The sequence below is a fragment of the Candidatus Eremiobacteraceae bacterium genome, assembly GCA_035314825.1.
Lineage (GTDB): Bacteria > Vulcanimicrobiota > Vulcanimicrobiia > Eremiobacterales > Eremiobacteraceae > JAFAHD01.
Genome location: DATFYX010000072.1, coordinates 115,344 through 170,677, shown reverse-complemented (window position 1 = coordinate 170,677; position 55,334 = coordinate 115,344). Strand labels below are relative to the sequence as shown.

The window sequence follows — 55,334 nt, the reverse complement described above, 5'->3', positions numbered from 1 at the left end:
GCCGCCTTTTTCGCCGCCCTCGGGTCCGAGATCGATGACGTGATCGGCCGTCTTGATGACGTCGAGGTTGTGCTCGATCACCAGCACGGTGTTACCCGCGTCAACAAGCCGGTCGAGCACGCGCAGCAGATGCGCGATATCCGCGAAGTGCAGTCCCGTCGTCGGCTCGTCCAGGATATAGAAGGTACGTCCTGTTCCACGCCGCGCCAGCTCGGTGGCCAGCTTGACGCGCTGCGCCTCGCCGCCGGACAGCGTGGTCGCAGGCTGGCCCATCTGGATGTAGCCCAGGCCCACGTCGCCGATCGTCTTGAGCTTCGTGTAGACGCGCGGCACGTTGGCGAAGAACTCGGCCGCTTCGTCGACGCGCATCTCGAGCACGTCGGCGATCGTCTTTCCTTTATAGGTGACGTCCAGCGTCTGCTGGTTGTAGCGCTTGCCTTTGCAGACCTCGCACGGGACGTAGACGTCGGGCAGGAAGTGCATCTCGATCTTGATGATGCCGTCGCCGGAGCACGCCTCGCAGCGGCCGCCTTTGACGTTGAACGAGAATCGGCCGGGCGCGTACCCGCGAGCGCGCGCTTCAGGGGTGAGCGAGAACAGCTCGCGGATGGGATCGAATGCGCCGGTGTAGGTCGCCGGATTGCTGCGCGGCGTGCGTCCGATCGGCGATTGATCGATGACGATCGCTTTGTCGAGCTGCTCGAGACCCGTCACGCGCCCGAACGTCTCGTCAGGCGGCTGACCGTGCAGATGATGCCCGAGAGCCCTGTACAGCACGAGGTCGACCAGGCTCGACTTGCCCGAACCCGAAACGCCGGTCACCGCGGTCAGCACGCCCAGCGGAAAATCGACGTCGATGCCGTGCAGATTGTTGGCGCGCGCGTTCTTGATGGACAGCGTCGCCGTGCGCGTGCGCCGCGAGCGAGGGATCGGGATGAACGCGTCGCCCTTGAGATATTTGCCGGTCAGCGACCCGGGCGCGGCTTCGATGTCTGCGATGCTGCCCGCCGCGATGACGTTGCCGCCTTCCTTGCCGGCGCGCGGACCGATGTCGACGATGTAGTCGGCCTCGCGCATCGTCTCCTCGTCGTGCTCGACGACGATCAGCGTGTTGCCCAAGTCGCGCAGCGTCTTCAACGTGGCCAGCAGCCGGGCGTTGTCGCGTTGGTGCAGACCGATCGAGGGCTCGTCCAACACGTAGAGCACGCCGACCAGCGACGAGCCGATCTGCGTGGCGAGCCGGATGCGCTGGCCCTCGCCGCCGGAGAGCGTCATCGCGGCGCGATCGAGCGTCAGGTATTCGAGCCCGACGTTGACCAAGAAGCCGAGCCGGGCGCGCAGTTCTTTGACGATCTGGCGCGCTATCTGCGTATCGCGCGCGCTCAAGGTGAGTTTTTCCATGAACGCGAGCGCGCGGTCCACCGGCAGCGCGGTCAGCTGCGCGATGTTGAGATCGCCGATGGTCACCGCCAACGCCTCGGGTTTGAGGCGCGCGCCTTTGCACGTCGGGCACTTGACCGACGTCATGAGCTTGTCGATCTCTTCCTTGACGTAGTCCGACGAGGTCTCTTCGTAGCGGCGCTGAAGCTGCGGGATGATGCCGCGGTAGCGGCCCTCGTACTGCCATTTCTTGCCCGACTTGGTCCGGAACGTGAACTTGCGCTTGTCGTCATCCTCGTCGTCGCCGTACAAGATGAGGTCGAGCAGGTCGCGCGGGATCTTCTTCACCGGCGTGTCCAGATCGTAGCCCTCGCTGCGCAGCAGCGACTCGACCTGTTGGACGTAGAACGCGTTCATGCCGGCGGCCAAGTTCTTGGTCCACGGCACCACCGCGCCTTCGCGGAACGTCTTGTTGCGGTCGGGGATGACCAGGCGCGGGTCGATCTCGATCTTGACGCCAAGGCCGGTGCAGTCCGGACACGCGCCGTACGGCGAGTTGAACGAGAACAGTCGCGGCGCCAGCTCTTCGAATGACAGCCCGCAGTGGATGCACGACAGCTTTTCGGAGAACGGCAACGCTTCTTCTTTGCCGTTGGGGCGCTGCACGAGCGCGGTGACGAGGCCCTGGGTGAGGCGCAGCGCCGTCTCGACCGAATCGGTCAGCCGCTTGCGCAGGCCATCCTTCATCACGAGGCGGTCGATGACGATCTCGACCGTGTGCTTGCGCTTTTTGTCGAGGTTGATCTTCTCTCGCAGCTCGCGGATCTGCCCATCCACGCGCACGCGAGCGTAGCCGTCCTTGACGGCCTGCTCGAACAGCTTCTGATATTCGCCTTTGCGCCCGCGCACCATGGGCGCGAGCAGCTGGATGCGCGTGCCCTCGGGCAGCTTGAGGATCTGGTCGACGATCTGCTCGGCGGTCTGGGGCGTGATCGGCCGGCCGCAGTTCGGGCAATGCGGCTTGCCGATGCGCGCGTACAGCAGGCGCAGGTAGTCGTAGATCTCGGTCACGGTGCCGACGGTCGAGCGCGGGTTGTGGCTGGCGGCCTTTTGGTCGATCGAGATCGACGGCGACAGGCCCTCGATGTAGTCGACGTCGGGCTTTTCCATCTGGCCGAGGAACTGACGGGCGTAGGAGGACAGCGATTCGACGTAGCGGCGCTGGCCTTCGGCGTAGATCGTGTCGAACGCGAGCGAGCTCTTGCCCGATCCCGACAATCCGGTGATCACGATGAGCTGGTTGCGCGGCAGCGTGAGGTCGATGTTCTTGAGATTGTGCTCGCGCGCGCCCTTGATGACGATCGATTCCAGTCCGTGGCGGGCTGGAATCGCTTTGACCGGGGCAGCGAGGGGGTCGGACGAAGCGCCGTTCGGCTTGTGGCTCATTGGGACAACGCTATTTCGTCACCGAGACTTTGGAATCCCGTGAAAACGGAGAGCCCGCGTGTCGGCGGGCTCGTGCGTCGGGCTCGCCTAGACTTATTGACAGGCGGCTGCGTTCGTGGTCCCTTGGGCGATGCGCGTGGCGACGATATCGCCTTCGGCCTTGCGGCCGTTGTAGCCCCACGACCCGGAGAAATCGCGGCCTGCGGGCGTGAAGTTGAGCGTCGCCCAACCCGCGCCGCGCTGATCTTTCCATTTCGCATCCGCAACCGTTCCGTTGAGCGTCGCGCTGAGCTGTCCGCCATGCCCGTATGAGCCTACGATGGTGCCGTTCGTCTGCGTCAAGTGGATAAGGCCCTTGGTGAACTGGTTGCCGGTGGCTTGCACGCAGTACACGCCGGTGGCGTTGAAGCTCGCGCGCGCCGCGGTGCTCGACAGCGAGATCGATGCGAGCGCGACAAGCGTCGCGAACACCCCGAATGTGACGAATTTGCGCATTGCTAAATCTCTCCCAAGAATCATTGCGAAGGACGCCGCTGCGGCGAGGCCGCCGCACACGCCGACACCGCGTTAGACCAGCGCCGCAGGGGTTCCCCCGTGCAACCGACCGGCCGCCGGCGGCTAGAGCCGTTCGAGCGCTGCGGGCAGTTCGCCGATATTGACGATCGTCGCATCCGCAGGACGCGCCCCGGCAGGCGCGGTCTCGTCGCGCACGTTGACCCATACCGCGCGCATGCCCGCGGCGTGCGCGCCCACGACATCGCGATTGAAACGATCGCCCACCATGATGCTCTCGTGCGGCTCGACGCCGGCGAGCCGCATCGCATGCTGGAAGATCTTCGGGTCGGGCTTGACCAGCTGCATCTCGCCCGCCAGGATCACGTGGTCGAAGAAACGGCCAAGCTCGAGACGCTCGATCTTGACGTCGTGCGTTTCGGCGAAGCCGTTCGTGATGATCGACATCTTGTACGTGCCGTGCAGCCGGTGCAGCACCGGCACCGCCTCCGGGAAAAGCTCGACGCGCTCGATGCGCAGCTGATCGTAGCGCTTGGCGATGCGCGACGCCAGCGCCGCATCGTCCACGCCGAAACGCCGCAGCGCGGCGCGCCACATCGACGGCCTGATGTCGCCGGCCTTGGGCGGCCGCGCGCCCGGCTCCAGGCCCTCCCAGAAATCGATCGCCGCATCGACGTACGCCACGGCCAGCGCGCGCGGATCGAGTTTGAGATCGGGCGAGACCTCGCGCACGGCGGCCTCGGCGCAGCGCTCGAGCGAGAGCGTATCTTCGACCAGCGTGTCGTCGAGGTCGAAGAAGATCGCGCGGATCAGAACAGCGCGGCCTCGCGCAGCGCCTCGCCGAACACGCGCGGCGCTTTGCGCGAGAGCGCCGGATCGCCGCCGTCGGGCAGCTGCTTGCGCAGCTCCCACAGCTCGTCGCGCAGCGCTGCGGCCTTCTCGAACTCGAGCCGCGCGGCAGCGGCGCGCATCTCCTTCTCGAGCTTGCCGATCGTGGCGATCAGCACGTCGCGCGGGACGTCTTGCAGCGTCTTGCCGGCGGCGCGCTTACGCGTCTCCTCGCTCGCGCCGACGGATGACAAGATATCGCGCACCGATTTGAGGATCGACTTGGGATCGATGTGGTGCTCTTCGTTATACGCCAGCTGGCGCACGCGCCGGCGCTCGGTCTCGTTGATCGCGCGCTCCATCGACTGCGTGATGTTGTCGGCGTACATCAGCACGGTGCCGCTCACGTGGCGCGCGGCGCGTCCGATGGTCTGGATGAGCGACGTCTCGGAACGCAGGTAGCCTTCTTTGTCCGCATCGAGGATGGCGACGAGCGACACCTCCGGCAGGTCGAGCCCCTCGCGCAGCAGATTGATGCCGACGAGGCAGTCGAACTCCCCTAAGCGCAGGTCGCGCAGGATCGAGATGCGTTCGAGCGTGTCGATCTCCGAATGCAGGTAACGCGCGCGCACGCCCATCTCGATGAGATAATCGGTGAGGTCCTCGGCCATCTTCTTCGTCAGCGTGGTGACCAGCACGCGCTCGCCCGCCTGCGCGCGCTTGCGCACTTCGTCCATCAGGTCGTCCACTTGGCCCTTGGTCGGGCGCACCTCGACCTGCGGATCGACCAGGCCGGTCGGGCGGATGATCTGCTCGACGACTTGGGTCGAATGCTTGCGCTCGTACTCGCTCGGCGTCGCAGAGACGTAGACGACCTGGTTGAGGTGGCGGTCGAACTCCTCAAAGGTCAGCGGCCGGTTGTCGATCGCCGACGGCAGGCGGAAGCCATACTCGACGAGCGCTTCTTTGCGCGAGCGGTCGCCTTGGTACATGCCGTGCACTTGCGGCAGCGTCACGTGCGACTCGTCGATGAACAGCAGCCAGTCGTCGGGGAAGAAATCCAGCAAGCAGAACGGCGTCTGGCCGGGCGCGCGGCCGGTGAGATGGCGCGAATAGTTCTCGATGCCGTTGCAGTAGCCCAGCTCGCGCAGCATCTCGAGGTCGTTGCGCGTGCGCAGCTCCAGGCGTTGCGCCTCGAGCAGCTTGCCCTCGCGTTTGAAGTAGGCCAGGCGTTCTTCCAGCTCGGCTTCGATGCTGCCGACCGCGCGCAGCAGCTTCTCCTCGGGCGTGATGAAGTGCTTGGCGGGGAAGATGGTCAGCTCGTCCAGGTCGTCGAGCATCTCGCCGGTCACCTGGTTGACGCGCGTGATGTGGTCGATCTGATCGCCGAAGAAGTCGAGCCGCGTGATGATCTCGTCGTCCACCGCCACGAACTCGAGCACGTCGCCGCGCACGCGGAAAGTGCCGCGCACCATCGCCAGATCGTTGCGCGTGTACTGCATGTCGACCAGCTTGCGCAGCAGCTTATCGCGGTCGTACTCCTGGCCGCGGCGCAGGTTCAAGGACATCTCGATATAGTCGGACGGCGAGCCCAAGCCGAAGATGCACGAGACCGAGGCGACGATGATCGTGTCACGGCGCGTCAGCAGCGACTGCGTCGCCGAGTGGCGCAGGCGCTCGATCTCCTCGTTGATGGAAGAGTCCTTCTCGATGTAGGTATCCGACGACGGGATGTACGCCTCGGGCTGATAGTAGTCGAAATATGACACGAAATACTCGACCGCGTTGTTCGGGAAGAACTCTTTGAACTCGCCGCACAGCTGCGCGGCAAGCGTCTTGTTGTGGCTGAGCACGAGCGTGGGCTTGCGCACCTGCTCGATGGCCCAGGCCATGGTCGCGGTCTTGCCGCTCCCGGTCACGCCGAGCAGCGTCTGCGACCGATCGCCGCGCTCGATGCCCTCGACGAGGGCGCGTATGGCTTCGGGCTGGTCGCCTGAGGGCTGGAAAGGCGCTTCCACTTTGAATTCGGGCATCGTTTCCTCGCGGGTTTTGGGCGCGCGTGCGGCGCCGCGTGGGGGGTCGAACCGTCATATTCGGAGAACAACACCATGGGCCTTCGGGCCCATATATAACTCTATCGCACGACGGGAGACCGCTGTTATGGCTACGGCAAAACCGGTCCTCTTCTCCGGCAATTCCAATCGCGCGCTCGCCGTCGAGATCGCGCACATGATGGGCACCCACGTGGGCAAGGCATTGGTCACGACCTTTGCCAACGAGGAATGCCGCATCGAGATCCACGAGAACGTCCGCGGCGCGGACGCATTCGTGATCCAGTCGATCTGCAAGCCGCCTGAGCCGGGCCGCTCCGTGAACGATTCGCTCGTGGAGATGCTGCTCATGATCGACGCGCTGCGGCGCGCGTCGGCATACCGCATCACCGCGGTCATCCCGTATTACGGGTACGCGAAACAAGACAAAAAGACCAAAGGGCGCGAGCCGATCTCGGCCAAGCTGGTCGCCGACCTGCTGACCACGGCCGGCGTGCAGCGCGTGCTCACCGTCGATCTGCACGCGGCGCAGATCCAGGGTTTCTTCGTCCAACCGGTCGACAACCTCACCGCCAGCTTCATCTTGGCCAACTATCTGATCAACACGAAGAAGCTGCGCGGGCCCGGCGTCGTCGTCGTGTCGCCCGACGCGGGCGGCGTGGCGCGCGCGGAGGCGTTCGCCAAGAAGCTGCAGTCGTCCGTGGCCATCGTCTTCAAGCGCCGGCCGCGGCCCGACGTCAACGAGGTCAGCGAAGTCGTCGGCGATCTCAAAGGCAAGACCGCGGTCATCATCGACGACATGATCTCGACCGGCGGCACGCTGGTCAAGGCGGCGGAAGCGCTGCTCGAGCGCGGCGCGACGTCGGTGATCACCTGTGCGACGCACGGCATCTTCGCCGCCGGCGCCGCGCAAAAGCTCAACGACTCGCCGATCAGCGAAGTCATCGTCACCAACACGATCCCGGTGCCCGACGACATCCGCGGCGAGAAGATCAAAGTGTTGTCCGTCGGCCGGCTGCTCGCCGAGAGCATCAGGCGCATCTCGGCCAACCGCTCCGTCTCGGAGCTCTACAACGAGCAGGAGCGCACGCTCGGCCAAGACGGGATCGATGACCAGCCGCTTTTCAATCTGAACGCTCCGGAGAACACCGCCGTCCTCCAAGCCAGCGGAGCGGGCTTGGAAAAACGACCCAACTAGAAAGGCATCATGGAGACTATCACCATCGCCGCGAAGCCGCGGTCGCAGACCGGCAGCCATGCGGTGCAACGATTGCGCCGCGAGGGCAAGGTCCCCGGCGTCGTCTACGGGCACCAGTTCAACGATCCGCTGCCGATCGTCATCGAAGGCCGGGATCTGCGCAGCGCGCTGACCGGTCACAACATCAACTCGGTCTTCAACCTCGAGATCGAAGGCCGCGGCGCCACGCCGGTCATGGTCCACGAGCGCCAGCACGATATCATCAGCCATCATCTGATCCATATCGATCTATATGCGGTCGACCTCGCCGAAGCGGTCGAAGCGAACGTCCCCGTCGTCGCGCGCGGCAACTCGCCCGGCGTCAAAGAGGGCGGCGTGCTCGACATCGTGCTGCGCGAGATCGCGGTGGAAGCGTTGCCGGGATCGATCCCCGAGCAGATCGAGGTCGACATCAGCAGCCTGAACATCGGCGACAACGTCCACGTGCGCGATCTACAAGTGCCCGAGAGCGTCAAGATCGTCGAGGACGGCGATGAGATCGTGCTGTCCGTGCTCGCGCCGCAGAAGGCCGAAGAGGAAGTCCCGGCCGTCGCGGCTACGGAGCTGGCACAGCCGGAGCTCGTCGGGGAGAAGAAACCAGCCGAGGAAGAGCCCGAGGAGTCCTAAAGCGCAACCCGCAGCGGATGCACGAACGCCCCGGACCGCCCGGCTCATCGCCGGACTCGGCAATCCGGGGCGTTCGTATGCGCGCACGCGTCACAACATCGGCTTTCGCGTGGTCGAGGCGCTCGCCCAGGCGCACGCGGCGCCGCCGTGGCGCACGCGTTTCGATGCCCGCACGACGCAGCTCGCGGATCTCAACGCGATCCTCGCTCTGCCGCAGACGTTCATGAACCTCTCAGGCGAGAGCGTCGCGCCGCTTGCCGGGTACTTCAAGGTCCCTCACCGCGGCGTGCTGATCGTGTGCGACGACGTCAATCTGCCCTTCGGCAGGCTGCGCATGCGTCGCGGCGGCAGCGACGGCGGTCACAACGGTTTGAAGTCGATCATCGCGCAGCTCGGCTCGACCGCGTTCCCACGGCTGCGCGTCGGCATCGGACGCCGTGACGGCGATCTGATCGACCACGTCATCACCGCGTTCACCAAAGAAGAGGAGGCGGCGCTGCCCGCCGTCATCGCGCGCTGCGTCGCCGGTCTCGAGACGTTCTTGGACGAGGGCGTCGAGGAGGCGATCGCGCTCGTCAATGCGGCAGGCGGAGACCCGCCGCCAACCTAACATAGGACCGACTTGGACGTCACGCCTCAGATCGGCAGACTCCTCATCGGCGCGGGCCTCGCGCTCATCGCCGTCGGTGCGCTCGTCCTCTACGCGCGCCAGCTCCATCTCGGCTCCCTGCCCGGCGACGTCACCGTCGGCGGCAAGGGATGGCAAGTCACCTTGCTGCTGGGAACCTCGTTGCTCCTGTCCATCGTTATCACTTTGTTGCTCAATCTGCTCTTGAGACGCCGGTGAACGGCGCGATGGACCCCTTTCCGACTCCCGATCCCGCCGCGCTGCCGGCCTGGCGAAGCCATGGAGCGGCCGAATTCATTCGACCGTTCGTCGGCCGTTCGTTCGTCGTACGCGTGGACGAGTCGGCCGGCGCGTCCTCTACGTTCGCGGCGGACGTCGTGTTCATGCGCAGCGTCGGTATCCGGCCTGTGCTCGTGCACGATGCGGCGGCGCGGACCGCCGCGCAGCGGCTGATCGGCCACATCAATCGGATCGGCGGAGACGCGGTCGGCCTTGACGGCGCGTCGGCCGGGATGCTCACCCTCGCGCTCGGCGAGGACGGCGCGGCGGAACTGCGCGGCGTGAACACCGCGTTGTTGAACCTGCTGATCGAGGGCGGCTATATCCCGGTGCTGGCCTCTGAGGGCGCGGGCGTGTCGGGCACGCGGATGCCGGTCGACGCGGACGAAGCCGCGCGCGCGTTGGCGGCCGCGATCGGCGCGATCCGGCTGCTCTTCGGATCGCAGCCGGGCGGCGTGCCATCGGATGGTTCGGGGATCATCCCGGAGCTGACGTCGTCCGAAGCGCTATCGCTGGCGCGCAGCGGCGCGCTCTCGATCGATCTCGCGCATCGCTTGACCGCGGCCGCGCTCGGCGTCCGCGCAGGCGTCCAAGCTGCGCAGATCCTCGACTTGTCATCGGCTCATGCTGCGGTCGTCGAACTGCTCACAGCGCAACATCTCGGCACGCAAGTGGTGTCGAGCATCCTCTTATCTTAGGTTCAGACCTCGACGATCAGCGAGTACGGATTCCAGCTCGGGTTCTCGCCCGGATATCCGCGCGGGTTGCTCGCGACGCGCGTCGCGCCGATCGCGTAGTCGACGGCGTCGTGCATGTGGCCGTGCACCCAGAGCTTGGGACCCAGCCGTTCGACCAGCGGGTCCAAGTCGCTGGCGAAGAACCCGTTGAGCGCCGAGCCCTCGAAGCGAGGGTGCTGGCTGCGAAACGAGGGCGCGGTGTGCGTGACGACGACGACCCGGTCGCTATCGCGCGGGTACGCTTCCTCGAGCCACGCTGTGCTCTCGCGATGCACTTCCATCAGATCGTCGACGTTCACGCCGCGCATGTCGAAATGTTTGAGCACGCGGGCGATGGCCGGCGCGTCGGCGCCGCCGCGCATGTCCGTCCAGAGGTTCGCGCCAAGAAAGCTCACGCCGCCGATATCCAGACGCTCGCGCTCGAGAAGATGGACGTTGCGCAGCTCTGCCAGGGCGTCGCGGTAAGCCGGCAGGACCGCCGCGAAGTCTTTGTGATCGAATTCGTGATTGCCGAGAACCGCGATCACCGGTACGTCTGAAGGAATGCCGCTCAGCCAGCGGCCCAAAGCAGCCGGATCGTCATGCATGTCGCCGGCGACGATCAGGACGTCGCCGGTCGGCGCGAACGGCTCCAGCGGACTTCCCTCGAGATGGAGATCCGACACGATCTGGAGATTCACGACGAGCGGCGGCTGCCTGGATCGGTCAGCGGCACGCGATCGCGGCACAGCGGACAGACGTCGGGCGCGAAGTCGCGCAGCGGCAGCTCGAGCAGTGCCGTCACAGGCAGCGGCAACACCGGCTTGCCGCGTTTGACCACCGCGCCGATCGCCGCGAGCTTGCCGCCCGCACGCGCGACGACGTCGAGCACCTCGGCGACGGATTTGCCGGTGGTCATGACATCCTCGATGACGGCGACGCGCTCGCCGGGTTCGATAGAGAAACCGCGGCGCAACACCGGCACGCCGCCTTCTTTCTCGATGAAGATGTCGCGCACGCCGAGTCCCTTGGCCACGATGTAGCCCGGGATGATCCCGCCCACCGCGGCGCTGACGACGACGCGCGGATCGGCCGGGCGCAGGCGATCAGCGAGCGCGCCGCAGATCGCCTCGGCCGTCGGCGGGTCTTCGAAGATGCGGAACTTCTGGATGAACCGGTCGCTGTGCAGTCCTGATGAGAGCAAGAAATGGCCGGACAGCATCGCGCCGCGTCGCTCGAGCAGCGCCAAGACTTCGTGCGGGGTCATGCTCAGATAGCGCCGAGCGGCTTGACGGCTTGCAATTGCGCGCGGATCGTTTCTGCGGCTGCGGCTGGATCCGGCGCCGCCGTGATCGGCCTGCCGACGACGATGTAGTCGGCGCCCGCGAGGGCCGCTTCGAGCGGCGTCGCCACGCGGCGCTGGTCGTCCGGCGAGGAGCCCGCCGGCCGGATGCCCGGACACACCGAGATCAGCGAGCCGTCTGTGCGCGCGTGCACGACGGGCAGGTCGTCGACCGCGCAGACCACGCCGTCGATGCGGCTGTTTGCGGCCAGTTCGGCGCGCACGGCGACCAGCTCGTGCGGATCGAGGTCTTCGCCCGCGCTCAACAGCTCATCCCTGGAGAGGCTGGTCAGGACCGTCACCGCGAGCAAGCGCAGCGATGCGCCGGCCGCATTGACCTCATCGCGTGCCTGCGCCGCGGCGGCGAGCATGTCGGGACCGCCGCCTGAGTGGACCGTCAGCAGCTGCGGCCGGTAGCGCGCGAGCGATCGGATACCAGCCGCCACCGTGTTCGGGATGTCGAAGAGCTTGAGATCCAAGAACAGCGAGAGGCCGCGTTGGTGGAGAAACTCGATGATCCGGTCGCCGTATCCGTAGAAGGCCTGATAGCCGACTTTGTACCAGCGCGCCACGGCACTGGTCTTCTCGACCACGGCCTTCGCGCCGTCAAACGTCGCTTCGTCAAGCGCCACGATCAGTTCGGTCATCGTCTCACCTGCACGTGCTCCGGCCGCCGGTCGGCCGGCCAGCGGGTGCGCGCAAAGCCAGGGTTCGCCAAGCCCGTCAGCGCGCGCACGCTCGCAAACCCGCGCTTGGCAGCCTCCTCCGAAATGGCGTCGCGCACGCGGACCGGCACCTCGGGGTCGCGGAAATTGGCTGTGCCGATCGCGACCGCGGAGGCGCCGGCCAACATCATCTCGAGCGCATCGCGGCCGTTCTCGATGCCGCCCATGCCGATGATCGGGATGCGCACCGTCTGCGCGACCTCCCATACCTGATACACGGCGACCGGCCGGATCGCCGGGCCGGTGAGGCCGCCGGTGAAATTGGCGAGCGCGGGGCGCGTCCGTTCGACGTCGATCGCCATCCCGCGCAGCGAGTTGATGAGCGAGATCGCGTCGGCGCCCGCCTCCTCGGCGGCGCGCGCGATCGGGCGGATGTCGGCGACGTTGGGCGTGAGCTTGGCGATCACGGGCAGCTTGACGCGCCGCTTCACCGCCGCGACCACGGCGTCGGTCGCGCGCGGATCGACCGCGAAGCACTCACCCTCGCTGTCGACGTTCGGGCACGAGACGTCGAGCTCGATCGCAGCGATGCCCGGCAATCCGTCCATGGCGGCGGCGACATCGACGAACTCGCCGACCGAGAAGCCGGCGGCGCTGGCGATGACGACCGTGGGCACGCCGGGAAGATTGGGCGCTTCGTGCTTGACGAAGTGCTCGATGCCGGGGCCTTCCAATCCGATGGCGTTGAGCATGCCGGCCGGCGTCAGGGCGATCCGCGGCATCGCGTTCCCGAGGCGCGGCTCGCGCGTCACGCTCTTGAGCGTTATCGCGCCATAGGCGCTGATGTCGACGATGCGCGAGAATTCGGCGCCGCGATTGTAGCAGCCGCTGGCGGCGATCGTCGGATTGGCAAGGCGCAGCCGGCCGATGTCGACGCTCAGATCGGGGGATGAGCGCGCGCCATTGCCCAGGCTCATGCCGAGGACTCCAGCCACAGCACGTCTGCAGCAGGGAACACGGTGCCGTCGGTGCAGACGCGCGCGAAGTCGTAGGCGCGCGAGTCGCGCGGGGCCGGGGGATACCCGGAGCCTTGCGGGCTGCCGCGGCGCACGGGCACGACGCAGCCCCAGCAGGTGCCCATCGAGCAGCCGAAGGTCTCTTCCATAGATATCTCGCAGGCGACGCGCGCGCCGGCTGCGTGCTCGCTCAGTGCGCGCAGCATGCCGGGCGGGCCGCAGCCGTAGATGATGTCCACCGGCGACGCGCGCTTGACCAGATCGACCGCGGTCGCACGCTCGCCTTCGCTGCCGTCATCGGTGCACGTTGTGACGTCGAGCCCGAGCTCGCGCAGTTGCGCGACGCCCGCCAGATGCGCTTTGGTGCGCGCGCCGACGATCGCCCGCACCTCGACGCCCGCCGTCTGCAGATCTCTGGCCAGGAGCCAGAACGGCACGATGCCGATGCCGCCGGACGCGATCAGCGCTTTCGACCCCTTGACAGGGATGCTAAACTGATTTCCCAGCGGACCGATGCAGGACAGGGCCGTTCCGACGGCCAGGTGCGCCAAGCGGCGCGTGCGATCGCCCCACTCGCGGAACAGCACGCCGAACTCGTCGCCCCGCACGGTCCAGATGCCCAGCGGCAGCCGGACGCAGAAAGCCCCAGGGACGTCGATCGCGATGTAACTGGCGGCGCGGGCCTGGGAGGCGATCCGCGGGCCGCGCAGGGCCAGGAACCAAAAACCGGGAGCGACTTGCTCCCGGCTGATCAAGGTGGCTGTTTCCAGCAGCGGCGCTTCGGATGCCATTGACCGGCGTTGTTCGCGCCCCTAGACGCATGCCCCTCGAAACGTGACCTGCATCATAGTCCGGCCTGGTCCTTCGTCGGGGACGTCTGGTGTGAACGAATCGCGGGCATACGACGTAATAAGTAGAGGGGAACGTACTGGAGCAAGGCCCATGCAAGGAATACTCGTCTTCAACACACTCGCCGAAGCAGTCGCCAGCGGCTTTGAGGTCTTCGACCGGACGCCCGAGGGCTATCTCGTCCGCAAGCGCACCGAGCGCGGCTGGGCGATCGCCCTCGCCAAGCAGCATAAGGCCGCCTGACGGCGGCGCCCAACGCGGGAAAAATGATTCGAGGCGGACCGTGGTCCGCCTCGATTTCATTTGGACGCTGCGCCGCGCGGGGTGCGCTGCGCGGCTCAGCGTCTTCCTTTATAACGCTTCTGGCTAGGCGAAAGTTTCTCGCGCCGGCTACATATGCATCGGGGTGGCGATCGAATAGGTCACCTGGACCGAGGCGCTCATGACGCCGGTGCCCGGCGCGATCGGCGGCGGCGCGGCCGCCGGCGTCATCGCGAGCGTGCGAACCATCGGCATATACGATTGCATCGGTATGCCGCTGCCGACCGTGATCGTCATGACCGAACCCAATTTCACGCCCGCCGCGGCCGCAGCGACCTCGGCTAAGTCGTGCGCTTGCTTGACCGCGCGCTGCACGGCCTGCTTGTAGAGCGCGTCGCGCTGCGTCGTGTCGTACGTCAGCCCGTAGGTCTGGTTCGCACCGGCCTTGATACCTGCGTCGATAGCGGCGCCGGCTTTGTCGATCGGCGTCTTGACGCCGATCGTCTCGGACGCGACGAACGCCGCTTTGACAGTGTCGGTCGCCTGACGGTAGTACAGATTGTATCCGCTCGTCGTGATGTCAGCATCTGCGATGCCCAAACCTTTGAGCGCCGCGATGACAGAGTTCGCGCGGCCGGCAATATCTGACGCGGTGGCGGCTGCATTGGGTGCTTCGCCGTTGACGCCCAGGGTGACGTGCGCTTGGTCGGGCGTGTAGTCGACCAGGCCCGTGCCCTGCACCGAAATGCTGGTCATGTGGTGCGCCATCATCATCATCATCATCGAGTTCATGTCATGCGATGGCGGCGTGGTATCAGCCGCCGCCGGTGCAGCGGCCAGGACGCCGGCGATCAGCAGAGCGACCGGCGATAGCAAAAGGCGCATGTGCGGTCTCCTCATGGGACTCATGGGGCGGTCGAATCTATCCGACTGGAGCGGTCGAATTTATTCGACCGAAAGGCGGGCGACGGACCGTCGCTCATAGCGTGTGGTCGGACCCTCCTGGATGCTTTCGAAGAGCGCGAGCTCGCGCACTGCAAGAACGCAGCGCGGCGGCTGTTCGATGCGCTGCAGGGGTCGCAGCGGCTGTTTCGCCCTGGCCAGCGTGATGTGCGGGAGAGCCGGCTGATCGAAGTGCGCGCCGAGCTTCTCGAACTCCGCGCGGACGGTCGCGGCGCAGGCGTCGAATCCCGGTTGAGTCTGCGAACAGGCGAGCGCCAGGATGCGAGCCCGGCGCTCGTCCGGAAACGGGCCGACGCGGTCGAACACGATCTCGAACGGCGAGCAATGCGCCGCCGCGGCGCTCAGAGCGCCGACGAACCCCTCGATGCGCGGCGCCTCAATGGCGCCGAGGTAGGCGAGCGTCACGTGCAGCTTCTCGGGGCGCTCGAAACGCACGGGAACACCGGCAGCGGCGAGCCCTTCGATCGCGCGGAGGGCCGCCTGGCGCACCGAGTCATCCAGCTCGATCGCCGCGAATGTGGCCATGGCAGGCCCATTCCGGCCGGCCCTGGACGGCTCCCGGCAGAGCAGGCAGGCAGGCTCTCACGGCCGCTTAATGTGGCATGCGCGGCTGCCGCAGTATGCTCGTACTATAGCTGGCGACGCATGTGAGAGTCGCAGTGCTAACCACCAGTCGCTGGACACGACAGGAGCACCGCACCGATGTCGCATTCATCCTTACCTTCGCACGCGGCCGACCAGGCCAAGCGCAAGATCCTCGTCGTCGAGGACGACGTCCAAATCGCCAAAGTCCTGCGTCTCGAGCTCGAGCATGAAGGCTTTGAGGTCGAGGTCTGCGGCGATGGCGCAAGCGCGATCGAGCGCGCGCTCAAAGGTCCCGATCTGATCATCCTCGATCTGCTGCTGCCGCGCATCGACGGCCTTGAGGTCTGCCGGCGCGTCCGGCGCCATTCTTCCGTGCCGATCATCATGCTCACCGCCAAAGATGCGGTGCCCGATCGCGTCACCGGGCTGGACACGGGCGCCAACGACTATCTCGCCAAGCCGTTCTCGATCGAGGAGCTGCTCGCGCGCATCCGCGTGCAGCTGCGCGAGCGCGAACCCGGCGAGCGCGTGCTCGAGATCAAGGATCTTGTGCTCAACCGCGACACGCACGAGGTGTCGCGCAACGGACGCGCCGTCAGCCTGACCGCCAAGGAGTTCTCGCTGCTGGAATTCCTCATGATGTATCCGAACAAGGTGCACACGCGCGACGAGATCTTCAACAGCGTGTGGGGTTCGGATTTCCTGGGCGAATCGAACCTGATCGACGTCTACATCCGCTACTTGCGCAACAAAGTCGACGACGCGAGCGATGAAAAGCTCATCCAGACCATCCGGGGTGTCGGCTACGCCCTCCGCGCCTGAGGGCGCGAGCAGGCCGCCGTTCTTCGAAAGCCTGCGCTGGCGCCTGACCGTCTGGTACGTCGCGGCCGTCGCCGTGCTGCTTCTGGTGTTCGCCGTCGTCGTGATGCTCGGCGCGTATCGCGTGTTGTATCTCTCGGCAGCGCAACGCGTCGAGGGAGCGTCGATGGCGCTGCAATCGTATGCGCGCGCCGGCAACCCGCTCTTCGGCTCCGCATCGGTCGTCGAACTGCTTTCGCAAGAGAGCGAGCTGAACGCGTTTGCCGGTCCAGGCCTGTACGTCGAAGCCTTCAACCCGAGCGGCGCGCGCATCGGCGGCAGCAGTAATCTCGCCGACGCCGATCTGCCGACAACCGGTTATCGGCGCTGGCATATGGAGGGCATCGCGGCCGGCGATTGGGGCACGGCCAAGACCGCGCTCGGGCCGGTGCTCGCGCACTGGCACGTGGTGAGCGATAACGGCCGCCCGGTCGCGACGGTGTATGTCGCGCAGTCGCTGCTCAGCGTCAATCAGACGCTCGGCTCGTTCGCTACCTTTCTGATCCTGAGCTTCTTCGGCGCGGTCGCGCTCATCATCGCGTCCGGCGTGTGGCTTTCGCGCGCGGCGATCGGGCCGATCAATGAGATCTCGCAGTCCGTCCAGGAGATCGGCGGCACGGATCTGGCCAAGCGCTTGAACTGGCAAGGCCGGCGCGACGAGTTGGGCCGGCTTGCGCAGCAGTTCGACGACATGCTCGCGCGCCTCGAAGCCGCGTTCGCACGCGAGCGGCGTTTCATCTCGGACGCCTCGCACGAGCTCAAGACGCCGCTGACCGTCATCAACGCCAACGCGCAGATGCTCGAGCGTTGGGGCGATCGCGACGAGCAGGTGCGCCGAGATGCGCTCGCCGCCATCCGCAGCGAGAGCACGCAGATGGCGCGCGTCATCAATGCGATGCTGACGCTGGCCAAGACCGATACCGGTACGACGCTGGCCGTCGAACCCCTGAACTTGCGCGCGATCGTCAACGACGTGGCCGCGTCCCTGCGTCAGCGCGCGGCGGAAAAAGGCTTGACGCTCGACACTAAGTACGACGGCGACGCCTACGTGCTGGGCGAGCCGGGGCTGCTGCGCCAGCTGGTGTTGAATCTCACCGAGAACGCGATCAAGTTCACCAGCGCCGGCGGCGTGACGATTTCGACGGGCGCCGAGAACTCGCACGCGCGCATCGACGTCGCGGACACGGGCCCTGGCATCCCCGCCGATTCTCTGCCGCACATCTTCGAGCGCTTCTATCGCGCCGACCCGGCCCATTCGCGATCGGTCGAGGGCACCGGACTCGGGCTTGCGGTGGTGCGCAGCATCGTGCGCGCCCACGGCGGCGATATCGCGGTCGCGAGCACCATCGGCTCGGGTACGACGATCTCGGTCACGCTGCCGGCGCTGACGCTCGCCGGGGACGGCGATGCGTGATGGGCCTGCGCCAGCCTCTCACGGTGCCCTCACGGCCGGTTCACGCCGGTCTCATGCGCTGCGGCCCGCCTGACGGTAAGGTCAAGGGTGGAGGCACCCGCTTTTTCAGCTCGACCATCATGAGACGCATCAATTTCGCCGCCATCGCGCTGGGCGCGTTGGCCGCACCGCTGTTCATCGTCTTGTCGGCCAAGGCCGACCTGGCGCAGCTCAACGACGGCGCGCCGGTCACGGTGATCAAGTCGACCGGCGGCAAGATCACGATCCACTCTGGCGAGCCCGACGGGCTGGTCCGCGTGCCCGGCAACACGCCCGGCGTGCAGATGAACCGTTTCAACGTCAACCCGCAAACGATGGGAACGTTTTGCGTGCCGCGTCCGCAGGCGTTCAATCCGCGCCATGGCTCGCGCACGTTCGAGCAACAGTCCGGCGGCTGCACGCCGCGCGCGCTGCCCTTGCGCGAGGGTCCGCACGGCGTCTCGATCACCAACCCAGGCAGCGATCTCGAGGTCGGCGTGCCCAATCGGATGGAGCTCATGTACGTGCAGGCCGGCGCGAGCCCGGTGCTGATGGAGCGTACGCGCGGACCGTACATCATCATCGGTGAGAACGACGTGACGTTGCGCTCGGTGGCGGGCATGGGCTGGGTGCAGACACAGGGCAACGTCGAGGTGCGCAATCCGCAGGGCAACATCGGCGTCGTCACCGGCGCCGGGCGCATAGCGATCTGGTCCGGGCCCCAGCTGGAGCGCGCCCAGTTCTTCTCGCAAAGCGGCGATATCGAATGGACGGTCAGCGGCGTCAGCACTGGCCCGTATCGCGTGAATCTGGGCTCGGGCTCGGCGCGCATCCACGTGTGCGGCGGCTTCGGCGCAAGCATCGTCGCGACGAGTTTGGGAGGCACGGTCGTGAACATGCTCGATCCTTCGGTAGCAAACGTCAGCTTTTCAGGCCCGCATGGCCTCTCGGAGACGGTCGGCGGCGGCGGCGCGCAGGTCATCGTCAATAGCCGCGAAGGTAACATCACGATCGCACCGTGCCCCTAGGAGCGCTGGGATTGGCCGGTTGAGCGGCGAACCGGAGCGTCGTGCTCCGCATCATCGGCGCGGCCCTGGCCATCGCGATCATCGGCATCGTCGCCCTCACGTCGCTCGGCCCGCTTCCCGCCGCCGGCGATGGGGCGGCGCCGTCCTTCGTGCCGCAGCTAGCGCCGACGCCTTCGAGTCCGACGCCTGTTCAGACCGCATTGCCCAATCCGATCTCGCGTCCGGATGACGCGCACGGCATCACCCAAACTACTGCGCCCTTCGCAAGCCCAACAGGCTTCTCGCCGGCGCCTGTGCCGCCGGCGCTCTGGCTCTCGGGTTCCAGCTCGTTCACCGTGCCCTGCGATCTGCACGGAGACCGCATCTTCGTCAGCGTGGTGGTCGACGGGAAGCCCGAGACGTTCTTGCTCGACTCATCCGCGCCGTTCTCGACGATCGATCCGGCCGCGGCGCCGTCCAAAGACGTGCCGATCAACCTGAGCACGCTGCAGATCGGCGAGTTGCGTTTCAATAGGCTCAGAGCCGGCGTAACGCGCGTCTCCGCGGGCTCTCTTATGTATCTCGGCAAAGCGGCGGACGGGGTGCTCGGGCAGGAGCTATTTTCGCGCTACGCGGTGCGCATCGACTATCGGCCCTGTTCCATCACCGTCTTGCGCGACGCCCAGGCCGCTGCTGGCGCGAGCCCGCCGTCAAACGCCCGCACCTTTCCGCTGCGGATGGTCAAAGGGCAACCCCAGATGGACGTGCGCTTCAACGGCGGCGCAAGCGCCGCACTGGTCGCCGACACCGGCTCAGACGCCGAAGCGGACGTTTCGTCGGACTTCGTCGAGTCGAACAAGCTCGTATTCGTGGCTTCGGTCCCGGAGTTGCGACGTTGGCTGCCGAGCGGCCAGCTGTCCGGCGTGACGGGGCGCGCGGCATCGCTCTCGCTCGGTATGATCGTGCTCGACCGCCCGCTGGTGGGCGTCTTCGCCGCAGACAACCGCACGGCGGCGACCGGGTATCTGGGCAACGGGTTTCTGGACGATTTCAGCCTGTTGTTCGACGAGCCGGTCGGGCAACTCACGCTGACCCCCGTGCCGGATGCGCGCCGCTTCACATACGATCGCAGCGGCGCGTGGCTCATCTTGCGCGGCGGCGCGGTGACGGTCAAGAGCGTTCTGCCAGAATCTCCGGCAGGCCAGATCGCGTTGCAGCCCGGCGATCGGATCGTGGCGGTGAACGGCCAGGCTGCTGCTGATCTCGATGTCGTGCGCGCGTTGCTCGCGGGTCCGGCGGGGACGACGGTTGTGCTGACCTACGAGCGAGGCGGCAAGCAGCACAGCGGCTCGATCGAACTGAAGACGCTGCTGTGACGATACGCATCCGCGATCTCTCGCACATCGCGATCGATCCTGTGGAGTTCCCCAGCGCCGGCGGCACCGTGCGCGGTCTGTTCTATCACAGCGGCCGGCCGGCGACGTGCGTCGTGCTCTGCCACGGCTACTCGGCGGGCAAGCACAACGTCGATCTGCTCGCGTATCACCTCGCGGCGCAGGGCTACATCGCGCTCGCATTCGACTTCCTCGGCCATAAGCTCGGCGCGAGCTCGCGGCCGCTTGCGCACGCAGACGACTTGGTCGCCAACGCGCTCGACGCGATCGCGTTCGCGCGCGCGCACCCGCTCGTTCGCCGCATCGTCATCGGCGGCCACAGCATGGGAGCGGCGACCGCGATCGGCGCCGCGCTCCAGGACCGTGCGGTCGAGGGAGTCATCGCGATCAGCACCGCCCGGCACCGCGAACGCAAGCTCGAGGGCGACGGATTGGTGAGCGGACTGCTCAACCGGCGCGCGTACGTCGATGGCGTCGGGCCCGTGGAGATCAGCGCGGCGATGGACGCGTTCACTGCACAGATCGGCGAGCTCTCGCCGCGTCCGATCCTGTTCGTTGCCGGTTCAAAGGACGCGCTCGTCGCGCCGTCAGCAGTCAGGCAGCTCTACGACGAAGCGCGCGACCCAAAGACCTACGAGTTGATCGAGGCCAACCACACCGATTGCGCCGAGCGCGCGCGTTTCGTCGTGACAAGATGGCTCCAGGCGACCGGCTTCGAATACGCCATTACTTCAGCATCTTCGGGGGATGAAGCATGAACAAGTTCGCGCCGTTCTTTTTCGCAGCGCTGTGCGCCGCGGTGCTGGCGCTTGCCGCCGGCGGCACGTCGTCGCGCGCGGCAAACCCGCCCGCTCCGACGCCGGTCGTTTCGGTGACGACGCTGCCGGCGCTGCCGTCGCCCGGTGTCGCGACGGCGCACCCAGTCACGCCGTCGGCGGCCGTGCCTCCCACGCCGGCTCCGGTCATGGGGTCGCCGGCCTCTCATCCGACGACGGCGCAGACTCCCGCGCTGCCGCCGCCGGGCACGTTCATCCTCATCGATGGCGCGGTCGCGAAACCGGCATATATCACGCTCGATCAGCTCCAGCATATGCGGTCCACGTCGCTCACGCTGCGCATGTCAGGCCACGGCGTCTTGACCGTGACCGGCGCGCCGCTCGCCGCCGTCATCGATCTCGCGCAGCCGAACGTGACCGGTGGCCCCGGCTCCTCGCCGAGCGCCTATGCGCTTATCTCAGGAGTGTCCGGGCAGTTCGCGATCGTCGCATTCCCCGAATTCGAAAAGGACTTCGAAGGCAAGACCGTGTTGCTCGCATATCTGGTCAACGGAAAGCCCGTAAAAGCGGGTGCCGCGACGCTCGTGGTGCAAGGCGACGCGAAGAGCGGACGATTGATCGAGGGCGTGACCCACATCGCGATAGTCCAGCCCAGTCCAAGCCCCTAGCGCCCCGCCTTCAGGTGTGGTGAGGACCGACTATGCCTTTGGCGATGAGGAACATCTTCGTGTTGATGACCAGAAATCGCCACGCCTGGAAGGGCCAGAACTGCCGCCAGAAACGTCCCATCTCCGGACCTCCTATTCGGGAATGAGCTGCCAGCCCGGCTTGGCCTGCAGCTTCCACAAGAACGCGGAGTGCAGGGCCCGTTTGGTCCACGCGCCGGCGAGGCCGACGTCGAGGTCGCACAACGATAGGTCGCGGCCGCGGTCGGGATAGCGCTGATAGTCCCGCGCGACCGGCGTCATTATGATCGATGCCGCAGAACCGTTCCAGATCGAACTGCCCATCGATGCGATGCATGCGCCCGGTATCTCCGACATGCGGGCGTGATGGGTGGCCGGCTTGCCGGCGACCTGGTCGGCGATGTTCTCTGCCACCGTGCGCCCCATGATGCCGGACACCATCCCGGTGCGTGGCGGCGTAGCGGTGATGGCCAGCCCGCTGGACGCTTTCTTTCCTTTCGACATCGGGTGGGGCGGTGCGAACGCGATGCCGGCGGCGTACACGTTGTCGTAGTGCGGTGACACGTATGTCGCCGGCCAGTCCTCGGCGCGATAGTCGGCATATTGGCGAGGCGTGTAGTCGGCGTCCACGCGCATGAAGCCGTTGGGCAGGGTCATCTTCTCGCTGATATCGCTGCCGTCTCCCGCGACGTACTTGACCGGGATGCCTCGGAACTGCGGAATCAACATCGCCAGATCGTACTCGATCGTGCCCGGATCTTCGCCGATCTGCTCGTAGTGCAACACGCCGGGGTCGACCTTGGTGACGCCCGCCGCCACCTTTGCGGTGATGCGCGATTCATCGAGCAGCATGCGCACGAGGCTGGCGCCGGTCACCAGGATTCCGCGCTTGACCGCTTCGATGCCGTCGACGCCGAAGTCCCCAGGTTCCGGCTCGTTGGTGATCCAGACGAGTTCGGCATTGTCGCGCAGTCCGCGCGCGCGCAGGTCCGCGTCGACGTTCATGAGGTACTCGAACGCCGCGCCCTCGCAGGTCGCCGCAGGATGGCCGACGCCGACCACGATGCGCCGGCGCTTGCCGGCTTTGAGATCGCGCACGATCGCGAGGTACTTGTCGCGCGCCTCGATCGCGTGCTCGACCGAGCACACGCTCGTCGTATTGCCGGTCGCCGGGCCGAGGCCGGGCGTGCCTTCGAAGTTCAGATACGGTCCGGTGGCGTTGAGCAGGAAATCGTAGCCCAGCGTGCGCTCTTCTCCGGACGCAGTCGTGACAAGGACTTGCCGGTCGTCCGGCTTGATCGTGGTCGCGCGACCATCGACATAAGCGCTGCCGATCTTCTCATACACCGGCGCGAGCTCGAAGTGGACCTCGTCCGGCGACATGGTGCCGGTGGCGACCCAGATCAGACTGGGAAACCATGTGAACCGGTTGCGCGGCGAGACGACGGTGACATCCGCGGTGTTGCGCACCAGCGTTGAGAGATGCAAGGCGGCCGTGTGTCCGGCGAAGCCGGCTCCGAGGATCAAGATGCGGGGTTTCATTATGACACCTTTGTCGGCTGACGAGGCAGCCATGACAACCGTACATCGCACCAAGGAGCAATCGTGAGAAGAAATCGTGAAGACATGGGACCAGCACCGGGATTGCCCGGCCCTTCCAGCGTATGCTATACTACCGCTTCGGACCCCGTGGGGATGTAGCTCAGCTGGTAGAGCACTTGCTTCGCATGTAAGGGGTCAGGGGTTCGAGTCCCCTCATCTCCACCACCCCTATCCTTCTAGTTGTCGGGGTCGTTGAACTTGATCCACCAATGCGTCCCGTCGCAGAACGGCTTGTTCTTCGAATGGCCGCACCGGCACAGCGCGTAGTGCTCGCGATTGGCGCCTTCGTTCAGCAGCTCGCCGTCGAGCTCGATGCCGCCGCGGACGTAATAGCTGGCGTTGTTCGCGACGTAGATCTCAGGCTCGCGCTCTTCGCCCTGGTAGAGCCTCCCATCGCGGACGAAGCCCAAGGCGCCTGACGGACACTGCCGCACGATGCGCTCGATCGTGTCGGCGTCCGCTCCTCCGGCGGTCACGAACGGATCGCCTGAGTGGTGAAACACCTCGGGCAAACGGTCAGTGCAATTCCCGAAGTGGCAACACGTGCCGCGGTTGTCGCGCACCGTGATGCCGTTGCCCTCGTAGCTGTCCAGGCGGTCCTGCGCCCGGTCAGCTGATTTCGCGCTCGCGAAACTGTTACGCGCATGCGTGCCGTCGCAATACGGCTTGAGATTCGAGCCGCCGCAGCGGCACAGCGCCACGATCGGCCGGGTCGCCAAAGTTTCCCCTGTAGAATTAGTGAGCTTGCGCAGGTTGCGGACGATCAGTGGACCGTTCAGCTCGGGGCGAATGGTGGTGCGGGCGTTGCGCTCGGCGGCATTGTCGCGGATCGTCTGGGCGAACTTCTCCGGGATGAAGGGCGTCAGATGCTCGGCCACCGATTCGAGCGCGGCCGCCGCTTCTTGGACCTCGGGAGGCATCGCCGCGTCGTCCGACAGCTGCGTCAAGCGCGATGCGAGATCGTAGAGGCGTTCGAGGAAGTAGACCCATGCCGATTGGCGATGCGCGAGCAGATGGACGCTGCGGTTGAACCCGAATCCCGGACCCGCCGTCTTGCCGGGATACTGAGGACCCGCAGGCGTCTTCGCGAGCGCCTCGCCAAGCGGTCGCAGCACCGACGCCATGATGCGCAGCGTGCCGCGCGCGAGCAGCCGGAATTGCTCTTCCGTCTCGCCTTCGTGCGCGAAGAACCGCAAGAGCATCATGAGCATCAGGTCATACGTCCCGTTGAACAGCTCTGCGAGCTCTTGAGCGTTCGCATCGGTGATGCGGTTCGAGCCTGGAGCGTCGGCGTAGCCGCGGGTCGCCGGATTGCTGATCAGCGGGCGAACCGGATCGAAGACCCTGCCGTCGGCTTGCGCACGCGCGCACAGCTCCTCGTACTCCTTGCGGATCGAGTCGAAGACCACGAAGTGCGCGTCCGGATGTTCGCTGGTGGGCGACTCTCCCTGCTCGATGATCATATCGATCGCGCGGACGGCCGAGGCGGCATCCGTCACCTCGACCAGCTCACCGGGCAGGTCGAGATACTTGGGATTGGCTTGGGCTTCCGGAGGTCCGATGAACAGCCGATCCTCCGGAATGCAGCGGAACGCGCTCTCTATCTTATGATAGAACTCGCCGACCGTCCGGAAGTCGATGTCGAAGGGCTCGAGCGCGTTCTGCACCCGGATGGCTTCGACCCGGTCGTGATCGATCGCCACGCGGGCGCGGATCTGATCGTAGAAGGCGGCGCGATCATCCGGTAGCACGCCCTTCTCCGGCAGCTCGTAGCACACGAGCCTCTCGATCAAGGCTTTGGAGAACGGCTCAAGCGTCAGCGCGATGCCGAACGGATAGGTCGTGGCCGGCATCGGGAAGTTCGAGCGCGCGAAGTGCGGCGCGCCACCGACCGCAGTCATGATGTTCGAGACCTGTGCGAGGTGGAGCATCTCCTCGACGGCGACGCCGGCGAGTTTCCGCTTCCACGTGCGCACGATCTCGAGCTCGTCCGGCCTGAGGCCGCCTTCGTCGATGTGGTTCTTCAATGAGTAGCCGGCGTAGAGATACACGCAGGCGAGGTCGTGCTCGAGTTCGGACGCCCTGGTGAGCAGGTAGAGCAGCTCTTCGCGCGTCTCGACCGGTGAGACTTGCGCGGCCGTATCGGTCGACATTGAAGTAGAGGCGATTATAGACCAAGGAGTCCTTGGAGTCAACCCGGGCGAAAGCGCAGGCATGAAGGACAAGCGCCGACGCTGCCGCTGGGCGAAGCCCGATGGCGCGATGCAGTGCGCTCGGTCCCGTCGTTAGGCAGTTACTGAGTTTGGAGTATTTGAAGGATCTTGTCGGCGACGTGATCGGCTGCGAGGAACTGCTGAGCCTTTAACAGCCCGTCAAGCTGCTGCATGAGGGGCGCAACTTTCGTGGGGCCGTTCGCCTGGACCCAGCTGGGTAGCTCTTGCTGGATCTCACGGATTTTTTGTTGGAGAGCCAGCGGCGAGAAGCTGTTCTTCGATGGCGGCAATTCCACGAGTTGCTCACCGCCGAGGAATTTGCGGTAGGCCGAGATCGCTTCTGCGTTTTCGGTCGCCACGCGGAAGAAATTGTTCGCATTGGCCTTGCCGCCGATTCCCCATGAGAAGATATTGACCAGGACGGCGCCGTGGTTGTACATCTTCCCCAAGTACGTCTCCATCGTCGGCTCGCCCGGCATACCGGTCGGTACGACGTTTGTGCCTTCCGCCGAGATCCAGGCTGGATTCCCATGCGCGGCGACCTCGCTGTAAATCAGTTCAAACGTGCCGGGCTCAGGATACGTGCTAAAGCCGGGGAGATAATGCTCGCCAAACGCGACGGAAGGCGGCGCGAAGTGCGTCATCTTGTCATACGAGATGCTTCCGCTCTCGCCAGGCGCAGGAGTCTCGGCCGTCACGGCGATCTGCGAATAGATCTTGTCGGCCGGTATGCCGGCGCGAGCCAGCTGCTGGGCCCAAAGCTCGATGTAGCCCTGAACGACCTTGCTGATCTCGGCATCTGGATCGGCAGGCTGATGGCCGGAACTGAACCCCCCGTTGGTCAACGCGCAGTACCCGAGATACCTCCCAGTATCGAAGTCTTGCCCGATCTGCGTTTCCCAGCCCGCGATGACGCCGGCAAAAAGTCGCTCTCTGTGGTCCCGGCGTAGACTGTCGAGCTGGGTCTTGATCTGCGCACCGATGAACTGCGCTCGCGCTCTAGCCGCGGCTTCGACCGCGGGGCTATTGAGACATAGCTGCGGGGCGATCTTTGTCGGCGCGGGTCCCCAGTCCAGCCGCCTTCCCGTGTTCGGCGTGCCGTTCCAATCAAGCCACTCAAGATTGGCGGATCGGTCGAGCGCTGAGCCTCTCGGCCAGAACATCGAATCATCGATGTGGAAAGCGACCGCTACGTTGTCGGCTCTTGCTACACTGAACGACGTCTCGATGAGCTGGCGTATCGCGCCGTCCGATTGGTCCAAAGTGAGCGGTCCGACCGCGAAACCGAGCTTGTCGACATCGCCGCCAGTTGTGCCGATCGCGCTGATGATGTCGTGGACGGTTTCCGAGATCACCGGAGCGGGCGGCAGGGGAGCCTGGCTTGGGCCGCCGTACGTGAAAAGCTGAAACACGAGATAGCGCGTCGGTGCCGAGTGCGACACAGCGGCGTGCACGCTGCCGGGCAGACCGAAACACGTGATGAGCGCGCAGCCGAGCGCGGCGGCCCCTTTCGGGATCGAGTGCAAAGCAAGCCTCACAATCCCCCAAGCCGACAGGAAGACACCGCAGAGGCGCTGTTCGTTCACGCCTTAGTGGATCCGGCGTGCTACGCGCCGCACGTGGGCCTGGTCCGCGGAGCGTAGGATTCCGAATTTGCTTCCAACAACACGTGAGACGGTAGAAAGAGGTTTGCGATGGGCAACTTACTCTGGACGATCATCGTTGTTCTCTTCGTCTTGTGGCTGTTGGGTTTTCTTCTGCATTTCGGCGGAGGCTTGATCCACCTCTTGCTGGTGATCGCGGTTATCGTTCTGATCATCAATCTGGTCTCGGGCCGAAAAACAGTGTGACATGGCGCCGCGACGTCAGTTCTGCGGTGGTCGCGGCCGCTTAAGTATCGCGCTCTGGTCGCTGGCGCTGCTGCTTGCGCCGTCCGCGGGCCTCGGGCGGACTTTGCCGCCGGCGTGGATCGCGTTCACCAACGCATGGGCTAGCGTCAAAGGATATAGCGCGACAGACACGGTCTACGAGCGGAAGGGGACCGTGATCCAAAACATGTTCTTTACCTACACCTTTACGAAGCCTTCGAGTGCGACGATGACCGTTATCCGGGGCCCTAATGCCGGCGGCACGCTCGTGTGGAGCGGCGGAAGCACAGTGGTAGCCCATATGGGTACCGGTCTCACGGCGATGTTCAAACGGACATTCCCGCTTCACGATCCTCAGGTGACGACGATCCGCGGTGCGTCGATCGATCAGTTGAGCTTCAGCGCCATCCTCGCCCACGGGCTGCGGACGGCAGGGCCGATCACTCAGAAGCCTGGACCGACGATCAGCGGCATCGCGACGGACACGGTCACGCTGATCCCGTCGCAATCGGCCAACGACACCGGACTGACGCGTGAAGTCGTCGAGATCTCGAGGACCACGCATTTCCCCGTGGCCGTGCTCGGCTACGCCGGCCAGACGCTCGTGCGCACCGTCGACTTTTCAAACGTCCAGCTCAAACGCTAGAGAACGACTCCGGGTCCGCTCAACTGCGTAGATTCAAGGTCGAGGCCGCGCCTGCATTCGTGTTGGGCGCGATCGACGTGATGCGCACGGCGATGTTGCCGCCGCTCGGCACCTGCACATTGACTGACTGTGAGAAATAACCGTTTCCGTCGGCTTGAACGGTGTTGGTATACGTGCCGAGGCCGATCCGGAGAACGCCGCCGAGCAACGCGGAACCGGTGGCTGCGATCTTGACCGTCGAGTTTGGAAGCGTCGTTCCGGAAACGGTGAACGTGCTGCCGACGGTGGAGCCGTCGGTCGGGCTCAGATTGCTAAGGTAGTTGGCCGCAGCGCCATTGGTGTTTGAGGTCGCGCTCGATGTGAACGACCATGTCCGATCAAATGCGGCCCCCGCAGCGGAGTTCCCCTTCACCTCGACCGTGTGTCTGGCTTGCGACAAATCGTAGGTAGGCGTGAACAGAAAATCATTTTGCGATACGTAGGTCGTGCTCGAGACGTCGCGACCGTCGAGCGTGAGCTTGACGGTATTCGGGTCGACCGGTTGGCTGAAACCGCCGGAGACCGCAGGGCGCGCCACCTGAACGTTCCCGCCGTTGCGCGGTTTCAGGTTCGTCAGGGTGAGCGATGCCGGAGCCTGAGCTGGCGGCGGCGCTTGACCGCTATTGATGCTCACGACTTGGCTGCTGTTGTCGTACTGAACGTTCGCGCCGAGCGCCTCAGAGATGAAACGCAGGGGGACGAGGGTGCGCGCACCGACCAGAAACGGCGCGACGTCGAGGGTTTGCGTTTGGCCATTGACGACGGCTTGCGTGCTCCCGATATGCAGTTGGATCGTGCGACCGTTGCCGGTGGCGTTGATCGTGCCGTTGTCGTAGACGACGCTTGCTCCAAGCCGTTCGAATACCCCGCGCAGTGGGACGAAAACGCGTCCGCTTCTTTCAATGGGCGGTTGGTCGAACTGCACCTGTGAGCCGTTGACAACGATTCGGACTGTATCGGTTCGAGCGGGCTGACTTGACAAAGCCAAAATTGCTGCGCACAAGAAGAAAATAAGAAATCCGCTGGAGAGGTTCTTGGTCTTCATATCACATCACACTTTCGCCATTCATTATATCACGGGATGAAGCGGTGCCGATGTACGGAAACGCTCCCTCACCTAGAGCGTGCGCGGCGACGAGACGTGTCGATGGCGGCGGGTCGAAGGCTCAAGAGATCGCCGAACTGATTCGTCGTTATCCTATAGCACTCGCAGGTGGTGGCTTCCAGGCCGGTCCTGTCGACGATCGTTATCGTCCCATGCGAATAGTGGATGAATCCCGCCTTTTGCAGGATGGCAGCCGCGACAGTCACGCCTGCACGGCGAGAGCCCAGCATGATGGCCAGGAATTCGTGAGTCAGCGGGAATTCGTTGCTGCCGACACGATCGCCGGTCATCAACAGCCAGCGCGCACACCGTTCGTAGACGCTGTGCAATCGATTGCAGGCGGCCAGTTGGCCCAGCATATTGACGTATGCTTGTAAATACCGGTTGAGAAACTCGCGGAACGATTGGCTCGTGGCGAGAAGGCTGCGAAACGTCTGCGCAGGCATCTTCCAAGCTTTGCCGGGCACCTGACAAAAGCTCTCATTCGCGCTTGTCTCGGCGCCCATGAGCAGCGGGACCGCGCTCGTGCCCTCGCGACCGATCGTGCCGATCTCGATCATCCCGCCGTCCTTCATCTGTGCGACGACTGAAAGAATCGCGCCAAGCGGAAAGTACGCTTCGGTGATGCGCTCTTCGGGCTGATAGATGGTCTGATGCACCTTCACATCGACCACCTCGCCTTCCTCGAGCGCGAGCGTCTTCTCTTTGCCTCTTAGACTCGATAGGATCGCGTTGCCGTTAAAAACATCATTCTTAAGCATTTGCCGTCCCAATGCTGCTGTGGGCTCGCAATAGTCACGCGGTTGGTGCGTTTCCGTACCGATATCCGCTTTGGCGAAGCCTATCATTGAAATACGAGCCCGGCATGGGAATCACCCCTTGTGCGGCTCGTGACGAAGTGAGCAAACATATCATGATCTGCGATCTGTGCGAGGGACGCTCTCATCGCATCATTCGCGTCAGTTCGTGGCAAGTCTGCCAGCGGTGCATCAGCGAGCAAGCGCTCGAACGCGCGCTCGTGGCAAAATCTACGCTTGCAGGTCTTGGACACGCCTTTGCCCGCTCTAAGCCCCGCGCGGAACTGACGATTGCAGTGAGAGCTGCGCACGCGCCAGCCGCATGAGAGATGTGAAATGAAGACGACCCTTAATCCGGACACCGGCCGCGGCATGCGTGCGATCGTATGTGCCGCGTTTATCACCTTGTCGCTCGCGGCAGCGGCCGCAAGCGTCGCGCGCGCGGATGCCGACCCGCCCAAGGCGTGGCAGGACGTGCGCGCCCTCGTCGTGCGTTTCAATGACGCCGAGAACTCCCAAAACACCGGGGTCCTTTCGGCCCTGATGCTGGATTCGCCCGATCTGTCCTGGTCAAGCGGTGTCGCAACCGAGCGCGGCCATATGGCCGTGAGCGCTCTGCTGCCAGACCTCTACGGAAGCACGATGACGGTCCTTCCGGACTACGGCAACCTGACGATCGACCTCCTCAGCCCGACCGAAGCCGATGTGACGATGCCGACCCAGTTCAGGTCGGAGAGCTTGCTGTCAGACGCGGTGACGACCAGTTCCATGGTCCGCGAGCGCGCCACGAAAACGCCGGATGGATGGCGTCTGGTGAGCATCGACACCCAGCCGGCGCCGCTTCGCGCACCATAGACCGAAAGGAAACCATTTGATGTACCGACGTTCCATGCTCGCATTCGTGGCGCTTGTCGTCGCCTGCGCAGCCATACAGCCGTTGCCGGCAGCCGCGGTCAACAAGATCTGGTCCGGCTACGTCGTCCACGTGTCGACGAACAACATCAAGGTCATCAACTCCGAGGGCACACAGACCCAGAGCTTCCTCATCCTGCCGGAGTTCAAGAACGTCTTCTCCGCGGATGGCAAGACGACGTACCAGATGGCGCAGATCAAACGTAACATGTTGGTCAAGATCTACTACGATCGGAATCTCGTCGGCCAAACGCACGCCGACACGATTTATGTGCTGAATGCCGCCGGCCAGGTGCAGCACACGAACTAGGCCGTTCTTATCGACTAAGGAGTTTATCATGGGTATTATCGCTTGGATAGTCGTTGGCATCATCGCCGGGTGGCTGGCGAAGTTCGTCGTGCCGGGCACGGGGCCGGGCGGCGTGCTGGGTGATCTCATCATCGGGGTCATCGGTGCGATTCTCGGCGGCTGGATCTGGAACTACTTCGGCCACGTCGGCGCGACGGGGATCAACATCCCGAGTCTCGTCGTGGCCTTCATCGGAAGCATCATCCTCCTGTTCATCGTGCGAGCGATGACTCGTAGCACCGCCCGGGCCTAAGGAGACCCTCATAACATCGTCGTTTGGCAAATCGTCCAAGGCGTTCATCCTGCTGGCCTTGGTTCTGTCGATGTTCGCCGGAATGATTGCGCCGACGCGAGCGGACACCGCGGCGACCACGCGCAACATCATCCTCGGCGCGGTCGCCGTGGCCGCGGGCTTCATCCTCTACAACAACTACGAGCACAAACTGGCCGCAGCAAATACGGCGGCACAGCAGGCCAACACCGTGGTCGGGTATACAGCAGATGGCGGCGTCATCTACGGTGACGGCCGCATCGTGTATCCCAACAGCGGCGGCGTCGTCACCTACTTGAGCAACAATGGATCGCAGCCGTGCGCCTTCAACGGCGCCGGTCCTCGCTGTGCGACGACCCACTTGTCTGCGTATTTCCCGCATGGCTACCAGCCCGCGTGCTGGCCCCCGGGGCATTGCAAACAGTATTGGAAACAGAATAAGGGCAACGAGGGCGATAGCAACCAGAGCCACGGTAGTCAAGGAAACGGAAGCCAAGGCCACGGCGACCAGGGCAAGGGCGGCTAGAACTCAGAATCGGGGATCAACGGCAATGATGAGCATCCGACCAACCCTCTTCTTCGGCTCTCTCGTGATCGCAAGCATGTTCTCGTTGCTGCGCTGCGGCGGCAGCTCGCTGCCGCTCTGCAACACCGGCACGGCCGTGCAATTGGCAAGCCCGACTCAGGGTCAAGGCGGCGTTTCGACCTCGATCGGCCGAATCGTCATCGTCGCGGACGGTAACGCCAACGCTCTTTACAACAGCTACGGCCAATGGACCATCACGCTCGCCGATAACACCGGGCAAACATGGAGCGGCGGAGGCCTCGGACTTGTGCCGGATCCAGGCGGACCCCACCCCTATGCTGCGGATTTCTTCTACGCTTCGTCGATTCCGAGTCTCATCCAAGGCCGAACGTACACGGCCGCCCTTGGGCAGCCAAGCGGTGCTTGTCAGTCGGTCTCGGTCGGATCCTTTTCGACGTAAGATGGAGCGCGCAGCCTTGCGTCTGAACTGGCACGGGATCCGGAACGGCGTAATCTGGTGCGCGGCGTTCTGTGTGGCCGCGACCGCCAATGCCCACGCGAGCAGCCCAAGCGCTACGCCGAGCGGAGCGGTTCCCGCGTTGGTGCTGCGGGCCGCTGCGGTCTACACGACCAATGTGCGCGGCATCATCGGGATGCAGCGACATTTCTCCACGGTGCTGCATGCCGGCCCCGTCCACCATACCGAGGAGAGCGATAGCGGTATCCTGCTCAATAACGGGTCATTCGCAAGCGCCAAGTACTACAGGATCAGCGACGACGGAAAAGCGTTTAGCGCCCAGCAGATCGCTCAGCGCGACGCGCAGACAAACCAGGACTGGACCGTCGGAAAAATCTTTTTCAAAGAGCCGTATGATCCGCGCTTCACAGCCGACTATACCTTCGAGCCCCCGCAAGCTTGCGCGGCCTGCCCCCCGGGGACTGTCGCGGTGATCTTCGGCAGCTCGGTGAAAGACACGCAGCATGGCAGCGGCACCTTGTGGATCGAGCAGGCGAGCGGGCGCGTCGACAAGCTGACGTACATCCCGAATGTCCTGCCGCCGCATGCCACCTTCGGCAGCGTGACGGAGACGAGCGGTTGGGCCATGCCGAACGTATGGTACGTGACGCGCATTGACGGCTCGTATCGCGGCAAGGCTTTTGTATTGAGCGGAACGGGCACGTTTACGGGCGTCTTCGACCACTTCAGGCGTTTTTCGACGGTGGCTCAAGGTCAGGCCGCGCTTCAGACTGGCACTATTTGACTCTCTCCGTATCGTGAAACGCGCAGTCGAGCAGATGATCGTTGACTAGGCCCACGGCTTGCATGAACGCATAGCAGATCGTGGGACCGACGAAGCGGAAGCCGCGCTTACGGAGATCCGCGCTCAACGCCTCAGCCCGTTTGGTCGATGCGGGGACAGCCGACATCCGCCGGCGCTTATCATCGATCGGCTTCCCGTCTACGAAGCGCCACACATACGTGTCGAAGCTCCCGAACTCGCGGGCAACGGTCAGAAACGCTTTGGCATTGGAAACAGTTGACTCGATCTTCAAGCGGTTGCGCACGATGCCCGGGTCCGCCATGAGCTTCTCGATGTGCGCCGGCGTGAAGCGCGCTACTCGCGCGGGATCGAATCCGGCGAACGCTTTGCGATAGCTCGCGCGTTTGCGCAGAATCGTGTCCCAGCTCAAGCCCGCTTGGGCGCCTTCCAACACGAGCATTTCGAAGAGCCTGCGATCATCGTGGACCGGGATGCCCCACTCTTCGTCGTGATAACTGAGCTCGGGTTCGGCCCGAGCCCACGGGCAACGACGAAGGGGCGAGCGGCCCTTAGTTATTGCTGACGCCTGCCGTCGCGCCCGAGTGCAATCCGAGGATGTTCCCTTCCGAGTCTTTGATCATCGCCCACCCGCCCCACGCTTCCGTCCGCGGGGGATCCTCGAACTCGACGCCCGCTTTCGAAAGCTTGTCGTGGACCTTGTAGACGTCGTCCACTTCCAGCACGACGCCGGTAGAACCGGGCTTGCCTCGCTCGGTGTCCGTCGATAGCGTGAACGCGGTGATCGCACCGGGCGGCGCCACGGTCACCCAGCGCATCCCTTCGCCCATCGGCTCATCCATGGTCTTTTCCCAACCGAGTTTCTTGGTGTAGAAGTCGATCGCGCGATCGAGGTCGTTGACGAAGACCGTCACTACGGCGATATGCATGGCCCCGAACCTTTCTTGCCCGTGAGGGACGCGAGCAATGCCACGCGCGACGTGAGAGCTCCTGCTCGCTACGATCCTGACTTCTGTCCCCAAACCGACGCCGGGATGGGCTGGTTGAGCGAGTAGTCGCCGTAGTGCCCAACCGCGTGCCCGGCGAACGACGGGAACGAAAGATCGAGGGTCTCGGTCTTCGGCATGAGATATTGGCCGGCCATGGCGTTCTCGATCGTCATGTCGATCGTCGAGCCGTTATGGTAGAACCAGCGCGCCCGTATCGGAGCCAACGTGTCTTTGGCGACGTCGATCAAGATGTGGTCCACGGTGCTGCTACTGTTCTTCGGAGCGCCTTTGAGCTCGTAGTAGCCGGCTGATGGGTCCGGCGGGACGAGCGTGATATCGTACGTGTTGGGCCACGTCTCGGCGGTGCCGAGCGACGCCGTCATCTGCTGGAATGCTTTGGCGGCCGCGGGCACCGATCTCATGTTCAACGCCTGCTTGTCGGGGCGCTCGAAGTAGCGCGTGCCATCGAGCTGCATAGAGACGCCGAGCGGGCGGTGCATCTTGACGTCGAAATGAACGGGGACCGAATACGAATCGAGGCCCTTTCGCGCCGCGACCATGCGGGAGAGGATGTCGGCCGCGGTCGGCGCCGCGGAGGCGGTCGGGCCTGGGCTTGGCGACGCGCCGACCATCATCAGAGCGACCAGCGCAAGGCCCCAGATCCGCGAAGCCTTCCCCCTCACAGCGAGTACACCGTCGGATTCTGCGCGTCGTTATAACCTAGATCGAAGGCCGCCTGCAGATCCGCCGCGTCGTTGAAACCCATAGCGGTCAGCTTCATCACCGTGGCAGGACGGATGATGCGCAGCTTGATCGGCTCCCAATCGGTGGCACGGATCGAGTCCAGGAACGCGACCGTCTGCGCGCTCAGCCCGCGGTAGTCGCGGTAGCGCGAGAGCAGATTCTTCGCAAGCGCGAGCCGCAGGTCGTCTTCGAGCAGCTCGCGCTGGATGACCGCGAACGACGCTTCCAACAGGCCCGGCATTGTCGTCGGCTGTTTTTCTCTGCCTTCATCCGGCGACGAGGCGATGAGCACCGTGATGTCGGTCGCGCCGGCGATCGCTGCGGTGCTGACGGGCGTGTTGTTCGCGACGCCGCCATCCACGTACAGATCGGCGGCTCCGGTCTCAGTCACCGGCACTTCGACCGGTTGGAAAACACCGGGCACGGCGGCGGAAGCGAGCACGGCCTTGACCAGATTGTCTTGTGTCAGGCGGAAGCGTCTGTTGCTGGGTTGCGCCACCGTGTCATCACTGCCCTCGGCGCTGACCTTCAGGCGAGCGTTGAAATGCTGGGTCTGAGCGTCTGCTTTCGGCCCGACGAAATGATAGAACGCATCGGAGCTGAAACGCGTCATGTTGGTGGCCGTGATCACGAGACCCGTCTTCATCTCGGTCAGCGTGAAGGGATACTTCTTGACCAGGCCGTTGATGCCGTCGCTGCTGACCACGCCCATGACCTTGGCGAGATCTTCCTTCGAGCCCATGGCTTTGAGCTCTCGGTTCGCCCGGCTCAAGTACTTCAGCTTTGCGGGGAAACCGTGCTCGGACGATTCGCGGAACGCCTCGCCCGCATCCATCGCGTGCTGCGCGGGCGGCACGAGCTGCAAGACGTTGGCCTGCGGCATCGAGAGCCACAACTGTTCGGCCTGGGAGATCGACTCGGCGGTGGCTCGCGCGGCGAACGCCGAGTTGATGGCGCCGGCGGATGTTCCGCAGATCACGTCGTACGGGATCCCCTGCGTGTCAATATCCTTATAAAGCCACTTGAGCGCGCCGGCCTCGTACGCGCCCCGCGCCCCGGCTCCGCTGAGCACCAGCGCCCGCGTAGGCAGCTTCGGTTTGAGCGGCGGGGGCAACGGATACCATGGCGGCAGCGCGGCTTCGGCGCGGGCTGCGCCGGCAGTGGCGCCTGCAGCGCCGAGCGCGGCGAGAAATCCTGATCGCGACAGTTTCATAACGAACTGCGGCTCCTGTTGAAACAAGTGAGAAGTGAAGGATACGCGAGCCGCTCGAGCAACGCCTGTGGCCTGCCGCTTCCCGCTACTTCCGATTACGCCGAGAACACTTCGGGGTTCTGCGCGTCCTGGTAACCGGCATCGATCGCGGCCGCGATACCATCGGCGTTGTCAAAGCCCATCGTGGTCACGTCCAGCGTCTGCGCCGGCCGGATGACGCGCATGCGGATAGGCTCCCAATGATCGAGATGCAAGGCGTTGACGAAGTCAGCCACGTCAGGGCTAAGGCCTTCGACCTCTCGATGGCGCGACAAGAGGTTGCGCGTGAACACCAGACGGACATCGCTTTCGAGGATCTGGCGCTGCATCAGATTGAGACACGCCTGCAGCAGGTCGGGCAGCGTGTCCGGCGGCGGCGGCACGATCTCGTCCGGCGCGTTGACCATCACCACGGTGACGTCGGTCGCCCCCGCGTCCACCGCGACGCCGACCGGCACGTTGTTGGCCACGCCGCCGTCGACGTAGGCGTTCACCGCGCCGGTCTCGTCGTGTTGGACGCTCACCGGCTGGAAGACGCCCGGCACGGAGGCCGAGGCGAGCACCGCGTCCATGAAATTGTCGGACGAGAGCCGGTACCGGTGCAGGTAGCTGTCGCGCGGCGTCTGCACGTCGGCGTCTTCGATGATCTGCTTGGCTGCGAGGAGCCGAGCTGCGTTCAAGAACTTCTGCTGCATCGCCGGGCCGAACGGGCCGTTGAAGTTGTAGAACGTGTCGGAGCCGAGCACGGTGATGTTGGTCGCCGTGATGACGAGGCTGAGCTTGAGCTCATCGAGTGTCATGGCGTACTTGCGCACGAGTCCCTGAATCTTGTCGTCGTTGACCGCGCCCATGACGTAGACCAGCTCTTTGGGCGGCCCCATGGCGTGGAACGACTGGTTGGCGCGCGCGAGATAGGACAGCTTCGCAGGATAGCCGTGGTGCGACGATTGCATGAGGTAGTCGACGGCGGTGATGCCGTCTTGCACCTGCGGCTCGAACACCAGGACCTTCTCGTTCGGCAGATCGCGCCAGAACGTCTCGGCTTGCGCGATCGACGCTTGGCTGCCGCGCGCGGCGAACGCCGCGTTGATCGCGCCTGCAGATGTGCCGCAGACGAGATCGAATGGCGGGCCGTCTTTGTCGGCGTCTCTGAACAGGTACTTCAGAACGCCCGCTTCATAGGCGCCGCGCGCGCCACCGCCGCTGAGCACGAGCGCACGCCGTCCGACTCGCTGCTTGGGCGACTTGAGCGGAGGCGGCAGCGGATCCCACGGCGGCTTTGCCGCTTCGGCCTGCGTGGCGACGCCCATGCCGGCCGCAGCGGCGAGCACGCTCAAGAAACCGGCTCGAGAAACGCTCATACGAATAGATCTCCCTCTATGGAGAGCCACCTTTGTCGTCCGCGTCCGGCATTACTACCATGCGCACAACGGCGTCCCGGCGGCGGCGGGTACGCGACAGTCTGCGACGCAACTCCGTCCTCACTCGTCATGTTACATCTTTCACCTGTCAAGTCCAAAGGAGATCGGTCATGGCTCTAGCGGCTGAGGTCGTCGGCACGATCGCTGACCATTGGTGGGTGCTGCTGATCCGCGGCATCGTCGGCATCATTTTCGGAGCGTTGTTCATCTTCTATCCGGGCATCACGCTCGTGGCGCTGCTGTATCTGTTCGGCGCGTATGCGCTGGTCGACGGCGTGTTCGCGCTCATCCAAGCCTTTCGACTGGGCGTCCACAGCGATCGCTGGTGGCCGCTGATCTTCGAAGCGATCGTCGGCGTCGCGGTCGGCATCGTGTTCTTCCGGTTCACCGGCCTGAGCGCGGTGGTGGTCGCATTCGTGATCGCGGTGTGGGCGATCACGACCGGCATCTTCGAACTCGTCGCAGCGTTCCGCTTCGGCGGCAGCGGCGGCGCGCCGTGGCTGCTCGGCATCGGTGGCGTGCTGTCGATCATCGTCGGCATCATCTTCGCTTGGGCGCCGATCGAGGCGCTCTTGGCGTATGTATGGGTGCTGGGAATCTACGCCATCATCTTCGGCGTGATGCTGATCGTCTGGTCCTTTAGATTGCGCTCGGCGGCGCCAACGGCGCCGGCGGACGCCGCCTCTTAACCGCTCTTCGAGTAGCGTTTGATGAATGCGGCCGCGGGCCCGTGCCCGCGCCGCAGCGCCTCGCGCCAATACGTCAGCGCCTGGTCGCGCTTGCCCACGTGCAGGCTCGCCCAGGCGGCGTAGTCCCACGCGAAGCGGTTGTTGTCGTCGTTCTTGAAGCCCGCTTGACACGCCGTCAGCGCGTTGGGATAGTCCTTGCCGATCTCATAGTAAGCCCGGCATAAAGAGAACGCGAGCGCGCCGCTCTTCGGATTGAAGGTGAGGCCGCGCGTGAAGGTGTCGATGGTGTTCGCGTATTCATCGGGTTCTGAGCGAGCGCGCATCATCTGCAGCTCACCGAGGCCCAGCCAGCCCTCGGGGACTTTGGGATCGACGCTGATGGCTTTGCGGTAATAGTGTTCGGCGACGCGCAGACGCAGCATGTGCTCGAAGCTTACGCCGCGATAGTATACCGAAAACGCGAAGAGCGGTTTGAAGAGCAGCCAGCCGCCTAACAGCACCAGCACGAGGATGATCCAGCGGTCGTAGGTCTTGATGATGTACGGACGTACATCGGGTGTCGCGTGCGGCGCGTTTGCGGGCACCACGGCCTCCGGATCGGCGCTCATGCGATGACGACGAAGAAGAGCGCCAAGAAGACAAGGACATAGCCGGCCGCCATCTCAGCGGCGAGCTGCCATTTCTTGACCGCCGGGTGGTGCGTATACCACGGCGCGAGCACGCCGACCGCGAACACCGGCAGCCCGTGACCGATGCCGAACGCCAGCATGAGAAGCGCGCCGAGCGCGAGCTCGCCTTGGAACGTGGTGACCGCTAGCGCGCCGATCATGAACGGCGTCGCATCGGGGGCGATCAGGAACGCAAAGCCTAAGCCGAGCAGGTATGCGCCGGCCAGTCCGCGCCCAGCAAAGCCGAGCGACGGCGCTTTAAAGGGGATCTCGATGAGCCTGATCATGGACAGGCCCATCAACAGGCACAGCGCAGCGGTGAGGTAGTACAAGAAGCCGGTCATCGTCAGCAGCGCGCCCATCGAGCCGGCCAGCGCGCCCACGGCGCAATAGACGGTGCAGATGCCGGCGATGAACGCCAGCGAGAGGACGGCCGCGGAGCCTGGGCCGCTCGCCTCGCGTCCGGCATAATTGAGGATCGCCACCATGCGCGGAACGCTGGACGGGCTGAGGCTGCTGAGCACTCCGCCCAGCACCATCAGGGCGAGCGCGACCGGCAGATGGCCGTGGATGACGTCGCTGAGCTTGTCCGCCAGCGCATAGATACTGAAGTAATCCATCTACGTCTTGTATCGGCACGGACCGGCAAAACGTGTAGCAAATACCCGGGACAGGCCGGGCCGCTGCAGAGTTGTACCTGCGTTCCGAAGAAGTCAGCGTACGTGATCACACCGATCGAACTGACAGCACTGGTCCGCCGCGCCCTGCCGGACGCCCGCGTCGAGATCTACGACCGCACCGGCACGCACGATCATTACAATCTCAAAGTCGTGTCCAAGGGCTTTGCTGGACTGACCCCGCTTGACCGGCACCGGCTCGTCTACCGGGCGCTCGGCGACGCGCTCGGCGACGGCCGCCTGCATGCGGTCGAACTGACGACACTAACGGAAGAAGAAAGATCATGAGCGACGACCTCAAGCACACGATCAGCGACGAGATCAAGAACAACAAGGTGCTCGTCTACGGCAAGGGCACCAAAGATGCGCCGCGCTGCGGCTTCACCATGGAGACCATCGCGTTTTTCAACCAGTTCGGCTACCCGTTCGAGGTCATCGACGTGCTCGAGGATATGCCCAAGCGTCAAGCGCTCACCGAGCTGACCGACTGGCCGACGCTGCCGAAAGTCTTCATCAACGGCACGTTCTACGGCGATACCGACATCCTCGGCCCGATGCACGAGCGCGGCGAGCTTGCGCCGTTGCTGGACGAGACGTTCAAGACGCCGGTCCGCTAGTCCGTACCCCCACGGGCGCCTGAGCCGGGACGGGCCGCGCCGCGCGTCGAAGACGCGGGGCCCGAACCAGCTTCTTCTTTATAGAGATGGGAAATCGAACTCTGCCGTCAGCGACTCGAGTGCCGACGCGTTTCGAACGCCCGCCGGGGACGATCACCGCCGGGGCCGTCCTGCTCGTCGCCCTTGTCGTGTCCGTCGTCGGGTCTTGGTTCTCGTACACCACCGTCCGCACGCTCTTGCTACGGCACGAGGCATACGACCGGGCCCGCGAGCGGCTCGCGCAGATCTTGCAGCTGCAGACCGACGAAGAGACGGCGCTACGCGGGTATCTGAGCACGGGCAAGCCGTACTTCCTCGATCCGTTGGTCAACGCGCAGTCGCAGTTCGATCCGACCTATGCCGACCTGGTGCGCTTCGTCAATGACTCGGGCGTGGTCGGCGCCTCGGCGCCGGTGCTCGACATCCGGCGCGAGCACGCGCTTTGGGAGCTGAAGATCGAAGGTCCGCTCGTCAAGAACGCCAACGCGCCGGACGTCGTTGCGCGCTTGGAGCGCGGCAAGATCATCATGGACCGCATCCGCATCGACTATGCGACCGTCGCGCGCATCTTCGACGACGAATCACAACGTCTGTTCGACGAGTCGACTAGGTTGCTCCGCAACGCTTCCGTCGCGACCGCCGGCCTGATCTTGCTGTTCGGACTGGCCGCGCTCATCGCAGACGCCTATCGCAGCCGCAGCCAGGCCGCGCTGGCGCGCGAACGCACGGTGACCGATACGCTGCAGCGGGCGTTCCTGAGCGGCTGGGACGTCCTGCCGTATCTGCGCATCGGTACGGCATACGTCTCGTCCACGCGCGAGGCCGCTATCGGCGGCGACCTTTTCGACGTGTATCGCCTCGACGACCATCGCGCGCTGGTCATGGTCGCCGATGTCAGCGGTAAAGGCGTCGCTGCCGCCGTCGAGACCGCGCTCGTGAAATACTCGATCCGGACGCTCGCCGAAACCGAGCCGGATCCGGCCTCTATCTTGCACCGCTTCAACACCATCTTCGAGCGCTCGGCAGCGGACCCGGGGGCCTTCGTGAGCGTGTTTCTCGGCATCGTGGACGCTCGCGATTTGACGCTCAGCTTCGCGAGCGCGGGCCACGGGTCGGTGTTCGTGCGTCGCGGCAGCCACGTGTCCACGCTGCCGGCCACCGGGCCGCTCATCGGACTGGAACGCGACTTGCCCTTCACCAGCAGAAGGGAGCAGCTCGGGGTCGGCGATGTCGTCGTGCTGGCGACTGACGGCTTGACCGAAGCGCGCGATCAGGCGGGCATCATGCTCGGCGAGGAGCAGGCGAGCCGTTGGATCGAGCGGGGCGATGCAGAGCCGCAACGCTTGGCTGACGAGGTGGTCGCGAATCTGCGCCGGTATGCGGGCGGCCGCGTCGCCGACGACCTCGCCTTACTGATCATCCGGGTACAACGCTCGCCGGTCACGGGCGAGCCGCTCGACGGGCAGACGCGCCACGAGGTCACGCCGGAGCCGGCGGATGGACGGGTGAGCTGATGGCGCAAGGGGGACTCGCCTGCGAAGACTGCGGTGAAGTCGTGTGGCTGGCGCAGGGTGCGACCCACGTGCGTTGGCTGCACGACCGCGAGCATGTGGCGCGCGAGGTGGGCGAACACGCCTCGGGCGGGCTGGACCTATGGATGAGCGACGGTTTGCGCTTCCTCGACGAGCATCGCGGGCACAGCGTGCTCGTAGTCACCCAGGACTGAGGAAAGAAAAAAAGAGCGAAGGAACGCTTCGCTCTTCTTCTTTGCGCTAGACGTTACGCCTAGTGCTTTTTCTTCTTGGTCTTCTTGGCCGCTTTCTTCTTCTTTGCCATTCTAACTCACCCCCATTCTGCGGAGTAAATGGATGTGACACGCTCGTACTGAGCTTGATGCGACGTTGCCCAGCGCGCGGACCATCTCCTTCTTTTCCATCGGCATACCGCCGAGCGATTTTACGATGCGTGGATGCGCTCTTCGGCGCGATCTTTCAACTTCATACCGGTGCGATCGTACTTCGCCGCGATCATCTCGGCGAGAATCGCGACCGCGATCTCCTCGGGTGATTGCGCGCCGATGTCGAGCCCGATCGGCGCATGCACGGCGTCGATGACCGCCGCGGGAAAGCCGTCGCGCTCCAGCCGCGCGCGGCGCGCGGCCTGCGTTTTCCGGCTGCCGATAGCGCCGACATAGCGCACCGGACGGCGCAAGACGTACGCGAGGGTCGGGTCGTCGAACTTCTCGTCGTGGGTGAGCACGGCGACGTACGTGTTCTCGTCCGGTTCGAGGGCGGGCAGTTCGTCCTCTGGCCAGCCGATGACCAGGCGGCGCGCGGATGGGAAGCGTTCGCGGTTGTTGAGCCGCTCGCGCGGGTCGACGACGGTCACCGCGAATCCGGAACGAGCCGCCAGTTCGCACAACGCAGCAGCGATGTGCACCGCGCCGACGATGATGAGGCGGGGGTCCGGGAGCAGCGGCACCACGAAGACCTCGTGCGCTCCGACCGCTGCGGTCTTGGCCGTTCCGCGCGCGAGGGCGGCACGGGCCAGCTCGTCGATGCCGGCGTCGAGGCCCGGGGCACCCGTGCTGCCGGTCGCCGTCAGCGCGTCGACCGTGCGCTTGGCGCCGACGTGCGAGGGTCCGCGCACGACCGTGGCCAGCACGAGCGGGCGTTTGATCTCGGCGCTCTGCGGCGGGCCTTCGAAACGCGCGATGAAGACGTTGATCGCACCGCCGCACGACAGCCCGACATCCCACATCATGTCCTTATTGATGCCGTAGCGCACGATCTTGGGCGGCCCGCCGGCCAAGACGCTGCGCGCCTCGTCGACGACCGCGCCTTCCACGCAGCCGCCGCTCACCGAACCGGCGATCTTGCCGCTGTCCGCGATGAGCATGGTCGCGCCCTCGTCGCGCGGCGCCGACCCGTCGACGCGGATCACGGTCGCCAGCGCGAAGCGCTCGCCTTGCGCGTGCCAGCGTTCGATGGTCTCGAGGATGTCCTTCATGACGCGCTCGGCTGTGCCCGCACTGGGCGGCGGTCTTCGATGGTGTTGAGCAATTCGGCAAACTGCATAAGGCTGCGCAGATTATGCGCGGACAGGAAATTGTCGATGTACGGCAATGCGGCCTGCATGCCCACGGTCTGCGGCCGGTAGCGCGAGCTTCCGAGCAGCGGGTTCAGCCAGATCAGCCGGTATGAGCCGCGCTGCAAGCGGCGCATCTCATCCGCCAGCAGATCGATGTCCCCGCGATCCCACCCGTCGCTGATCACCAGCACGATGGCTCCGCGGCCGAGGACGCGATCGGCCCACTCGAGGTTGAACGTGCGCAGGCACTCGCCGATGCGGGTCCCGCCCGCCCAGTCGGCCACGCTGGCCGCCACCTCATCGAGGGCCTCGCGGATGTCTCGATGGCGGATCTGGCGCGTGATGCGCGTCAACCGCGTGCCGAAGACGAAGGCCTCGACGCGCCCGACCGAATGCCGCACCGTATGCACGAACTGCAGCAGCAGGCGCGAGTAACGATCCATCGAGCCCGATATATCGCACAGCAGCACGAGATCGCGCTGCTTGCGTTTGCGCGTCCGCGTCGGTAACGAGAGCACTTCGCCGCCGCGCCGCAGGCTGTTGCGCAGCGCGCGGCGATAGTCGAATGCGCCGCCGCCGGCGCCGGCCTTCATGCGGCGCGAGCGTTTGGTGCCGAGCTCCCAGACGTGGCGGCGCGTGAGTTCGCGCGCGCGCTCCGCCTCCACCTCGCTGAGCTGCGAAAACTCTTTCTGGTATAGGCCCTCGGCGAAGCTATAGGTGAAGGCGCGATCGCCTTCGACGACCTGCGGCTGCTCGCCTGAAGCGCCCGCGTCGGCGGCGTCGCTGCGCAAGAACGACGCCTGCGGCCGCGGCACATTTGATCCCGCCGTTGGCGATTGCGGCGCGTCGCGTGGGTCTCCCGCGACATCGGGCGGCGGTTGCTCGGGCAAACCTGCGGCTTCCACCGGTGCGGGCGGCATCACCGCTTTGCTCCAGAACAGGTCGAACGCGGCGTTGAAGACGGGGATCTCTTCGGGCTTGCGCACGAGCACCGCGCGCGCGGCGGCCTTGACGTCCTCGCGCGAGCGCATGCCGACGGCGTCAAGGGCTTGGTCCAGCAAGATCACTTTGTCCGGCTGCACCCCGAGGCCGAGATCGCGCAGCACGCGACCGAAGATGACGACGTTGCGCCCGAGGTGCGCGAAGCGCACGAGCTCGTCCGCGTCGACGATGAGGCCGCGCTCGCTCACGCCTGCGACGCGACCTTGTGCGCGCGCTCGACGCGCGCGGCAAGCGCGGTGTCGCGCGCTTTGACGACGTCTTCCTGATACTTGAGCAGGCAGCCGATCGTCTCCGACACCGCGCGCTCGTCGAGCGATGACTTGCCGAGCGCGACCAGCGCCGCCGCCCAGTCGATCGTCTCGGCCACGCCTGGATGCTTGTAGAACGAATCGCTGCGCAGCGTGGCCACGAGGGCCGCAGCTTCCAACGCAAGCCGATGTCCGACGCCGGGGACTTTTGATTCGACGATCAGCGCTTCGCGCGCGACGTCGGGATAGTCGATCCAGTGATAGAGGCAGCGCCGTTTGAGGGCGTCGTGCACTTCGCGCGTGCGATTGCTCGTCAGCACGACCAACGGCGGCGTCGTGGCCGTGAACGTGCCGACCTCGGGCACCGTCACCTGGAAATCGGAGAGCAGCTCGAGCAGAAACGCCTCGAACTCCTCATCCGCCCGGTCGATCTCGTCGATCAAAAGCACCGCCGGGGCTGCATTTTGATCGTCGATCGCTTGGAGCAGAGGCCGCTTGATGAGGAATTCCGGACCGAAGATCTCGCGCTCGATCTTGGCGCGCTCCTCGCCGCCGGCGTGCGTTTCGGCGAGCCGTATGTGGAGGATCTGCTTGGCGTAATTCCACTCGTACAGCGCGTGGTTGACGTCGAGGCCCTCATAGCACTGCAAGCGGATGAGCCGCCGGCCCAAGCCCGCGGACAGCACCTTTGCGACCTCGGTCTTGCCGACGCCGGCTTCGCCCTCTAAGAACAGCGGGCGGCCAAGCGTGGCTGCCAGATAGATGGACACGGCGAGCGTGCGGTCCGCCACGTAGCGATGCTCGGCCAGCAGCGCCTGCACGTCGTCTATGGATGAGATCGTCTTCACACTGCGGCTATTTCGCGCCGCGACGGCGACCTACCCGCGCTTGGGCCGCGCCGTACGGCAGGGCCGCATGCACGTGCTCGCAAAGTGGTCGGCGTGCTTCGCTGGATCGTCGGCGCAGTCGTCGCGGTCGCGCTGGTGGTCCTGATCGCTGCGTTTTTCCCGAGCGAGATCGACCAGAGCCGCGGGCCGGCGCAGGTGGTCGGCATGACCACGCCGGCCCTCACCGTGCCGCTCGTCGCGGGCGGTGATCTGGATCTGCAGACGCTGCGCGGACACGATGTGCTGTTGAACCTGTGGGCCTCGTGGTGCGGCCCGTGCCGCAGAGAGATGCCCGCGCTCGAGCGCCTCGCGCGCGAGCAGCGTGGCAAACTCGTCGTGGTCGCGGTCGACCAGGGCGAGGCGCCCGCGACGGCGGCGCAATTCGCCAAACGGTTCGGCGTGACGTTCCCGGTCGGGTCCGATCAGGATCAAGTGCTGGGAACGCAGCTGCACCTCGCGGGCATGCCGAGCTCGTTCTTCATCGATAAGAACGGCGTGATCCGCGAAGCGATCGACGGCGAGATGACCTACGACATGATGCTGCAAAAGGCGCAGCGCATCGAACAGATGTAGATGAGGACGAGGATCGCATTGCAACGGACACAAGACGCGCTTCGATGGCTGCTCTCGCCGGGAGTCCGCGCGACCGCGGCGGTGGCGATCGCCCTCATGGCGACCGTGACGGTCGCCGGCGGGTGCTCGAACAGCGCCACCAGCACGACGCCGACACCGACGCCGTCTGCGACCGCGACCGCGACGGCCACCGCCACCGGCGCCACCCCGACGCCGGTGCCGCAGAACCTCATCTCGATCTCCAACGGCGTCGCCGCGACGACCGATCCGACTTATGGCGTCGTCACCGGATACGGCGTGCTGACGGCGGTGCCCACCGCGTCTCCGGTGACGACGGCTGCGCCGTCGCAGATCATCACGGTGTCCGCCAACCAGACGATTGTCTTCGTGAATTTCGATCACGCCGTCGCACACACCGCATCCTTGCTCGGCCCGGCCAACGGCATGAACTGGCCCGCCACGTTCACCAACACCAACGGCACGACCGCTCTGCCTGCCGGCACGGCGATCACGTACCCAGAGTTCTCCACCGGCACGCTAGCCCTCGGCTGCGGGCTCTTCGTCTGCTCGCAGACGTATTCGACGGGCGCGACGACGGGGATGTTCTACTTCGGCGATTTCTTCGGCTACTTGTCGAATCCGCCGATCCGCACCGTCATCATCATCCAGTAGCAGCGCCGGTCATCGTCCAGTGACGGCCGCGTCCGTGCCGGATAGATAGATCACCACCTGATTGCCGCTGACCTCAAGGTGAACGCTGCGCCGGCGATCGTCGAACAGGGCGAAGGTCGCCTGGCGCTCCACCTCGTTGACCACCGACTGCGTGCTCTTCGGCAGCATGGCGGCGTACCAGTCGCGCACTTTGTCGAACGAGTCCCACGTCGTGAACACTTCGATCACATGGCCGGCGTTCTTGGCGCGGATCTGCGGCGGCACGCTGACCGCGTTGGCGTGCGGATAGACCGGCAGGTGTAACGCCGAGCGCTCCGCGTTGTCGTGGCGCGCGCATCCGCTCACGCTTCCCGAGAGCACGATCGCCAGCCCCGCGGCCGCGACGGCCGCGACGGCCCTCACGCGGTCGGTGCGCCCACGGCTAGCGCGGGCAAGACTTTGATGAAGTTGCCGGCCAAGGCTTCATAGTCGCACGATTCGTAGTCTTCGACTTTGCCCTCGTCGCACAATGCCGCCAGCGTTGGGTCGATGGGCAGCTGGGCGAGCAGCGGCGCGCCGCTCTCGACGACCAGTTGGACGCCCTTGCTGGCGCCGAACGGCTCGAAGCGCTTGCCGGTGTCCGGATCGATGAAGTACGACATGTTCTCGACCAGCCCCAAGATGGGCGCGTGCAGCTGCTGGACGAGCTTGATCGCTTTGCTGACGATCATCGTCGCTAGCCCCTGCGGCGTGCTGACGAGCACGGTGCCGGAGACGGGCAGCGACTGCAGCACCGTGAGGGGCGCATCGGACGTGCCGGGCGGCAGATCGATGAAAAGGTAATCGACCTTGCCCCACTCCAAGCCGTTGTAGAACTCGTTGATCGCCTTGGCCACCATCGGACCACGCCAGATCACTGCTTGGCTCTCGTTGTCGAGGATCAGATTCATCGACATGAGCTGGATGCCGGTGCGCGTGACGGGCGGGTGCGGTTTGCCGTCGGCCCCTTGGTACGGGCGGGCGGTCACGCCGAAGAGCTTGGCTTGGCTCGGCCCGGTGATGTCGGCATCGAGGATGCCGACGTTCGCGCCGCGCCGGCGCAATGCGACCGCAAGCAGCGCCGTCACAGCGGATTTTCCGACGCCGCCCTTGCCCGACATCACCGCGATGACGTGTTCGATGCCCGGCTTTCGCTGGCGAGCGGGCGGAGCCGCCGGGCCGGCCGGCTTGTGCCGTTGCGGCGGAACGGTTCCGTCGGCGATGAAGCGTTCGAGATCCGCCATGAGCGCGTTGAGGTCGAGATTGTGGACGCCCGCGCCGCCGCGTATGCTTTCGCGCGTGGAGACGTGGCAACCGGCGCACGGCAGGCCGTGCGCGCCGAAGACAGCCTCGGAGCCTTTGTACGTCTCGACGACTTCGCGGATCAGGGTGTCTGGTGAAAGAGACGGCATCGCTTTATCGTTCGACGCGAGCGCGGGATGTATCTTCTCTTTGGAACAGCGCGGACACGTCTTGCATGCGATTTTCGCACGCGTGTCCGCGGCCATAGTAGAAGCGTGCTGGGCCGCCCTTGGCGAGCGTGACGATCGCACTGGAGCGCGTGCCGTATCGCTCCTGCGGGCGGTGAACGCACACGCCCCCGTCGTCGCCGCGCTCGCCAGGCGCGTGGTCGCCCAGCAGCCGGTGCAAGCGATCGATCAACTCGGGCTCGCCCACGGCGATGTCGACCGACGAAGCGAGCTGCGCGGTGCGCCGCGATTTCGGATGACGATCGTCGTCCATCTCCCAATTGGTGACCACGTGGAGCCCGTCGGGCATCGAGGCGACGCGCAGGCCGTCGTCGCCTGCGTGCGCTGCGATGCCGCGGTCGCGGTCGAGCGCCACGAAGACGAATGGATTGTATTCGGCTGTGTCGACCAGGCGCAGGCGCTCTTCGATCCGTGCCGCCGACGCGAGGCCCGAGAGCTCGAGCACCAACTGCCCGCGCGAGCGTTTGGCCGGGTCGTGCCGCCCAGCTCCGCGCCGATTCGTGAGCGCGACGATGACGCCGAGCTCAGACACCGCCAGCCACGTGCCGCCTGCGACCTCGTCGCGCCCGCCGACGACGAGCGGATGTTCGCATAGCCGCAGCGGATCGGTGGACGGACGTCCTTCGAATTCGTCGCGGTTGGCGGCGACGATGATCGGGTACTCGGGATGCTGGTGCTTCCAGATGAGCAGCGTGCACACGCAGGTCCGCTTCGGTCTGCAAGGAGCGACTTTCCCGCTCGCGAACCCGACAAAGCTTTCGTTTCGTACCTTCATCAAGGAGCGAGCTCCATGCATCGTCCTTTCGTCATCGCATTAGCGCTTGCGGGCATCCTGGTGACCGGCTGCACGCAAAAGTCCTCGACGTCGTCGACCTCGACCGGCGGAGCCGGACCGGCGGGCAACGTCATCAAGATCGGCATCGATCTGCCCGTGTCGGGTGCGGACGCATCGATCGGCGTGCCGACGCAGTACGGCGCCGAACTCGCGGTCAAGCAGGCCAACGCCAAGAACGTCGTGCCCGGATTCACGTTTGAGGCCGACGTGCTCGACGACGCGGTCAACGGCGTGCACGATCCGGCGCAAGGAGCCAAGAACATCGAATCGTTCGGCGCGGATCCTGCCGTGCTGGGCGTTATCGGACCGTTCAACAGCAACGTGGCGCGCGCCGAGATCCCGCTCTCCAACAGCCTGTTGCTCGCGCTCATCAGCCCGTCGAACACCAACCCGACGCTCACCAAGGGGCCGGATGCGCTGGCGATGCGCAAAGACCACCCGGACCAGATCGCTTACTTCCGCGTGTGCACGACCGACGACATCCAGGGACCCGCCGGCGCGACCTACGCGTACACGAAACTCGGGGCGCGCAAAGCGTATGTGGTCGACGATAACGAGACCTACGGCAAGGGCGTCGCCGATCAGTGGGAGGGCGCGTTCAAGAAGCTGGGCGGCACGTCGCTCGGTCACGACCATATCACCAAGGGCCAGCAGGACTTCCACGCGTTGCTGACGCGCATCGCCAGCGCTCATCCCGACATCGTGTTCTTCGGCGGCAACACGTCGACGGGGGGCGGACTGATCCGCAAACAGATGCCGGACGCGGGCCTCGGCTCCATTCCGTACGCCGGAGCCGACGGCATCAGCGACAACCAATTCTTGCAAGACGCCGGCGCGACCGCGGACAACGTCTGGGTGACGGTCGCGTCGGTCAATGCGGCCAAGCTGCCGGCGGCCGCGCGGTTCCTCACGGACTACCAAGCCGAGTACAAGCAGCCGGTCGGGCCGTATTCGGCCAACGCGTATGCCGCGGCGTCGGTGCTCATCCACGCGATCGGCGAGGCGATCAAAGCCAACGGCGGCAAAGCGCCGACGCGCACGCAGGTGCTCGAGCAGCTGCGCCAGACCAAGGATTTCCCAAGCGTCGTCGGCACGTTCTCGTTCGACCCGAACGGCGACACGACCAACCGCATCATCTCGTTCTACGAGGCCGTCAAGGATAAGTGGGTCTTCGTGACCCAGCAGAACTTCGCGGGCACACCGTAACCGCGGCTGCCCGCGTTGGCATACTTCCTACAACAGCTCATCAACGGCATAGCCCAAGGCGGGATGTACGCCCTCATCGCCTTAGGCTATACCATGGTGTACGGCATCGTCGAGCTGATCAATTTCGCCCACGGCGACGTCTACACGCTCGGGACGTTTCTATGCATCGCGATTCTTGCAGCCATCGGCGTCGCGGAGGGCGGCCACGTGATCGGCGGCTGGCAAGGCGCGCTCATCGCACTGCTGGTCATCGCGCTTGCGGCGCTGCTGTGCGGGGTCATCGGGGTGCTCATCGAGCGCCTGGCGTATCGCCGGCTGCGCAACGCGCCGCGCCTGGCGCCGCTCATCACGGCGATCGGCGTGTCGTTCCTGCTGCAAGGCATCATGCGCAACTGGAAAGGCCCATCGGAGATCTCATTCCCGCAGTTCTTGCCGAACCCGACGTTCGCGTTCAACGGCGTGCACGTGGACGCGCGCGAGCTGCTGGTCGTCGCGGTGAGCGTGGCGATGATGATCGTGCTGCAGCTGTTCATCTATAACACCAAGATCGGCAAGGCCATGCGCGCCACGGCACAGGACCGCGATGCCGCTGCGCTGATGGGCATCAACGTCAACTCGACGATCGCGTGGACGTTCTTCATCGGGTCGGCGCTTGCGGGCGTCGCCGGCTTCATCTCCGGCATGTATTTCGGCACGACGATGTTCACCAACGGCTATCAGGCCGGCCTCAAAGCATTCACCGCGGCGGTGCTGGGCGGCATCGGCAACATCGCCGGCGCCATGCTGGGCGGGTTCTTGATCGGCATCGTCGAGGCGTTCACCTCAGGCTACATCTCCGACCAGTGGACCAACGTGGTCGTCTTCTCGATCTTGGTGCTGATCTTGGTATTCCGCCCGGCCGGCTTGCTGGGCGAACAATTGCCGGAGAAGGTCTGATGGAGCGGTCGCATTCATTCGACCGTCGGCGCGTCCGGCTTCCGTTGGGGTTCGGCGACGTCTCGCCGCTGCAGGCCGCCGGACTGGTCGCGGTCATCGCGCTGTTCGCGTTCTTCCCGCTTATCGACCGCAATGCGGGCCACATCTCAGCCGTGGCGGACGCCGGCTACTTCCTTCTGTTGGTGTTCGGATTGAACATCGTGGTGGGCTTCGCGGGTCTGCTCGATCTGGGCTACGCCGCGTTTTTCGCGATCGGCGCCTATACCTACGCGATGGTCGCCTCCACGCAGTTCAACCTGCATTTCAACTTCTGGCCGATGCTGTTCATGAGCGCATGCGTCGCCGCGCTTTTCGGCCTGATCCTGGGCGCGCCCACGCTGCGCCTGCGCGGCGACTATCTCGCGATCGTCACGCTGGGTTTCGGCGAGATCGTGCCGCAGGTGTTCCTCAACCTCGACAAGTACACCGGCGGGCCCAACGGCATCTCCAACGTCGATCAGCCGGTGTTCTTCGGCTATCACTTCGGCTTCAATCCCATTCCGTATTACTATCTGTACGTCGTCGTCATCCTCATCGCGATCGTGCTGCTCAACAACCTGAAGCGTTCGCGCCTCGGCCGCGCGTGGATGGCGATCCGCGAGGACGAGCTCGCCGCGACGCATATGGGGGTCAACCCCGTCACGACCAAGCTGCTGGCGTTCGCCATGGGCGCCTCGTTCGCAGGATTGGCCGGCTGCATCTACGCCGCGAAGCTGACGCTCATCAGCCCGGATGAGTTCAACTTCTCCGTGTCCGTCACGATCCTGTCGGCCATCGTGCTCGGCGGCATGGGCAGCCTGCTGGGCGCGTTCATCGGCGGGCTGCTCCTCGCGCTGCTCAACTTCATGGTGCTGCCGCAGATCACCAACTGGACGCACGCCCTGGGAGCGGCGCTGCACAACGACGCGATTCAGAACGCCGACCTGCACTACATCATCTACGGTCTGATCCTCGTGCTCGTGATGCTGTTCCGGCCCGAGGGGCTCATCTCCAATGCGTCGCGCCGCGCCGAGCTGCATCACGCGCAGCCCGCGGAATCCGCCGCGGCCGCAGGCACCGAATGAGCGCGCCGCTGCTCGCGATCGAGGGTCTGACCAAGCGCTTCGGCGGCCTCACCGCGGTCAAGGATCTCACGCTGCACGTGGAACGCGGCTCGATCGCGAGTCTCATCGGCCCCAATGGCGCCGGCAAATCCACCGTGTTCAACGTGATCACGGGCATCTACATGCCGAGCGCGGGCTCCATCAGTCTGGACGGCGCATCGCTGGTCGGACGCAAGCCGTTTGAGGTCGCAGCGGCCGGCGTCATGCGCACGTTCCAGAACATCCGGCTGTTCGCGTTCATGTCGGTGCTCGAGAACGTGATGGTCGGCCAGCAGACCAAGATGCACGCCACGCCGCTCGACGACGCGCTGCACACGCCCCGCGCGCAGCGCGAGGAACAGGCCGTGGCCGAGCGCGCGCGCGAGCTGCTCGAGTTCGTCGGGCTGACGTCCTATGCGCACGAGTGGGCGCGCAACCTTCCCTATGGAATGCAGCGGCGGCTCGAGATAGCGCGTGCGCTGGGCCCGCAACCGCAGCTGCTGCTGCTCGATGAACCGGCCGCCGGCGCAAACCCGTCGGAGAAGCGCGACCTCATGGCATTGGTGCGTTCCATCCGCGACCGCGGCGTCACGGTGCTGCTGATCGAACACGACATGCGCTTGGTCATGGGGATCTCGGATCGCGTGACCGTGCTGGATTACGGAGAAAAGATCAGCGAGGGCGAACCGGAGCTCGTGCGCCGCGACCCGCGCGTCATCGAAGCGTACCTCGGCAAAGGCGCATGAGCGCCGTCCTCGAGCTTGAGGGTATCGAGACGTTCTATGGGCGCATCCAGGCGCTGCGCGGCGTCAGCCTTCAGGTGCGCGAAGGCGAGATCGTCGCGCTGATCGGCGGCAACGGCGCCGGCAAGACCACGACGCTGCGCACGATCTCCGGGCTGATCCGGCCGGCTCGCGGCCGCGTGACGTTCGAGGGCGACGACATCACGGCGGCGACGCCCGACGGGATCGTCCGCTTGGGAGTCGTCCAGGTGCCGGAAGGACGGCGCATCTTCCCGCGCATGACCGTTTTGGAGAATCTCCAGTTAGGCGCGTACGCGCGCAGCGACCAGCACGCGGTGCGCGCCGACATGGATGACGTGTTCGCGCTGTTTCCTCGCTTGGCCGAGCGGCAAGGTCAAAAGGGCGGCACGCTCTCGGGCGGCGAGCAGCAGATGCTCGCGATCGGGCGCGCGATGATGGCCCGGCCCAACGTGCTCTTGTTGGACGAGCCGTCGCTCGGGCTATCCCCGATCCTGGTCGAGACGATCTTCGAGGTCATCGTCGACATCAACAAGCGCGGAGTTCCGATCCTGCTGATCGAGCAGAACGCCCGCAAGGCGCTCCAGGTCGCCGCTCGCGCGTACGTGCTGGAGACCGGCTCGGTCGTCAAGGAAGGCCCCGCATCGGCGCTGCTCGCCGACGACGGCGTGCGCAAGGCGTATCTCGGTGAAGACTGACCGCGGCGCCCGGAAATCCGGGCGCCGCGCCGTATGATCGATTCTTTCGATCGCCAAGACTAGTCGTAGAAATGTGGATCGTAATCGTACGGGTACATGTAGGCCGCGTAGTCGCTGCTGAACAAAGAATCGTCTCTGACGTCGCTCTTCGCGCGCCGGAAGACCCGGCCGCCCAAGCCCGTCATCGTCGTGTCAACCGGCGTGGTCCAGTCTTCCGAGACCTCGGCGAGCACGGCCGACTGCCCCTTGGGCAGCACGAAGCCCGTTTCGAAGGACGCTTCGTCCTGTTCGCCCGCTTTGATCGCGTCGGCGGTCACGCCGATCGCGCCGCCGGCCGCGGCTCCAGCGCCGACCGCTGCGCCGATCGCTGAGCCGGTGGCAATGCCCGCTGGGCCAGCCAGTGCGCCCAACAGCGCACCGATCCCAACGCCGACCATGGTGCGCATCCCGATGTCGGTATCCTTGGTGGCGACATCGATCTTGCCGAATTCATCGCGACGGATCACCGCCGCGGCATGAACGGTGACATCACCCTTGCCGTCCAGGCCCCATAGCTGGTGAAGGCCGTCGTAGGCTTTTGCATCGTTCGGGAACACGATGGCGATGTAGTTGTCCATGATCTTCCCCTCTCTGCGGCGCCTTAGTTCGCCGATGGTTTGGTCGTGCTGGCCCGGCGCGCGGCCACGGCCTGGCTCAGATGCGCTACGGCCTGTCGTGCGCGCCCGATGACCGCTTGGTTCTTTTTCTTAAGATCCGCGTCGGTCCCGGCGAGCGCTTCATTGGCCCGCTTGGCCGTATCCTCAAACGCTAGTTGCGCCTCTTTGAGGTGCAGCTTTGCGTCAGCTTTCTGCTCCTCTCCAAGCGCCTTGAGATTGATCCCTAGTTTCTGCGCGTCGGTGCTGACCTTCTCGAGGTTGCTGCGTATCTGAGCGTGGTTCGTGGCGGTAGCCGCCTCGATCTTCTTATAGAACGCCTGTGCGTTCTCACGCGCCTGATCGAGCGGGCTTTTGACATTGACTTGACTCATAGCTTTCACCTCATCGGATTGGTGGTGATATGACGTTATCACATTGCGTGTGAATTAGCTGTGAAACAGCTTCGATTTGCGTGAGAAGGAGCGACCGTCGTTGCCCGAATCGACGTGCAGAAAGCCTAGGACGACGATGGCGCGGGCGTCGGTGTCGCAGGCGGCGGCGAGGGCGACGGTGACGCCGGCGGTGAGAGCTTGACCACGTAGTCGTTCTGATCGCCGCCGTACGCGATCCACACGTTGTGCGTCTTCGCATCGATCGCCAGCGTGTGCGCGCCGCGGGGGATGGTGACGTCGCCGATACGGTCGAAGGCCTCGCCGTTATCGCCGATGATGGTGAGCAGGCCCGTGCCGCTCGCGCAGTACAGCTTGTTGAGCACGGGGTCGTACGCGATCTGGTCCGTACGCGGCGGGATGTCGATCGTCTGGGTCACTTGCCCGCTGGTCAGGTCGAGCACGGCGAGCTTGCCGTTGCTGCCTGCGCTGAACAGCCGCTTGCCTTTGCTGTCGATCGCCAGACCCTG

At 65.0% G+C, this 55,334-nt stretch carries 64 protein-coding genes and 1 tRNA gene (2 of these 65 cut by a window edge); 33 read left to right on the top strand and 32 right to left on the bottom strand.

The annotated features are described in order from the left end of the window. The 4 genes from uvrA to uvrB all read right to left on the bottom strand — a co-directional run. Positions 1-2,826 carry the 5' portion of an excinuclease ABC subunit UvrA gene (gene uvrA, locus VKF82_10800; GenBank protein HME82556.1) on the bottom strand. 195 nt of this gene lie to the left of the window's left edge, so 2,826 of the gene's 3,021 nt are visible here — the first part of the coding sequence; its start codon is at positions 2,824-2,826; its stop codon lies beyond the left edge, outside the window. Between the two features lie 93 nt (positions 2,827-2,919). Beyond that, on the bottom strand, positions 2,920-3,321 hold the full coding sequence (locus VKF82_10795) for a hypothetical protein (GenBank protein ID HME82555.1): 402 nt from the start codon (positions 3,319-3,321) through the stop codon (positions 2,920-2,922). 123 nt (positions 3,322-3,444) lie between these two features. Continuing rightward, entirely contained in the window at positions 3,445-4,251 is an 807-nt protein-coding gene (locus tag VKF82_10790) for an HAD family hydrolase (GenBank protein ID HME82554.1), read from the bottom strand. Further along, positions 4,149-6,200, bottom strand: a complete 2,052-nt coding sequence (uvrB, locus tag VKF82_10785) for an excinuclease ABC subunit UvrB (GenBank protein HME82553.1) — start codon at positions 6,198-6,200, stop codon at positions 4,149-4,151. The genes VKF82_10790 and uvrB overlap by 103 nt, the downstream gene beginning before the upstream one ends. Positions 6,201-6,327: 127 nt before the next feature. Between uvrB and VKF82_10780 the strand changes: the two genes are divergently transcribed. The 5 genes from VKF82_10780 to VKF82_10760 are packed head-to-tail and all read left to right on the top strand — an operon-like array spanning position 6,328 to position 9,687. Beyond that, positions 6,328-7,416 (top strand): ribose-phosphate pyrophosphokinase, encoded by a 1,089-nt coding sequence (locus tag VKF82_10780; GenBank protein ID HME82552.1) that lies wholly within the window; start codon positions 6,328-6,330, stop codon positions 7,414-7,416. Between the two features lie 9 nt (positions 7,417-7,425). Beyond that, positions 7,426-8,082 carry a 50S ribosomal protein L25 gene (locus VKF82_10775; GenBank protein ID HME82551.1) on the top strand — a complete coding sequence of 219 codons (657 nt, stop codon included), beginning with the start codon at positions 7,426-7,428 and terminating at the stop codon, positions 8,080-8,082. Between the two features lie 46 nt (positions 8,083-8,128). Then, a complete protein-coding gene (gene pth / locus VKF82_10770) occupies positions 8,129-8,692 on the top strand; it encodes an aminoacyl-tRNA hydrolase (GenBank protein ID HME82550.1) in 564 nt (187 codons plus the stop codon). Positions 8,693-8,704: 12 nt separating this feature from the next. Then, positions 8,705-8,929 carry a DUF2905 family protein gene (locus VKF82_10765; protein ID HME82549.1) on the top strand — a complete coding sequence of 75 codons (225 nt, stop codon included), beginning with the start codon at positions 8,705-8,707 and terminating at the stop codon, positions 8,927-8,929. 8 nt (positions 8,930-8,937) lie between these two features. Then, on the top strand, positions 8,938-9,687 hold the full coding sequence (locus VKF82_10760) for a hypothetical protein (protein ID HME82548.1): 750 nt from the start codon (positions 8,938-8,940) through the stop codon (positions 9,685-9,687). 2 nt (positions 9,688-9,689) lie between these two features. On the opposite strand, the gene VKF82_10755 is transcribed toward VKF82_10760, so the two are convergent. Genes VKF82_10755 through VKF82_10735 form a run of 5 tightly spaced genes read right to left on the bottom strand, consistent with a single transcriptional unit; the run spans position 9,690 to position 13,519 of the window. Further along, positions 9,690-10,406, bottom strand: a complete 717-nt coding sequence (locus VKF82_10755) for a metallophosphoesterase (GenBank protein ID HME82547.1) — start codon at positions 10,404-10,406, stop codon at positions 9,690-9,692. Continuing rightward, a complete protein-coding gene (gene pyrE, locus VKF82_10750; GenBank protein HME82546.1) occupies positions 10,403-10,972 on the bottom strand; it encodes an orotate phosphoribosyltransferase in 570 nt (189 codons plus the stop codon). The genes VKF82_10755 and pyrE overlap by 4 nt, the downstream gene beginning before the upstream one ends. A gap of 2 nt (positions 10,973-10,974) precedes the next feature. Beyond that, complete coding sequence (gene pyrF, locus VKF82_10745) at positions 10,975-11,694, bottom strand: orotidine-5'-phosphate decarboxylase (protein ID HME82545.1); 720 nt, start codon at positions 11,692-11,694, stop codon at positions 10,975-10,977. Next, on the bottom strand, positions 11,691-12,689 hold the full coding sequence (locus VKF82_10740) for a dihydroorotate dehydrogenase (protein ID HME82544.1): 999 nt from the start codon (positions 12,687-12,689) through the stop codon (positions 11,691-11,693). Before VKF82_10740 ends, pyrF begins: the two co-directional genes overlap by 4 nt. Beyond that, complete coding sequence (locus tag VKF82_10735; GenBank protein ID HME82543.1) at positions 12,686-13,519, bottom strand: hypothetical protein; 834 nt, start codon at positions 13,517-13,519, stop codon at positions 12,686-12,688. Before VKF82_10735 ends, VKF82_10740 begins: the two co-directional genes overlap by 4 nt. A 151-nt stretch (positions 13,520-13,670) precedes the next feature. On the opposite strand from VKF82_10735, the gene VKF82_10730 reads away from it, so the two are divergent. After that, a complete protein-coding gene (locus tag VKF82_10730) occupies positions 13,671-13,820 on the top strand; it encodes a hypothetical protein (GenBank protein ID HME82542.1) in 150 nt (49 codons plus the stop codon). Between the two features lie 147 nt (positions 13,821-13,967). Here VKF82_10730 and VKF82_10725 read toward each other — a convergent pair whose 3' ends face one another. Together VKF82_10725 and thpR are read right to left on the bottom strand one after the other, a co-directional pair. After that, positions 13,968-14,723, bottom strand: coding sequence for an SIMPL domain-containing protein (locus tag VKF82_10725; protein ID HME82541.1), 756 nt, complete (start codon positions 14,721-14,723; stop codon positions 13,968-13,970). 60 nt (positions 14,724-14,783) lie between these two features. Continuing rightward, a complete protein-coding gene (thpR, locus tag VKF82_10720; GenBank protein HME82540.1) occupies positions 14,784-15,326 on the bottom strand; it encodes an RNA 2',3'-cyclic phosphodiesterase in 543 nt (180 codons plus the stop codon). A gap of 177 nt (positions 15,327-15,503) precedes the next feature. Between thpR and VKF82_10715 the strand changes: the two genes are divergently transcribed. The 6 genes from VKF82_10715 (at position 15,504) to VKF82_10690 (ending at position 21,521) form a co-directional block, all read left to right on the top strand. Next, on the top strand, positions 15,504-16,208 hold the full coding sequence (locus VKF82_10715; protein HME82539.1) for a response regulator transcription factor: 705 nt from the start codon (positions 15,504-15,506) through the stop codon (positions 16,206-16,208). After that, a complete protein-coding gene (locus tag VKF82_10710) occupies positions 16,156-17,658 on the top strand; it encodes a HAMP domain-containing sensor histidine kinase (GenBank protein HME82538.1) in 1,503 nt (500 codons plus the stop codon). The genes VKF82_10715 and VKF82_10710 overlap by 53 nt, the downstream gene beginning before the upstream one ends. Positions 17,659-17,777: 119 nt before the next feature. Then, positions 17,778-18,704 (top strand): hypothetical protein, encoded by a 927-nt coding sequence (locus tag VKF82_10705; protein HME82537.1) that lies wholly within the window; start codon positions 17,778-17,780, stop codon positions 18,702-18,704. A gap of 41 nt (positions 18,705-18,745) precedes the next feature. Next, positions 18,746-20,059 (top strand): PDZ domain-containing protein, encoded by a 1,314-nt coding sequence (locus VKF82_10700; protein HME82536.1) that lies wholly within the window; start codon positions 18,746-18,748, stop codon positions 20,057-20,059. After that, positions 20,056-20,835, top strand: coding sequence for an alpha/beta fold hydrolase (locus VKF82_10695; GenBank protein HME82535.1), 780 nt, complete (start codon positions 20,056-20,058; stop codon positions 20,833-20,835). Before VKF82_10700 ends, VKF82_10695 begins: the two co-directional genes overlap by 4 nt. Continuing rightward, on the top strand, positions 20,832-21,521 hold the full coding sequence (locus VKF82_10690; protein ID HME82534.1) for a hypothetical protein: 690 nt from the start codon (positions 20,832-20,834) through the stop codon (positions 21,519-21,521). The genes VKF82_10695 and VKF82_10690 overlap by 4 nt, the downstream gene beginning before the upstream one ends. Before the next feature lie 132 nt (positions 21,522-21,653). Here the strand turns inward: VKF82_10690 and VKF82_10685 are convergent, their stop codons facing one another. Beyond that, complete coding sequence (locus VKF82_10685; GenBank protein HME82533.1) at positions 21,654-23,081, bottom strand: FAD-dependent oxidoreductase; 1,428 nt, start codon at positions 23,079-23,081, stop codon at positions 21,654-21,656. Between the two features lie 149 nt (positions 23,082-23,230). Here VKF82_10685 and VKF82_10680 point away from each other — a divergent pair. Further along, positions 23,231-23,306: transfer RNA gene (locus VKF82_10680), tRNA-Ala, on the top strand. Between the two features lie 11 nt (positions 23,307-23,317). On the opposite strand, the gene VKF82_10675 is transcribed toward VKF82_10680, so the two are convergent. Both VKF82_10675 and VKF82_10670 read right to left on the bottom strand, forming a co-directional pair. Then, entirely contained in the window at positions 23,318-25,294 is a 1,977-nt protein-coding gene (locus VKF82_10675) for a ferritin-like domain-containing protein (GenBank protein ID HME82532.1), read from the bottom strand. A 140-nt stretch (positions 25,295-25,434) separates the two neighbouring features. Then, positions 25,435-26,940: a hypothetical protein gene (locus VKF82_10670; GenBank protein ID HME82531.1), complete on the bottom strand. Its 1,506-nt coding sequence runs from the start codon at positions 26,938-26,940 to the stop codon at positions 25,435-25,437. A 108-nt stretch (positions 26,941-27,048) separates the two neighbouring features. Here VKF82_10670 and VKF82_10665 point away from each other — a divergent pair, with 108 nt between their 5' ends. Beyond that, a complete protein-coding gene (locus VKF82_10665) occupies positions 27,049-27,204 on the top strand; it encodes a lmo0937 family membrane protein (GenBank protein ID HME82530.1) in 156 nt (51 codons plus the stop codon). Between the two features lies 1 nt (position 27,205). Next, on the top strand, positions 27,206-27,868 hold the full coding sequence (locus VKF82_10660; GenBank protein ID HME82529.1) for a hypothetical protein: 663 nt from the start codon (positions 27,206-27,208) through the stop codon (positions 27,866-27,868). A gap of 19 nt (positions 27,869-27,887) precedes the next feature. Here the strand turns inward: VKF82_10660 and VKF82_10655 are convergent, their stop codons facing one another. After that, on the bottom strand, positions 27,888-28,952 hold the full coding sequence (locus VKF82_10655) for a copper amine oxidase N-terminal domain-containing protein (protein ID HME82528.1): 1,065 nt from the start codon (positions 28,950-28,952) through the stop codon (positions 27,888-27,890). A gap of 68 nt (positions 28,953-29,020) precedes the next feature. Next, the gene (locus tag VKF82_10650) at positions 29,021-29,860 is read right to left on the bottom strand and encodes a Crp/Fnr family transcriptional regulator (GenBank protein HME82527.1); all 840 of its coding nucleotides are present in this window, start codon (positions 29,858-29,860) and stop codon (positions 29,021-29,023) included. A 285-nt stretch (positions 29,861-30,145) separates the two neighbouring features. Between VKF82_10650 and VKF82_10645 the strand changes: the two genes are divergently transcribed. From VKF82_10645 to VKF82_10620, 6 genes are all read left to right on the top strand, one after another. After that, entirely contained in the window at positions 30,146-30,664 is a 519-nt protein-coding gene (locus VKF82_10645) for a hypothetical protein (protein HME82526.1), read from the top strand. Positions 30,665-30,683: 19 nt separating this feature from the next. Beyond that, complete coding sequence (locus VKF82_10640; GenBank protein ID HME82525.1) at positions 30,684-31,031, top strand: hypothetical protein; 348 nt, start codon at positions 30,684-30,686, stop codon at positions 31,029-31,031. 28 nt (positions 31,032-31,059) lie between these two features. Beyond that, on the top strand, positions 31,060-31,323 hold the full coding sequence (locus tag VKF82_10635) for a GlsB/YeaQ/YmgE family stress response membrane protein (GenBank protein ID HME82524.1): 264 nt from the start codon (positions 31,060-31,062) through the stop codon (positions 31,321-31,323). Positions 31,324-31,405: 82 nt separating this feature from the next. Next, on the top strand, positions 31,406-31,867 hold the full coding sequence (locus VKF82_10630) for a hypothetical protein (protein ID HME82523.1): 462 nt from the start codon (positions 31,406-31,408) through the stop codon (positions 31,865-31,867). A gap of 25 nt (positions 31,868-31,892) precedes the next feature. Further along, on the top strand, positions 31,893-32,327 hold the full coding sequence (locus VKF82_10625) for a hypothetical protein (protein HME82522.1): 435 nt from the start codon (positions 31,893-31,895) through the stop codon (positions 32,325-32,327). Positions 32,328-32,343: 16 nt separating this feature from the next. Next, positions 32,344-33,129: a hypothetical protein gene (locus VKF82_10620; GenBank protein HME82521.1), complete on the top strand. Its 786-nt coding sequence runs from the start codon at positions 32,344-32,346 to the stop codon at positions 33,127-33,129. Here the strand turns inward: VKF82_10620 and VKF82_10615 are convergent. The 5 genes from VKF82_10615 to VKF82_10595 all read right to left on the bottom strand — a co-directional run bounded on the left by VKF82_10615 (position 33,122) and on the right by VKF82_10595 (position 37,493). After that, positions 33,122-33,706, bottom strand: coding sequence for a DNA-3-methyladenine glycosylase I (locus tag VKF82_10615; protein HME82520.1), 585 nt, complete (start codon positions 33,704-33,706; stop codon positions 33,122-33,124). The two genes, VKF82_10620 and VKF82_10615, sit on opposite strands and share 8 nt — an antisense overlap. Beyond that, positions 33,699-34,076 carry a VOC family protein gene (locus tag VKF82_10610; GenBank protein ID HME82519.1) on the bottom strand — a complete coding sequence of 126 codons (378 nt, stop codon included), beginning with the start codon at positions 34,074-34,076 and terminating at the stop codon, positions 33,699-33,701. Before VKF82_10610 ends, VKF82_10615 begins: the two co-directional genes overlap by 8 nt. Positions 34,077-34,144: 68 nt before the next feature. Further along, positions 34,145-34,819 (bottom strand): hypothetical protein, encoded by a 675-nt coding sequence (locus tag VKF82_10605; GenBank protein ID HME82518.1) that lies wholly within the window; start codon positions 34,817-34,819, stop codon positions 34,145-34,147. Next, positions 34,816-36,093 carry a patatin-like phospholipase family protein gene (locus VKF82_10600; GenBank protein HME82517.1) on the bottom strand — a complete coding sequence of 426 codons (1,278 nt, stop codon included), beginning with the start codon at positions 36,091-36,093 and terminating at the stop codon, positions 34,816-34,818. Before VKF82_10600 ends, VKF82_10605 begins: the two co-directional genes overlap by 4 nt. Positions 36,094-36,188: 95 nt before the next feature. After that, a complete protein-coding gene (locus tag VKF82_10595; protein ID HME82516.1) occupies positions 36,189-37,493 on the bottom strand; it encodes a patatin-like phospholipase family protein in 1,305 nt (434 codons plus the stop codon). A 170-nt stretch (positions 37,494-37,663) separates the two neighbouring features. Between VKF82_10595 and VKF82_10590 the strand changes: the two genes are divergently transcribed. Next, on the top strand, positions 37,664-38,242 hold the full coding sequence (locus VKF82_10590) for an HdeD family acid-resistance protein (protein ID HME82515.1): 579 nt from the start codon (positions 37,664-37,666) through the stop codon (positions 38,240-38,242). On the opposite strand, the gene VKF82_10585 is transcribed toward VKF82_10590, so the two are convergent. Together VKF82_10585 and VKF82_10580 are read right to left on the bottom strand one after the other, a co-directional pair. Further along, positions 38,239-38,850, bottom strand: coding sequence for a tetratricopeptide repeat protein (locus VKF82_10585; GenBank protein ID HME82514.1), 612 nt, complete (start codon positions 38,848-38,850; stop codon positions 38,239-38,241). The genes VKF82_10590 and VKF82_10585 overlap by 4 nt on opposite strands. Beyond that, entirely contained in the window at positions 38,847-39,530 is a 684-nt protein-coding gene (locus VKF82_10580; protein ID HME82513.1) for a cytochrome c biogenesis protein CcdA, read from the bottom strand. The genes VKF82_10585 and VKF82_10580 overlap by 4 nt, the downstream gene beginning before the upstream one ends. 102 nt (positions 39,531-39,632) lie before the next feature. Between VKF82_10580 and VKF82_10575 the strand changes: the two genes are divergently transcribed. The 4 genes from VKF82_10575 to VKF82_10560 all read left to right on the top strand — a co-directional run bounded on the left by VKF82_10575 (position 39,633) and on the right by VKF82_10560 (position 41,969). After that, entirely contained in the window at positions 39,633-39,875 is a 243-nt protein-coding gene (locus tag VKF82_10575) for a BolA/IbaG family iron-sulfur metabolism protein (GenBank protein ID HME82512.1), read from the top strand. Further along, positions 39,872-40,204, top strand: a complete 333-nt coding sequence (locus VKF82_10570; protein HME82511.1) for a glutaredoxin domain-containing protein — start codon at positions 39,872-39,874, stop codon at positions 40,202-40,204. Before VKF82_10575 ends, VKF82_10570 begins: the two co-directional genes overlap by 4 nt. A 119-nt stretch (positions 40,205-40,323) precedes the next feature. Further along, a complete protein-coding gene (locus tag VKF82_10565) occupies positions 40,324-41,757 on the top strand; it encodes a SpoIIE family protein phosphatase (protein ID HME82510.1) in 1,434 nt (477 codons plus the stop codon). Continuing rightward, positions 41,757-41,969: a hypothetical protein gene (locus tag VKF82_10560; protein ID HME82509.1), complete on the top strand. Its 213-nt coding sequence runs from the start codon at positions 41,757-41,759 to the stop codon at positions 41,967-41,969. The genes VKF82_10565 and VKF82_10560 overlap by 1 nt, the downstream gene beginning before the upstream one ends. A 230-nt stretch (positions 41,970-42,199) precedes the next feature. Here the strand turns inward: VKF82_10560 and VKF82_10555 are convergent, their stop codons facing one another. Genes VKF82_10555 through VKF82_10545 form a run of 3 tightly spaced genes read right to left on the bottom strand, consistent with a single transcriptional unit; the run spans position 42,200 to position 45,431 of the window. Beyond that, positions 42,200-43,252, bottom strand: a complete 1,053-nt coding sequence (locus tag VKF82_10555) for an XdhC/CoxI family protein (GenBank protein ID HME82508.1) — start codon at positions 43,250-43,252, stop codon at positions 42,200-42,202. Next, positions 43,249-44,523: a VWA domain-containing protein gene (locus VKF82_10550; protein HME82507.1), complete on the bottom strand. Its 1,275-nt coding sequence runs from the start codon at positions 44,521-44,523 to the stop codon at positions 43,249-43,251. The genes VKF82_10555 and VKF82_10550 overlap by 4 nt, the downstream gene beginning before the upstream one ends. Further along, complete coding sequence (locus tag VKF82_10545; GenBank protein HME82506.1) at positions 44,520-45,431, bottom strand: MoxR family ATPase; 912 nt, start codon at positions 45,429-45,431, stop codon at positions 44,520-44,522. Before VKF82_10545 ends, VKF82_10550 begins: the two co-directional genes overlap by 4 nt. Before the next feature lie 93 nt (positions 45,432-45,524). On the opposite strand from VKF82_10545, the gene VKF82_10540 reads away from it, so the two are divergent. Further along, complete coding sequence (locus VKF82_10540) at positions 45,525-46,043, top strand: TlpA disulfide reductase family protein (GenBank protein HME82505.1); 519 nt, start codon at positions 45,525-45,527, stop codon at positions 46,041-46,043. Continuing rightward, complete coding sequence (locus tag VKF82_10535) at positions 46,044-46,715, top strand: hypothetical protein (protein HME82504.1); 672 nt, start codon at positions 46,044-46,046, stop codon at positions 46,713-46,715. Between the two features lie 9 nt (positions 46,716-46,724). Here VKF82_10535 and VKF82_10530 read toward each other — a convergent pair whose 3' ends face one another. The 3 genes from VKF82_10530 to VKF82_10520 are packed head-to-tail and all read right to left on the bottom strand — an operon-like array spanning position 46,725 to position 48,923. Continuing rightward, positions 46,725-47,117 (bottom strand): hypothetical protein, encoded by a 393-nt coding sequence (locus tag VKF82_10530; GenBank protein ID HME82503.1) that lies wholly within the window; start codon positions 47,115-47,117, stop codon positions 46,725-46,727. Beyond that, the gene (locus VKF82_10525; protein HME82502.1) at positions 47,114-48,145 is read right to left on the bottom strand and encodes a P-loop NTPase; all 1,032 of its coding nucleotides are present in this window, start codon (positions 48,143-48,145) and stop codon (positions 47,114-47,116) included. The genes VKF82_10530 and VKF82_10525 overlap by 4 nt, the downstream gene beginning before the upstream one ends. Before the next feature lie 4 nt (positions 48,146-48,149). After that, positions 48,150-48,923, bottom strand: a complete 774-nt coding sequence (locus VKF82_10520; protein ID HME82501.1) for an NRDE family protein — start codon at positions 48,921-48,923, stop codon at positions 48,150-48,152. A gap of 90 nt (positions 48,924-49,013) precedes the next feature. On the opposite strand from VKF82_10520, the gene VKF82_10515 reads away from it, so the two are divergent. Genes VKF82_10515 through VKF82_10495 form a run of 5 tightly spaced genes read left to right on the top strand, consistent with a single transcriptional unit; the run spans position 49,014 to position 53,780 of the window. Continuing rightward, positions 49,014-50,264: a branched-chain amino acid ABC transporter substrate-binding protein gene (locus VKF82_10515; protein HME82500.1), complete on the top strand. Its 1,251-nt coding sequence runs from the start codon at positions 49,014-49,016 to the stop codon at positions 50,262-50,264. A 15-nt stretch (positions 50,265-50,279) separates the two neighbouring features. Continuing rightward, entirely contained in the window at positions 50,280-51,200 is a 921-nt protein-coding gene (locus tag VKF82_10510; GenBank protein ID HME82499.1) for a branched-chain amino acid ABC transporter permease, read from the top strand. Next, a complete protein-coding gene (locus VKF82_10505; GenBank protein ID HME82498.1) occupies positions 51,200-52,303 on the top strand; it encodes a hypothetical protein in 1,104 nt (367 codons plus the stop codon). Before VKF82_10510 ends, VKF82_10505 begins: the two co-directional genes overlap by 1 nt. Further along, a complete protein-coding gene (locus VKF82_10500; GenBank protein HME82497.1) occupies positions 52,300-53,067 on the top strand; it encodes an ABC transporter ATP-binding protein in 768 nt (255 codons plus the stop codon). Before VKF82_10505 ends, VKF82_10500 begins: the two co-directional genes overlap by 4 nt. After that, positions 53,064-53,780 carry an ABC transporter ATP-binding protein gene (locus tag VKF82_10495; protein HME82496.1) on the top strand — a complete coding sequence of 239 codons (717 nt, stop codon included), beginning with the start codon at positions 53,064-53,066 and terminating at the stop codon, positions 53,778-53,780. The genes VKF82_10500 and VKF82_10495 overlap by 4 nt, the downstream gene beginning before the upstream one ends. A gap of 59 nt (positions 53,781-53,839) precedes the next feature. Here the strand turns inward: VKF82_10495 and VKF82_10490 are convergent, their stop codons facing one another. The 3 genes from VKF82_10490 to VKF82_10480 all read right to left on the bottom strand — a co-directional run. After that, positions 53,840-54,397, bottom strand: coding sequence for a hypothetical protein (locus VKF82_10490; protein HME82495.1), 558 nt, complete (start codon positions 54,395-54,397; stop codon positions 53,840-53,842). 23 nt (positions 54,398-54,420) lie between these two features. Further along, the gene (locus tag VKF82_10485; GenBank protein ID HME82494.1) at positions 54,421-54,807 is read right to left on the bottom strand and encodes a hypothetical protein; all 387 of its coding nucleotides are present in this window, start codon (positions 54,805-54,807) and stop codon (positions 54,421-54,423) included. A 125-nt stretch (positions 54,808-54,932) separates the two neighbouring features. After that, positions 54,933-55,334, bottom strand: partial view of a YncE family protein gene (locus VKF82_10480; GenBank protein HME82493.1) — the end only. 666 nt of this gene lie beyond the right edge of the window; the window shows 402 of its 1,068 coding nt (coding positions 667-1,068); its start codon lies off the right edge, out of view — the gene reads right to left on this strand; the stop codon is at positions 54,933-54,935.

Coding starts and splice junctions, on each gene's coding strand:
- VKF82_10635 (HME82524.1), top strand. CDS start 31,060: ATGGGTATTATCGCTTGGATAGTCGTTGGCATCATCGCCGGGTGGCTG.
- VKF82_10500 (HME82497.1), top strand. CDS start 52,300: ATGAGCGCGCCGCTGCTCGCGATCGAGGGTCTGACCAAGCGCTTCGGC.
- VKF82_10600 (HME82517.1), bottom strand. CDS start 36,093: ATGAAACTGTCGCGATCAGGATTTCTCGCCGCGCTCGGCGCTGCAGGC.
- VKF82_10665 (HME82530.1), top strand. CDS start 27,049: ATGGGCAACTTACTCTGGACGATCATCGTTGTTCTCTTCGTCTTGTGG.
- VKF82_10655 (HME82528.1), bottom strand. CDS start 28,952: ATGAAGACCAAGAACCTCTCCAGCGGATTTCTTATTTTCTTCTTGTGC.
- VKF82_10610 (HME82519.1), bottom strand. CDS start 34,076: ATGCATATCGCCGTAGTGACGGTCTTCGTCAACGACCTCGATCGCGCG.
- VKF82_10675 (HME82532.1), bottom strand. CDS start 25,294: ATGTCGACCGATACGGCCGCGCAAGTCTCACCGGTCGAGACGCGCGAA.
- VKF82_10485 (HME82494.1), bottom strand. CDS start 54,807: ATGAGTCAAGTCAATGTCAAAAGCCCGCTCGATCAGGCGCGTGAGAAC.
- VKF82_10760 (HME82548.1), top strand. CDS start 8,938: ATGGACCCCTTTCCGACTCCCGATCCCGCCGCGCTGCCGGCCTGGCGA.
- VKF82_10630 (HME82523.1), top strand. CDS start 31,406: ATGATTGCGCCGACGCGAGCGGACACCGCGGCGACCACGCGCAACATC.
- VKF82_10685 (HME82533.1), bottom strand. CDS start 23,081: ATGAAACCCCGCATCTTGATCCTCGGAGCCGGCTTCGCCGGACACACG.
- VKF82_10730 (HME82542.1), top strand. CDS start 13,671: ATGCAAGGAATACTCGTCTTCAACACACTCGCCGAAGCAGTCGCCAGC.
- VKF82_10505 (HME82498.1), top strand. CDS start 51,200: ATGGAGCGGTCGCATTCATTCGACCGTCGGCGCGTCCGGCTTCCGTTG.
- VKF82_10795 (HME82555.1), bottom strand. CDS start 3,321: ATGCGCAAATTCGTCACATTCGGGGTGTTCGCGACGCTTGTCGCGCTC.
- VKF82_10780 (HME82552.1), top strand. CDS start 6,328: ATGGCTACGGCAAAACCGGTCCTCTTCTCCGGCAATTCCAATCGCGCG.
- VKF82_10660 (HME82529.1), top strand. CDS start 27,206: ATGGCGCCGCGACGTCAGTTCTGCGGTGGTCGCGGCCGCTTAAGTATC.
- VKF82_10650 (HME82527.1), bottom strand. CDS start 29,860: ATGATAGGCTTCGCCAAAGCGGATATCGGTACGGAAACGCACCAACCG.
- VKF82_10725 (HME82541.1), bottom strand. CDS start 14,723: ATGCGCCTTTTGCTATCGCCGGTCGCTCTGCTGATCGCCGGCGTCCTG.
- VKF82_10490 (HME82495.1), bottom strand. CDS start 54,397: ATGGACAACTACATCGCCATCGTGTTCCCGAACGATGCAAAAGCCTAC.
- thpR (HME82540.1), bottom strand. CDS start 15,326: ATGGCCACATTCGCGGCGATCGAGCTGGATGACTCGGTGCGCCAGGCG.
- pyrF (HME82545.1), bottom strand. CDS start 11,694: ATGACCGAACTGATCGTGGCGCTTGACGAAGCGACGTTTGACGGCGCG.
- VKF82_10515 (HME82500.1), top strand. CDS start 49,014: ATGCATCGTCCTTTCGTCATCGCATTAGCGCTTGCGGGCATCCTGGTG.
- VKF82_10775 (HME82551.1), top strand. CDS start 7,426: ATGGAGACTATCACCATCGCCGCGAAGCCGCGGTCGCAGACCGGCAGC.
- VKF82_10525 (HME82502.1), bottom strand. CDS start 48,145: ATGCCGTCTCTTTCACCAGACACCCTGATCCGCGAAGTCGTCGAGACG.
- VKF82_10710 (HME82538.1), top strand. CDS start 16,156: ATGAAAAGCTCATCCAGACCATCCGGGGTGTCGGCTACGCCCTCCGCG.
- pyrE (HME82546.1), bottom strand. CDS start 10,972: ATGACCCCGCACGAAGTCTTGGCGCTGCTCGAGCGACGCGGCGCGATG.
- VKF82_10560 (HME82509.1), top strand. CDS start 41,757: ATGGCGCAAGGGGGACTCGCCTGCGAAGACTGCGGTGAAGTCGTGTGG.
- VKF82_10495 (HME82496.1), top strand. CDS start 53,064: ATGAGCGCCGTCCTCGAGCTTGAGGGTATCGAGACGTTCTATGGGCGC.
- VKF82_10640 (HME82525.1), top strand. CDS start 30,684: ATGTACCGACGTTCCATGCTCGCATTCGTGGCGCTTGTCGTCGCCTGC.
- VKF82_10595 (HME82516.1), bottom strand. CDS start 37,493: ATGAGCGTTTCTCGAGCCGGTTTCTTGAGCGTGCTCGCCGCTGCGGCC.
- VKF82_10740 (HME82544.1), bottom strand. CDS start 12,689: ATGAGCCTGGGCAATGGCGCGCGCTCATCCCCCGATCTGAGCGTCGAC.
- VKF82_10645 (HME82526.1), top strand. CDS start 30,146: ATGAAGACGACCCTTAATCCGGACACCGGCCGCGGCATGCGTGCGATC.
- VKF82_10555 (HME82508.1), bottom strand. CDS start 43,252: ATGAAGGACATCCTCGAGACCATCGAACGCTGGCACGCGCAAGGCGAG.
- VKF82_10570 (HME82511.1), top strand. CDS start 39,872: ATGAGCGACGACCTCAAGCACACGATCAGCGACGAGATCAAGAACAAC.
- VKF82_10590 (HME82515.1), top strand. CDS start 37,664: ATGGCTCTAGCGGCTGAGGTCGTCGGCACGATCGCTGACCATTGGTGG.
- VKF82_10735 (HME82543.1), bottom strand. CDS start 13,519: ATGGCATCCGAAGCGCCGCTGCTGGAAACAGCCACCTTGATCAGCCGG.
- VKF82_10580 (HME82513.1), bottom strand. CDS start 39,530: ATGGATTACTTCAGTATCTATGCGCTGGCGGACAAGCTCAGCGACGTC.
- VKF82_10585 (HME82514.1), bottom strand. CDS start 38,850: ATGAGCGCCGATCCGGAGGCCGTGGTGCCCGCAAACGCGCCGCACGCG.
- VKF82_10625 (HME82522.1), top strand. CDS start 31,893: ATGATGAGCATCCGACCAACCCTCTTCTTCGGCTCTCTCGTGATCGCA.
- VKF82_10715 (HME82539.1), top strand. CDS start 15,504: ATGTCGCATTCATCCTTACCTTCGCACGCGGCCGACCAGGCCAAGCGC.
- VKF82_10535 (HME82504.1), top strand. CDS start 46,044: ATGAGGACGAGGATCGCATTGCAACGGACACAAGACGCGCTTCGATGG.
- VKF82_10705 (HME82537.1), top strand. CDS start 17,778: ATGAGACGCATCAATTTCGCCGCCATCGCGCTGGGCGCGTTGGCCGCA.
- uvrB (HME82553.1), bottom strand. CDS start 6,200: ATGCCCGAATTCAAAGTGGAAGCGCCTTTCCAGCCCTCAGGCGACCAG.
- VKF82_10690 (HME82534.1), top strand. CDS start 20,832: ATGAACAAGTTCGCGCCGTTCTTTTTCGCAGCGCTGTGCGCCGCGGTG.